Origin of the sequence: Bifidobacterium apis (assembly GCF_036986835.1) — a bacterium.
GTDB lineage: Bacteria > Actinomycetota > Actinomycetes > Actinomycetales > Bifidobacteriaceae > Bombiscardovia > Bombiscardovia apis_A.
Genome location: NZ_BTXD01000002.1, coordinates 57,672 through 115,342, shown reverse-complemented (window position 1 = coordinate 115,342; position 57,671 = coordinate 57,672). Strand labels below are relative to the sequence as shown.

33 protein-coding genes, 1 other RNA gene and 5 pseudogenes (2 of these 39 cut by a window edge) are annotated in these 57,671 nt (G+C 63.6%); 27 read left to right on the top strand and 12 right to left on the bottom strand.

Features of this window, described 5'->3' with window-relative positions:
• Positions 1-479: the final stretch of an aconitate hydratase AcnA gene (gene acnA, locus AACP62_RS04395; RefSeq protein ID WP_339346667.1), read on the top strand. The gene continues 2,254 nt to the left of window position 1, outside the view; 479 of the gene's 2,733 nt are visible here — the last part of the coding sequence; its start codon lies beyond the left edge, outside the window; it ends in the stop codon at positions 477-479.
• Between the two features lie 50 nt (positions 480-529).
• Here the strand turns inward: acnA and AACP62_RS04390 are convergent, their stop codons facing one another.
• The 4 genes and pseudogenes from AACP62_RS04390 to AACP62_RS04370 all read right to left on the bottom strand — a co-directional run bounded on the left by AACP62_RS04390 (position 530) and on the right by AACP62_RS04370 (position 13,501).
• Positions 530-1,333 (bottom strand): Bax inhibitor-1/YccA family protein, encoded by an 804-nt coding sequence (locus tag AACP62_RS04390; RefSeq protein ID WP_339346666.1) that lies wholly within the window; start codon positions 1,331-1,333, stop codon positions 530-532.
• Positions 1,334-1,662: 329 nt separating this feature from the next.
• A pseudogene (locus AACP62_RS04385) lies at positions 1,663-5,272 on the bottom strand (RCC1 domain-containing protein).
• A 502-nt stretch (positions 5,273-5,774) separates the two neighbouring features.
• Positions 5,775-9,378 (bottom strand): annotated as a pseudogene (locus tag AACP62_RS04375) (RCC1 domain-containing protein).
• Between the two features lie 516 nt (positions 9,379-9,894).
• Positions 9,895-13,501, bottom strand: a pseudogene (locus AACP62_RS04370) (RCC1 domain-containing protein).
• 307 nt (positions 13,502-13,808) lie between these two features.
• Here AACP62_RS04370 and AACP62_RS04360 point away from each other — a divergent pair.
• A complete protein-coding gene (locus tag AACP62_RS04360) occupies positions 13,809-14,648 on the top strand; it encodes an aldo/keto reductase (protein WP_339346656.1) in 840 nt (279 codons plus the stop codon).
• Between the two features lie 120 nt (positions 14,649-14,768).
• Here the strand turns inward: AACP62_RS04360 and AACP62_RS04355 are convergent, their stop codons facing one another.
• Complete coding sequence (locus AACP62_RS04355; RefSeq protein WP_045924161.1) at positions 14,769-15,479, bottom strand: GTP pyrophosphokinase; 711 nt, start codon at positions 15,477-15,479, stop codon at positions 14,769-14,771.
• Between the two features lie 133 nt (positions 15,480-15,612).
• Between AACP62_RS04355 and miaB the strand changes: the two genes are divergently transcribed.
• From miaB to AACP62_RS04340, 3 genes are read left to right on the top strand one after another with little or no spacing between them, the layout of a single operon-like run.
• The gene (gene miaB, locus AACP62_RS04350) at positions 15,613-17,031 is read left to right on the top strand and encodes a tRNA (N6-isopentenyl adenosine(37)-C2)-methylthiotransferase MiaB (RefSeq protein ID WP_339346655.1); all 1,419 of its coding nucleotides are present in this window, start codon (positions 15,613-15,615) and stop codon (positions 17,029-17,031) included.
• Complete coding sequence (gene miaA / locus AACP62_RS04345; RefSeq protein ID WP_339346653.1) at positions 17,018-18,022, top strand: tRNA (adenosine(37)-N6)-dimethylallyltransferase MiaA; 1,005 nt, start codon at positions 17,018-17,020, stop codon at positions 18,020-18,022. Before miaB ends, miaA begins: the two co-directional genes overlap by 14 nt.
• A gap of 34 nt (positions 18,023-18,056) precedes the next feature.
• A complete protein-coding gene (locus tag AACP62_RS04340) occupies positions 18,057-18,578 on the top strand; it encodes a MerR family transcriptional regulator (protein ID WP_081709111.1) in 522 nt (173 codons plus the stop codon).
• Between the two features lie 24 nt (positions 18,579-18,602).
• On the opposite strand, the gene AACP62_RS04335 is transcribed toward AACP62_RS04340, so the two are convergent.
• Positions 18,603-19,322, bottom strand: a complete 720-nt coding sequence (locus AACP62_RS04335; protein ID WP_198206422.1) for a Fic family protein — start codon at positions 19,320-19,322, stop codon at positions 18,603-18,605.
• Positions 19,323-19,422: 100 nt separating this feature from the next.
• Here AACP62_RS04335 and AACP62_RS04330 point away from each other — a divergent pair, with 100 nt between their 5' ends.
• From AACP62_RS04330 to AACP62_RS04290, 9 genes are all read left to right on the top strand, one after another.
• Complete coding sequence (locus AACP62_RS04330) at positions 19,423-22,131, top strand: FtsK/SpoIIIE family DNA translocase (protein WP_339346650.1); 2,709 nt, start codon at positions 19,423-19,425, stop codon at positions 22,129-22,131.
• Between the two features lie 107 nt (positions 22,132-22,238).
• Positions 22,239-22,844 carry a CDP-diacylglycerol--glycerol-3-phosphate 3-phosphatidyltransferase gene (pgsA, locus tag AACP62_RS04325; protein WP_029678990.1) on the top strand — a complete coding sequence of 202 codons (606 nt, stop codon included), beginning with the start codon at positions 22,239-22,241 and terminating at the stop codon, positions 22,842-22,844.
• A complete protein-coding gene (locus AACP62_RS04320) occupies positions 22,841-23,410 on the top strand; it encodes a CinA family protein (RefSeq protein ID WP_110412685.1) in 570 nt (189 codons plus the stop codon). Before pgsA ends, AACP62_RS04320 begins: the two co-directional genes overlap by 4 nt.
• A 166-nt stretch (positions 23,411-23,576) precedes the next feature.
• Positions 23,577-24,095 carry a helix-turn-helix domain-containing protein gene (locus tag AACP62_RS04315; protein WP_372338668.1) on the top strand — a complete coding sequence of 173 codons (519 nt, stop codon included), beginning with the start codon at positions 23,577-23,579 and terminating at the stop codon, positions 24,093-24,095.
• Between the two features lie 145 nt (positions 24,096-24,240).
• Complete coding sequence (locus AACP62_RS04310; RefSeq protein ID WP_015021655.1) at positions 24,241-24,474, top strand: DUF3046 domain-containing protein; 234 nt, start codon at positions 24,241-24,243, stop codon at positions 24,472-24,474.
• A gap of 228 nt (positions 24,475-24,702) precedes the next feature.
• On the top strand, positions 24,703-25,866 hold the full coding sequence (gene recA, locus AACP62_RS04305) for a recombinase RecA (protein WP_339346642.1): 1,164 nt from the start codon (positions 24,703-24,705) through the stop codon (positions 25,864-25,866).
• Positions 25,867-26,260: 394 nt separating this feature from the next.
• Positions 26,261-26,881 (top strand): regulatory protein RecX, encoded by a 621-nt coding sequence (locus AACP62_RS04300; RefSeq protein ID WP_339346640.1) that lies wholly within the window; start codon positions 26,261-26,263, stop codon positions 26,879-26,881.
• A 228-nt stretch (positions 26,882-27,109) separates the two neighbouring features.
• On the top strand, positions 27,110-28,162 hold the full coding sequence (locus AACP62_RS04295; RefSeq protein WP_339346638.1) for a DNA-processing protein DprA: 1,053 nt from the start codon (positions 27,110-27,112) through the stop codon (positions 28,160-28,162).
• A 5-nt stretch (positions 28,163-28,167) separates the two neighbouring features.
• Positions 28,168-28,965, top strand: a complete 798-nt coding sequence (locus AACP62_RS04290) for a hypothetical protein (RefSeq protein ID WP_339346636.1) — start codon at positions 28,168-28,170, stop codon at positions 28,963-28,965.
• 93 nt (positions 28,966-29,058) lie between these two features.
• Here AACP62_RS04290 and rnpB read toward each other — a convergent pair.
• An RNA gene (gene rnpB, locus AACP62_RS04285) (RNase P RNA component class A) lies at positions 29,059-29,436 on the bottom strand.
• Between the two features lie 177 nt (positions 29,437-29,613).
• Here rnpB and hpf point away from each other — a divergent pair.
• From hpf to trpD, 4 genes and pseudogenes are all read left to right on the top strand, one after another.
• Positions 29,614-30,288 (top strand): ribosome hibernation-promoting factor, HPF/YfiA family, encoded by a 675-nt coding sequence (gene hpf, locus AACP62_RS04280; RefSeq protein ID WP_154313590.1) that lies wholly within the window; start codon positions 29,614-29,616, stop codon positions 30,286-30,288.
• Between the two features lie 226 nt (positions 30,289-30,514).
• Positions 30,515-33,020, top strand: a pseudogene (gene secA, locus AACP62_RS04275) (preprotein translocase subunit SecA); the annotation flags it as partial.
• A gap of 230 nt (positions 33,021-33,250) precedes the next feature.
• Positions 33,251-33,436, top strand: a pseudogene (locus tag AACP62_RS08355) (SEC-C metal-binding domain-containing protein); the annotation flags it as partial.
• A gap of 248 nt (positions 33,437-33,684) precedes the next feature.
• Complete coding sequence (trpD, locus tag AACP62_RS04270) at positions 33,685-34,785, top strand: anthranilate phosphoribosyltransferase (protein ID WP_339346631.1); 1,101 nt, start codon at positions 33,685-33,687, stop codon at positions 34,783-34,785.
• A gap of 95 nt (positions 34,786-34,880) precedes the next feature.
• On the opposite strand, the gene AACP62_RS04265 is transcribed toward trpD, so the two are convergent.
• Positions 34,881-35,426 carry a hypothetical protein gene (locus AACP62_RS04265; RefSeq protein WP_045935257.1) on the bottom strand — a complete coding sequence of 182 codons (546 nt, stop codon included), beginning with the start codon at positions 35,424-35,426 and terminating at the stop codon, positions 34,881-34,883.
• A gap of 48 nt (positions 35,427-35,474) precedes the next feature.
• On the opposite strand from AACP62_RS04265, the gene AACP62_RS04260 reads away from it, so the two are divergent.
• Positions 35,475-36,170, top strand: coding sequence for a lysophospholipid acyltransferase family protein (locus tag AACP62_RS04260; protein ID WP_198206440.1), 696 nt, complete (start codon positions 35,475-35,477; stop codon positions 36,168-36,170).
• A 17-nt stretch (positions 36,171-36,187) separates the two neighbouring features.
• On the opposite strand, the gene AACP62_RS04255 is transcribed toward AACP62_RS04260, so the two are convergent.
• The gene (locus AACP62_RS04255; RefSeq protein WP_339346629.1) at positions 36,188-38,416 is read right to left on the bottom strand and encodes a protein kinase domain-containing protein; all 2,229 of its coding nucleotides are present in this window, start codon (positions 38,414-38,416) and stop codon (positions 36,188-36,190) included.
• Entirely contained in the window at positions 38,409-39,647 is a 1,239-nt protein-coding gene (locus AACP62_RS04250) for a polyprenyl synthetase family protein (RefSeq protein ID WP_339346628.1), read from the bottom strand. Before AACP62_RS04250 ends, AACP62_RS04255 begins: the two co-directional genes overlap by 8 nt.
• Before the next feature lie 320 nt (positions 39,648-39,967).
• On the opposite strand from AACP62_RS04250, the gene AACP62_RS04245 reads away from it, so the two are divergent.
• The 4 genes from AACP62_RS04245 to AACP62_RS04230 all read left to right on the top strand — a co-directional run bounded on the left by AACP62_RS04245 (position 39,968) and on the right by AACP62_RS04230 (position 49,415).
• Entirely contained in the window at positions 39,968-40,444 is a 477-nt protein-coding gene (locus AACP62_RS04245) for a hypothetical protein (RefSeq protein ID WP_339346627.1), read from the top strand.
• 114 nt (positions 40,445-40,558) lie between these two features.
• Positions 40,559-41,983 carry an RNA polymerase sigma factor gene (locus AACP62_RS04240; protein ID WP_029678979.1) on the top strand — a complete coding sequence of 475 codons (1,425 nt, stop codon included), beginning with the start codon at positions 40,559-40,561 and terminating at the stop codon, positions 41,981-41,983.
• Between the two features lie 130 nt (positions 41,984-42,113).
• The gene (locus AACP62_RS04235; protein ID WP_198206448.1) at positions 42,114-44,462 is read left to right on the top strand and encodes a DNA gyrase/topoisomerase IV subunit B; all 2,349 of its coding nucleotides are present in this window, start codon (positions 42,114-42,116) and stop codon (positions 44,460-44,462) included.
• A gap of 48 nt (positions 44,463-44,510) precedes the next feature.
• Positions 44,511-49,415 (top strand): ATP-dependent helicase, encoded by a 4,905-nt coding sequence (locus tag AACP62_RS04230; protein ID WP_339346623.1) that lies wholly within the window; start codon positions 44,511-44,513, stop codon positions 49,413-49,415.
• Between the two features lie 17 nt (positions 49,416-49,432).
• Here AACP62_RS04230 and AACP62_RS04225 read toward each other — a convergent pair whose 3' ends face one another.
• Positions 49,433-52,066 (bottom strand): DNA gyrase/topoisomerase IV subunit A, encoded by a 2,634-nt coding sequence (locus AACP62_RS04225; protein ID WP_339346622.1) that lies wholly within the window; start codon positions 52,064-52,066, stop codon positions 49,433-49,435.
• A 114-nt stretch (positions 52,067-52,180) separates the two neighbouring features.
• Between AACP62_RS04225 and AACP62_RS04220 the strand changes: the two genes are divergently transcribed.
• Entirely contained in the window at positions 52,181-53,404 is a 1,224-nt protein-coding gene (locus tag AACP62_RS04220; protein ID WP_339346621.1) for an alkaline phosphatase family protein, read from the top strand.
• Between the two features lie 36 nt (positions 53,405-53,440).
• Here AACP62_RS04220 and sepH read toward each other — a convergent pair whose 3' ends face one another.
• Positions 53,441-54,499, bottom strand: coding sequence for a septation protein SepH (gene sepH, locus AACP62_RS04215; RefSeq protein WP_339346620.1), 1,059 nt, complete (start codon positions 54,497-54,499; stop codon positions 53,441-53,443).
• A 167-nt stretch (positions 54,500-54,666) separates the two neighbouring features.
• Here sepH and AACP62_RS04210 point away from each other — a divergent pair, with 167 nt between their 5' ends.
• The 3 genes from AACP62_RS04210 to AACP62_RS04200 all read left to right on the top strand — a co-directional run.
• Complete coding sequence (locus AACP62_RS04210) at positions 54,667-54,960, top strand: DUF4193 domain-containing protein (RefSeq protein ID WP_024627827.1); 294 nt, start codon at positions 54,667-54,669, stop codon at positions 54,958-54,960.
• Positions 54,960-55,424 carry a dUTP diphosphatase gene (dut, locus tag AACP62_RS04205; RefSeq protein WP_045935267.1) on the top strand — a complete coding sequence of 155 codons (465 nt, stop codon included), beginning with the start codon at positions 54,960-54,962 and terminating at the stop codon, positions 55,422-55,424. The genes AACP62_RS04210 and dut overlap by 1 nt, the downstream gene beginning before the upstream one ends.
• An 82-nt stretch (positions 55,425-55,506) precedes the next feature.
• Positions 55,507-57,671, top strand: partial view of a RelA/SpoT family protein gene (locus AACP62_RS04200; protein ID WP_339346617.1) — the 5' portion only. The gene runs 196 nt beyond the window's last position; only the first 2,165 of its 2,361 coding nucleotides appear in the window; it begins with the start codon at positions 55,507-55,509; its stop codon lies beyond the right edge, outside the window.

Sequence of the window (57,671 nt, the reverse complement as noted above, 5' to 3'; positions counted from 1 at the left end):
ACTTCCTGAACGGCCAGGAGACGACCATCTTCGAGGCGGCGCAGGACTATGCCAGGCAGGGCACGCCCCTGGTGGTGCTGGCCGGCAGCGAGTACGGCACGGGCTCCTCCAGGGACTGGGCGGCCAAGGGCACAAGGATGCTGGGTGTGCGGGCCGTCATAGCCAGATCCTTTGAGCGCATCCACCGCAGCAACCTGATCGGCATGGGCGTGCTGCCGCTGGAGTTCCCTGCGGGTCAGTCGGCCCAGAGCCTGGGGCTGGACGGTCAGGAGACCTATGACCTGGTTGGCGTCGACGCCTTGAACAGCTCCCTGCCCGAGCAGGTCCAGGTGCGGGCCCAGCGGCCCGACGGCAGCACGGTTGAGTTTGCGGCCAAGGTGCGCATCGACACCCCTGGCGAGGCTGAGTACTACCGCAACGGCGGCATCCTGCAGTACGTGCTGCGTGGGCTGCTGTCCAGGGCCGATCAGGAGGCCTGAAGATACAAAAAATCCCCGCCCCCAACGTTAGGGGCGGGGATTTTCTTTTATCAGTTGCGGTCGCCGACCAGATTCAGGATGTAGAGGAAGAGGTTGACGAAGTCCAGGTAGAGGTTGAGGGCGCAGAGGATGGAGACCCGCTTGATGGCCTCCGGCCCCTGGCTGCGATAGGTGGCGAAGATGACCCTGGTCTGCTGGGCGTCATACATGGTCAGTCCGGCGAAGAGGATGATGCCGATGGCCGAGACCACGCGCAGGGCCGTGTTGGAGGGGGCCACGAAGAGCATGACCACCTCGACCAGGATCAGCATGAGCAGGCCGGCCATGAAGATGGATCCCATGCCCAGCATGTTGCGCCGTGTGGTCAGCGCCAGCATGCTGAGGACGAAGAAGAAGCCTGCGGTGATCACCAGGGTCAGCATGATGGAGGGCAGTGAGTAGGTCATGAAGATGGTGCTCAGGGTGAAGCCCATCAGGGCCGCATAGAGGTAGAACATGACCCGGGCGGTGGAGGTGCGCATGCGCATAACCCGGAAGCTCAGAATCATGGCGAAGGCCACCTGGACCACGGCCATGCCGATCCACCCCAGGGTGCCCGTGGCCTGCATGAAGGCCAGGAGCAGTCCGGTGCGGGCGGTCAGATAGGCCGTCAGGGCGGTGACCAGCAGGCCGACCGCCATCTCCGCATAGGCGCGGGACATGGAGGCCCGCTCCGCCTTTTCAAAGCTGTATGCTGCGTTGGTGTCGATGGGCGCGCCCATGCCGTAGGGCTCACCGCCCTGCATGGTCGGCATCGGCTGCTGTGTGTACTGACCGTATGGGGCCTGCGGCCGCGGATTCCCGTTGAAAGCCATCTGCTCCTCCTTGTCTTCCCGCCTGTGGCGGGATGGTCGTCTTGTTCAATTCTACATGGCCGGTTTGGCCATATAACAGGTGTTTGCTCTGGTTGGAATCAGGCGGGGGTGGCCGCCATGGTGGGGTGGTTGCATGCCCACATCCCGCCATGGCGGTTGCCCCCTCTCCTGATGTGCCGTCCAGACTTTGCAGGCTGGGCGGAGTGTGGTGGGGGTGCGGGAGGGAAGTGTCGGCTCTCTTGGGGTTTGAGCCTACAGTGACACGTTTCCTCCCTGCTCCCCCTGTGTAGGGCCGGGGGCGGGGGGATTGATACGCCGCCCGGCCGCTCTTACTCGGGTGAAGCGTGTAGCAGTTGGTGTGTTTCTTTCCGGTGGCGGCGTGAGGCCAGGACGCCGCCCATGCCGGTCATGCCTGTGGCCAGGGCGAGCAGGATGCCTTCCCCGCCTGCCTTGGGGAGCACGCCTGCGGGCAGGTACGTGTATTTGAGCGAGGTGTCGGTCAGCGTGCTTCCTGCGCCGCCCAGCGTGTAGTCCACGCTGACCGTGACCATGCCCGGCTGGTGCGCGGGCGTGAACACGCTGACACTGCTGCCGTCGCCGCGCGTCAGGCCTGATACGGCGGTCTGGTCGAACCTGACGCCGATGATCACTAGCTGCAGGTTGAACGACACCGGCACAGGAACAAGACTCCTAGCGCTACTGTTATATATTCCTGTGGGGATGCTGTCGTTGCCGAGCTGGCCGTACCAGTTGAATCCCCAGGCGTAGGCGTTCCCGTCGCTGCCCACGGCCAGCGAATCATGGAGTCCGGCGCTGACCTGTGTGGCTTGCAGTTCTTTGTTTGTGTTAGTGGGGTCGGCGGGGTCGCGCACGCGCGCAGGAACAGACGAATCGTTGGTGGTGTTGTTGCCGAGTTCGCCATAGCTGTTGGATCCCCAGGCGTAGGCGTTGCCGTCGCTGCCCAGGGCTAGGGAATGATCGCATCCGGCGCTGACCTGCAGGTAGGTGAAATCCTCTGGCAGGTCCGGGTACGTGTTGCGGTCGGGCGTCTTCACTCTGACCGGCGTATACCGGCTGGAGTTCGTCCCGTCGCCGAGCTGGCCATAGTAGTTGTTTCCCCAGGCGTAGGCGTTGCCGTCGCTGCCCAGGGCCAGCGAATGCTGCCATCCGGCGTTGACCTGCGCGTAGGTGAAATCCTCTGGCAGGTCCGGGTACGTGTTGCGGTCGGGTGTCTTCACCCTGATCGGCGTATTCCGGTCGGTGTATGTCCCGTCGCCGAACCGGCCATCGTCGTTGCTCCCCCAGGCGTAGGCGTTGCCGTCGCTGCCCAGGGCCAGCGAATAATTGCGTCCGGCGCTGACCTGCACGTAGGTGAAATCCTTGGGCAGGTCCGGGTACGTGCTGCGGTCGGGCGTCTTCACCCTGACCGGCGTAGCCTGGCTGTAGCTGGTCGTCCCGTTGCCCAGCTGGCCATACGTGTTGTACCCCCAGGCGTAGGCGTTGCCGTCGCTGCCCAGGGCCAAAGAATGCCGGTCTCCGGCGCTGACCTGCAGGTAGGTGAAATCCCCTGGCAGGTCCGGGTACGTGCTGCGGTCGGGCGTCTTCACCCTGACCGGCGTAGCCTGGCTGTAGCTGGTCGTCCCGTTGCCGAGCTGGCCATACGTGTTGTATCCCCAGGCGTAGGCGTTGCCGTCGCTGCCCAGGGCCAGCGAATGATATTCTCCGGCGCTGACCTGCGCGTAGGTGAAATCCCCTGGCAGGTCCGGGTACGTGTTGCGGTCGGGTGTCTTCACCCTGACCGGCGCATTCTGGTTGGTTCTCGTCCCGTTGCCGAGCTGGCCATAGCTGTTGTCTCCCCAGGCGTAGGTGTTCCCGTCGCTGCCCACAGTCAAAGAAAAAGCTCCTGCTTGTGATCCGCTGACCTGGCTGAACCTGATGCCCCGGCTGGCGCCGTCAGGCGGGGTGATGGTCGTGGACTCCCTGCCCAGCTGGCTGCCCTTATTAGGGCTGATGCTCCACGAGCTGTTCCGGCTCTCCGGCGACCATTTCGCGGTCAGGGTCAGATCCTTGGTGACGGGCCTGCTGAAATCGTAGGCAGCCTGCCCGATGAACCATCCGTCGAACTGGAAGCCTTCGCGCGCCGGATCGGGAGAGGGCCGTTTCACCCTGCCGTTGGTGGTGGGGAAATGCTGGTCTGCTGGTTGTGGTTTTCCCCCGCCCGTGTCGAAGTGGACCGTAAGCGTGGATCGTGGTTCGGCGCCTCGCATCAACGGCCGGTCGACAGTGTACGTAAGGCTCCTGGTGAAGGACTGGCCGTCCTGCCTGCCGGCGATGAGGATGGCGGCTTGCCCGGGCTTGCGTGCGGGTATGTCCGCCTGCCATGAGCCGTTGTTCTTGCCGAGCGTCAATGTTTGGCTGTCCATACTGGCTGACTCCAGGATGGGCGCGGTGCTGGTGTCGATCCTGTCGGGTTTGCCGGCCTTGCCCTGCTCGTCGAGGTTCCACGTGAATATGTCGCCCTGCCTGCTGATGGCGGTGATCCTGCTGCCTGTGCTCGCGGCTTGCACGTATAATTGGTTCCCGTTGTCTGCGTGCCTGGGCGCTTTTCCGGGCTTCCACGCCCAGAGGCGGCCGTCCTTGCCGGTGATCATGACCTGGTCGTTACTGCTGTTGATTCTGCCGATCTGCGCGCCGTCCGGTAGGCTGACGGGTGCGAGACTGTTGGTGCTGTCGGCCAGGTAATTGGCCTGCCCGTCCGCGTCCAGGAGGAGGATCCCCTGGTTGAGGGCCTGGGCTTGGATGATGCGCATGCCCGGGTCATGCTTGATGCTTGTAGTTTTGGCTTTTCCGGTGTTGTCCACATCCCATCTCCAGGCTTGCCCATCAGAGTCCACGATGAGGATCCGGCTGCTGGAGGCGGCGGCGAGGACGGCTTGCACCTTTCCGGGCAGGCTGATTGTTTCCTGCTCGGTGGGCTTCGGGTTCGGATTTTGACTGGCCTGATAAGTGTGGATCTGTCCCTGCTGGTCCACGGCCAGCAGCCGGTCGTCGCTTATGCTGATGCTGCTGAACTTGGTTTTCTGACTGGAGTGGAGAATCTCGGGTGCCGCTTGCTCGTTGGCCCAAGTGTAGATGTGCTGGTCGGATCCCAGTGCGGCCTGCCGTCGGCTGCCGGCTGTGGCCTGCAGGTAATGGAACCCGTCGGGAGCATGGGCGGGGAAGGGAACCTGTTTGGGTGTGCCGTCTTGCGCCCATGTGTAGATGCGGCCGTCGCCTGTCAGACCGATAAACCGGTCTCCAGTGGCATAGATGTTGACATAACATGGCTCCTGTCGACTGGGCGGACTGATGGTCAGCCGGGCTCCGGAAGCAGGCCCATGATCCGGGCTCAGCGTCCAGTCCGTGACCTTGGTCCATTTGGCTATCAGGGTCATGTCCTGGAGTATGGGGGTCTGGAAGTCGAAGGGCTGGCCGTCAAGCATCCACCCGTCGAACCGGAAGCCATCATGCACAGGGTTCATTCCCAAGGGAGCGGCGAGAGTACCGGTTTGCACGGTTGACTGTGTTGGCTTGCTGCCGTTATTCGGGTCGAAGCGCACTGTATGTGAAGCCTGAGCATCTGTCTTTTCGGCTGATTTAGCCGGAGTGGGTTCTGCGCTGTCAGGTGTTCCCGTCGTCGATGACGTGGTTTCTGGACTTGCTGTTGGGCTTAACGGTGTGGTGGTCTGTATTGGTGATGGTGAGGGCAGTGGGGTGCTGGTTGCGTTGCTGGGGAGGGTGCCGGGGGTTTGCTTAGCTACGCGAGGGGTCTGACGACCCCCCCCCCCCGGTGAATATGGGAGCGTCCGCTTGGGCGGATGCGACGCCCAGGCCTGCGAGCAGGCTGATCAGGACGGTCATCATCGCCATGATGCGGCGCAGACGGGAAACCAGATGCATGAAACCAAAACCCCTTCACCAACACCAAGCGGAATCAACACCGCCTGCCTAATAAAGTTCTGTCTGTCGGAAAGCCGTGCTGTCTGTCAATGCCAGCCCTGCATCGGATTGCAGGAGCCATGGCGCAAGCCAGCCGTCTTCTCGACGTCCCCCGCTTTTCACCCTACCACGCGGTCGGCAGACAACACACATAAGCCAGAGCCAGCCGTCCGAGGACAACGAGTTCGGCAGCTGACGTTACGGAATTATGCCAGGACGGGGAGAACAGGCAGAGGCCAGGCTTGTCCGGGTGGTAAGCCTTGTTGCCTGCCCTGCTGTGTTCATCTCCCTTCCTGGGCGGAAACAAGAGAGGTCTGCCTGTATCCCCACAGGCGGAAGTGTGGTGGGGGCGCGGGAGGGAAGTGTCGGCTCTCTTGGGGTTTGAGCCGTAAGTGGCACTTGTCCTCCCTGCTCCCCCTTGATGGGCCGGGGGCGGGGGGATTGATACGCCGCCCGGCCGCTCTTACTCGTGCGAAGCGTGAACCAGTTGGCGTGTTTCCTGCCGGTGGCGGCGGGATGCCAGGACCCCGCCCATGCCGGTCATGCCGGTGGCCAGGGCCAGCAGGATGCCTTCCCCGCCTGCCTTGGGGAGCACGCCTGCGGGCAGGTACGTGTATCGGAGAGAAGTGTCGGGCGTTTGGGGTGCGCCGCCCAGCGTGTAGTCCACGCTGACGGTGACCGTGCCCGGCTGGTGTGCGGGCGTGGTCACGCTGACGCTGCCGCCATCGCCGCGCGTCAGCCCTGACACGGGGGTCTGGTCGAACCTGACGCCGGTGATCACCAGAGCCAGGTTGAACGACACCGGCACAGGAACAGTCGAGTCTCTGGTGGTGCCGTTGCCGAGCTGGCCATTGTCGTTGTTTCCCCATGCGTAGGCGTTCCCGTCGCTGCCCAGGGCCAGCGAATGAGAGTCTCCGGCGCTGACCTGTGTGGCTTTCAGTCCTTTGCTCTTGTCAGTGGGGTTGGCGGGGTCGCGCACATGCGTAGGAACAGTCGAAGAGCCGCTGTTGTTGCCGAGCTGGCCGTAGCCGTTGGATCCCCATGCGTAGGTGTTGCCGTCGCTGCCCACGGCGAGGGAATGCTGCCATCCGGCGCTGACCTGCAGGTAGGTGAAATCCTTGGGCAGGTCCGGGTACGTGTTGCGGTTGGGTGTCTTCACCCTGACCGGCGTATACCGGTTGGTGGTTGTCCCGTCGCCGAGCTGGCCATAATCGTTGTTTCCCCAGGCGTAAACGTTGCCGTCGCTGCCTAGGGCCAGGGAATGCCGGTATCCGGCGCTGACCTGCAGGTAGGTGAAGTCCTCTGGCAGGTCCGGGTACGTGTTGCGGTCGGGCATCTTCACCCTGACCGGCGTATACCGTGTGGTGCTTGTCCCGTCGCCGAGCTGGCCATAGTAGTTGTATCCCCAGGCGTAAACGTTGCCGTCGCTGCCCACGGCGAGGGAATGCAGGTACCCGGCGCTGACCTGCAGGTAGGTGAAGTCCGCTGGCAGGTCCGGGTACGTCTTCCGGTCGGGCATCTTCACCCTGACCGGCGTAGTCTGGCTGTAGCTGGTTGTCCCGTTGCCGAGCTGGCCATTGTTGTTGTATCCCCAGGCGTAAACGTTGCCGTCGCTGCCCACGGCGAGGGAATGCTGCCATCCGGCGCTGACCTGCACGTAGGTGAAATCCTTGGGCAGGTCCGGGTACGTGTTGCGGTCAGGCGTTTTCACCCTGACCGGCGAATGCTGCTCGGTGGTCGTCCCGTCGCCGAGCCGGCCATAGTCGTTGCGTCCCCAGGCATAGGCGTTCCCGTCGCTGCCCAGGGCCAAGGAATGGAAGGCTCCGGCACTGACCTGCAGGTAGGTGAAATCCTTGGGCAGGTCCGGGTACGTGTTGCGGTCGGGCATCTTCACCCTGACCGGCGAATGCTGCTCGGTGGTCGTCCCGTTGCCTAGCTGGCCATAGTAGTTGTCTCCCCAGGCGTAGGCGTTGCCGTCGCTGCCCACAGCCAAGGAAAAACCATAGGGAGTAGTACTGTCGAATGTTGACGCGCTGACCTGGTTGAATCGTATGCCTCGGCTGGCGCTGTCTGGCGGGGTGATGGTGGTGGATTCCCTGCCCAGCTGGCTGCCCTTGTCGGGGCTGATGCTCCACTTGGTGTTCCGGCTTTCAGTCCATTTGGCGGTCAGGGTCAGATCCTTGCTGACGGGCCTGCTGAAATCGTAGGCGATGTTGCCGATGAACCATCCGTCGAACAGACAGCCTTCACGAGACGGGTCGGGGGAGGGCCGCTTCACCCTGCCGTTCGCGGCTGGGAAACTCTGGTCTGCTGGTTCGGGGTTTCCGCCTCCCGTGTCGAAGTGGACCGTGAGCGTGGATCGTGGTTCGGCGCTTCTAGTCAGTGTCTGGTCGACCGTGTAGTTCAGGCTTCTGGTGAAGGGCTGGCCGTCCTGCCTGCCGGTGATGGTGATGACGGCTGGACCCGGCTTGCGTGCAGGGATTTCCGCCTGCCAGATGCTGCTGGTCTTGCTGAGTTTGAGCGGTTGGCTGTCCAGGCTGGCTGATTCCAGGGTGGGGTCGGTGCTGGTGTCGAGTCTGGCTGGCTTGCCGGGCTGACCCTGCTCGTCCAGGCTCCATTTGTATATGTCGCCCTGCCTGCTGATAGCAATGATCCTGTTGCCTGCAGCTGTTGCCTGCACAAACTGCCGGTTCCCGTTGTCCGTGCGCATGGGCGCCTTGCCGGGCTTCCAGGCCCAGACCTGGCCGTTCGTGCCGACGATCATGGCCTGGTCATTGTTGGTGGCGGCCGAGCTGGCTTTCATACCTTCTGGCAGGTTGACGGCTGTGGAATCGGCTGCGGTGTTGGCCAGGTACCGGGCTTGCCCGTCCGCGTTCAGAAGGAGAAACCCCTGGTTGAGGGCTTGGGCTTGGACGGTGCGCATGCCGGGCTGCTGTTTGATGCGTGCGGGTTCGGCTTTTCCGGTGTTGTTCTTCTCCCAGGTCCAGGCTTGCCCGTCGGCGTCCAGGGCGAGGATCCGTCTGGCTGAGGCTGCGGCGAGGACGGCCTGCGCCTGCCCCGGCAGCCTGGTTGTGGTTTGCTCGGCGGGCTTCTGGTGCGGATTCTGGCTGCCGGTCTGGCTGTCTTGGAAGGCGTGGACCCGGCCCTGCCAGTCCACGGCCAGGAGCCGGTCATCGTACATGCTGATGCTGGTGAACCTGCTGCTCTGGCTGGTGTCGAGGATCACGGGTGTCGCTTGTTGGCTGTTCCAGGTGTAGATGTGCTGGTCTGATCCTAATGCGGCCTGCGATCGGCTGCCGACCGTGGCCTGCAGGTAGTGGAACCCGGCAGGAGCCTGGGCGGGGGAGGGAACCTGTTTGGGTGTGCCACCTTGCGTCCATGCGTAGATGCGGCCGTCGCCGGTCAGGCCGACAGTCTGGTCTCCTGCGGTTTGGACGCTGACATAGCAGGGTTCCTGCGGGCTGGGCGGGCTGATGGTCAGCCGGGCGCCGGTGGCGGGCCCGTGGTCCGGGCTCAGCGTCCAGTCCGTGGTCTTCGACCATTGGGCTTTCAGTGTCGTGTCCTGGATGATGGGGGTCTGCAAGTCGAAAGGCTGGCCGTCAAGCGTCCATCCGTCGAACAGGAAGCCCTCGCGCACTGGGTTCTGTTGCGGGGGAGCGGCGAGAGTGCCGGTTTTCACGGTTGATTGAGTAGGCGCGTTCCCGTCAGCTGGGTCGAAGCGCACTATGTGTGAAGTGTGATCATCGGTATCGGATGGCTTGGTTGAAGCGTATCCTATGTTGTCCGGACTGCTTGTTGACAATTGCGGGGTATTTGGGCTTGGTGTCGTGGAGCTCAGTGGCGAGGAAGGTGTCAGCGGTGATGGCGAGGGCAGTGGAGTGTTTTTTGCGTTGCTGGGGAGAATGCCGGGGGTTTGCTTAGCTACGCGAGGGGTCTGACGACCCCCCCCCCCCGGTGAGTACAGGAGCGTCCGCCGCGTTTGCGGACGCGACGCCCAGGCCTGCCAGCAGGCCCAGCAGGACGGTCATCATCGCCAACGCGCGACGCAGACGGGAAACCACATGCATGACTCGTAAACCCCTTCACCAACACCAAGCGGAGCCAGCGGCTCGCTTAAAAGCGTCTTGTTTGCCGGAAAGCCGTCCTGTCTTTCAACGCCAACCCTGCACCGGATTGCAGGAACTGTGGCGGAAACCAGCCGTCTTCCCGTTACCCCTGTTTTTCACCATACCACCGGTCTGACAAGCAACACACAAGCCGGATCCAAACGCCCGACGGCTGTGATTGCAGTAATTGGGCATAGTCGGCTGCTTAGGGCAATTATGAAATTGCATGAAAGGGGCTGGCTAGGATCAGGCGGGGATGGCCGCCATGGCGGGGTGGTTGCATGCCCACATCCCGCCATGACGGTTGCCCCCTCTCCTGATGTGCCGTCCAGACTTTGCAGGCTGGACGGAGTGTGGTGGGGGCGCGGGAGGAAAGTGTCGGGCTCTCTTGGGGTTGAGCCTTAGGTGATACGTTTCCTCCCTGCTCCCCCTATGTAGGGCCGGGGGCGGGGGGATTGATACGCCGCCCGGCCTGTCTTACTCGTGCGAAGCATGTAGCAGCTGGCGTTGTTCTTTCCGGTGGCGGCGTGAGGCCAGGACCCCGCCCATGCCGGTCATGCCTGTGGCCAGGGCGAGCAGGATGCCTTCCCCTCCGGCCTTGGGGAGCACGCCTGCGGGCAGGTACGTGTATCTGAGGGTAGTGTCGGGCGTTTGGGGTGCGCCGCCGAGCGTGTAGTCGACGCTGACGGTGACCGTGCCCGGCTGGTGTGCGGGCGTGGTCACGGTGACGCTGCCGCCGTCGCCGCGCGTCAGCCCTGATGCGGGGGCCTGGTCGAATCTGACGCCGGTGATCACCAGAGCCAGGTTGAACGACACCGGCACAGGAGCCGACTTGCTGTTTCTGCTGCCGTCGCCGAGCTGGCCATAGGTGTTGTATCCCCATGCCCAGGCGTTCCCGTCGCTGCCCACGGCCAGCGAAAGATGGGATCCGGCGCTGACCTGTGCGGCTTGCAGTCCTTGGCTCTTGTCGGTGGGGCTGGCGGGGTCGCGCACGCGCTTAGGAACAGGATTCTTGTCACTGTATCCGCTGGCGGTGTTGTTGCCGAGGTTGCCATACCAGTTGCATCCCCAGGCGTAGGCGTACCCGTCGCTGCCCACGGCCAGGGAATGATCGCCTCCGGCGCTGACCTGCAGGTAGGTGAAGTCCGCTGGCAGGTCCGGGTAGGTCTTGCGGTCGGGCGTCTTGACCCTGACCGGCGCATACCGTGTGGTGCTTGTCCCGTCGCCGAGCTGGCCGTTGCCGTTGTATCCCCAGGCGTAAACGTTGCCGTCGCTGCCCAGGGCCAGCGAATAATAGATTCCGGCGCTGACCTGCAGGTAGGTGAAGTCCGCTGGCAGGTCCGAGTAGGTCTTCCGGTCGGGCGTCTTCACCCTGACCGGCGCATGCCGCTCGATGGTTGTCCCGTCGCCGAGCTGGCCATAGTAGTTGTATCCCCAGGCGTAGGCGTTGCCGTCGCTGCCTATGGCCAGGGAATGATCGTATCCGGCGCTGACCTGCAGGTAGGTGAAGTCCGCTGGCAGGTCCGGGTAGGTCTTGCGGTCGGGCGTCTTCACCCTGACCGGCGTGTACCGGCTGCTGCCTGTCCCGTCGCCGAGCCGGCCATAGTAGTTGTATCCCCAGGCGTAAACGTTGCCGTCGCTGCCCAGGGCCAGGGAATGACCCCATCCGGCGCTGACCTGCAGGTAGGTGAAATCCGCTGGCAGATCCGGATACGCCTTCCGGTCAGGCTTCCTCACCCTGACCGGCGCATGCTTGTCGTCTCTCGTCCCGTCGCCGAGCTGGCCATAGTAGTTGTATCCCCAGGCGTAAACGTTGCCGTCGCTGCCCACGGCCAGGGAATGATAGGTTCCGGCGCTGACCTGCAGGTAGGTGAAGTCCGCTGGCAGGTCCGGATACGTGCTGCGGTCGGGCGTCTTCACCCTGACCGGCGCATGCTTGTCGTCTCTCGTCCCGTCGCCGAGCTGGCCATTGCCGTTGTATCCCCAGGCGTAGGCGTTGCCGTCGCTGCCCACCGCCAGGGAAAAATTATAGGTGGAGTATGTTGATCCGCTGACTTGGTTGAATCTGATGCCCCGGCTGGCGTTGTCTGGCGGGGTGATGGTCGTGGGTTCCCTGCCCAGCTGGCTGCCCTTATCAGGGCTGATGCTCCACTTGGTGTTCCGGCCTGCGGGCGTCCAGTGGGCGGTCAGGGTCAGGTCCTTGTCGACGGGCCTGCTGAAATCATAGGCGACCTGACCGGTGAACCATCCGTCGAACAGGAAGCCCTCACGCACAGGGTCGGGTGAGGGCCGCTTCACCCTCCCGTACGGGGCGGGGACATGCTGGTCTGCTGGTATGGGGCTTCCGCCTCCCGTGTCGAATCGGACCGTGAACGCGGATCCTGGCTCCGCAGCTCGTGCCAGCGGCTGGTCGACCGTGTACGCAAGGCTCCTGGCGAAAGGCTGCCCGTCCTGCCTGCCAGTGATAAGGATGGCGGTTGATCCTGGCTTGCGGGCGGGCATATCTGTTTGCCATGAGCCGTTGCTCCTGCTGAGCGTCAATGCGTGGCCGTCCAGGCTGGCTGATTCCAGGATGGACGCTGTGGCGGTGCTGACTCTTGCTGGCTTGTCTGGGTTGTTTTGAGGGTTCATGCTCCATGTGAGCATGCCGCCCTGCCTGCTGATGGCGGCGATCCCGCCGCCGGCAGCGGCGGCCCGCACGTACTGCTGGCTCCCGTCATCCGCCCGGGCGGGCCTGCTGCCGGGCTTCCAGGCCCAGACGTGGCCGTGTTTGTCGATGATCGTGGCCTGATCGTCGCTGCTGTTGATTGTGCCGGTTTGCTCGCCGTCGGGCAGGCTGACGATTGTCGGGCTGCTCTTGCCGTCTGGCAGGTACCGGGCCTGCCCGTCCGAGTCCAGGAGGAGGAACCCCTGGTTGAGGGCCTGGGCCTGGACGATACGGGTTTCCGGCTGCTGCTTGACGCGTTCGGGCTTGGCTTTCCCGAGATTGCTCATCTCCCAGGTCCAGGCTTGCCCGTCCTCGTCCACGATGAGCGCCTGGCTGGCGGAGGCCGCAGCGGTGACGGCTTGCGCTTTCTCGGGCAGGCTGATGGCGGCCTGCTCCAAGAATTTCGGGTTCTGATTCTGGCTGTCGGCCTGGCTGGTCTGATAGGTGTGGACCTGTCCCTGCCGGTCCACCGCCAGGAGCCGATCGTCGTTCATGCTGATGCTGGTGAACCCGACATCCTTGCCGGTGTCGAGGAGCGTAGGTGCTGTTTGTCCGCTGTCCCAGGTGTAGATCCGCTGGTCGGATCCTAACGCGGCCTGCCGGCGGCTGCCGGCTGCAACCTGCAGGAAGCGAAACCCGTCGGGGGCCTGGGCGGGGGAGGGCACCTGTTTGGGCGTGCTGTCCTGCGTCCAGGTGTAGATCCGGCCGTCGCCGGCCAGGCCGAGGAACTGGTCTCCGGCGGCATGAACGCTGGAAAATCCAGGCTCCTTGCTGTCGGGCGGACTGATGGTCAGCCGGGCGCCGGAGGCGGGCCCGTGGTCCGGGCTCAGCGTCCAGTCCGCGGCTTTCGACCACTGGGCTTTCAGGGCCGTGTCCTGGAGGATGGGGGTCTGCAAGTCGAAGGGCTGGCCGTCACGCGTCCACCCGTCGAACCGGAAGCCGGGTCGCTGCGGATTCTCCTGCGGGGCAGCGGCGAGGGTGCCAGTTTTCACGGTTGACTGGGTGGGCTTGTTTCCATCAACTGTGTCGAAGCGTACTACGTGCGTGGTTTGATTATCCGTCTTGCCAGATGGCTTGGTCGAAGCTGAGTCTGTGTTGTCCGGCGTTCCCGTCACCGATGATGGGGTTCCTGGGCTTGTTGTTGGGCTTAACGGTGTGGTGGCTTGTATCGGCGATGGGGAGGGCAGCGGGGTGCTGGTCGCGCTGCTGGGGGGAATGCCGGGGGTTTGCTCAGCTACGCGAGGGGTCTGACGACCCCCCCCCCCCGGTGAGGACAGGAGCGTCCGCTTGGGCGGATGCGACGCCCAGGCCTGCCAGCATTCCCAGCAGGACGGTCATCATCGCCAGGATGCGGCGCAGACGGGAAACCAGATGCATGAAACCAAAACCCCTTCACCAAACACCAAACGGAATCAACACCGCCTGTTATCAAAGTTCTTCTTGTCGGAAAGCCGTGCTGCCTTTCAACGCCAGCCCTGCATCACATCGCAGGAGCCAATGGCGAAGCCAGCCGTCTTCTCGACATCCCCCGCTTTTCACCCTACCACCCAGCCAGCAAACAACACACGAGATGCAAATGCACGGCGGTAGGCCTTAAGCAACAACTCCTCCCATCTTGCCTGGCAGATAGAATGAACAGACAATACGTCACGGCCGCTGATCGGCCGATAAGGAGCATGACTATATGACCGGAAACGTTACCGACACCGTCATCACCCTCAACAATGGGGTCAGCATCCCCCAGCTGGGTCTTGGGGTCTTCCAAACACCCGATGGAGAGGCCACCAGCCAGGCCGTCGCCTGGGCCCTGAAGGCGGGCTATCGCCACATCGACACCGCCATGATCTACGGCAACGAGCAGTCCGTGGGGGAGGGTCTGCGCCGCTCCGGGGTTGACCGGCGGGATGTCTTCCTGACCACCAAGCTCTGGAATGACGACATCCGCGCGGGGCGGGCCAAGGAGGCCTTCAAGGAGAGCCTGGACAGGCTGGGCGTGGACTACCTGGACCTCTACCTGATCCACTGGCCCGCCAAGGGCTGGCAGCAGGCCTGGGAGGACATGGAGGAGCTCTACACCCAGCGGCGGGTGCGGGCCATCGGGGTCTGCAACTTCCAGAAGCACCACCTGGACGAGCTGCATACCATCAGCGGCACCAAGCCGGCGGTCGACCAGATCGAGTCCTCGCCCCAGTTCGTCAACGACGACCTGATCGACTACTGCCACGGCACCCTGCGCCTGGACGTGGAGGCCTACAGCCCCCTGGGCGGCACCGGCGGCAGCCTGCTGGCCGACCCCAGGCTCAAGGCCATGGCCGAGCGTTACGACCGCTCACCGGCGCAGATCGTGCTGCGCTGGCACCTGCAGCGCGGGGTCATCGTCATCCCCAAGTCCACCCACAAGGAGCGGATCGAGCAGAACGCGCAGGTCTTCGACTTCGAGCTGAGCGACGAGGATATGAAGGCCATCACCGCCATGAACAGGGACGAGCGCACCGGTGCGGATCCCGACAACTTCGACTTCTGAGGGATGGTGGTACAGGAGGAGACCCGACCTTGCAGGCGGGGCCTCCTCCTGGGACCCGGCGGAAGCCCCAACCCTTCCACCTGGCCTGGTCTCTATGGTAAAGGATTTGTGACGATTCAGCTAATCGGCATTGCCGCTGATGGCTTCGTCGTCGGCCTCCTGCTCCTGGGGCGAACCTGAGATGTCGCGGTGGATGGACTGCATCTGCACCTCGATGTTCTGCAGGGAGCGGGCGCAGTCCAGCAGGGTCTGCGAATGCTCGGCCAGGCGGGCGTCGGGCAGGTCGGACTTGTAGCGCAGCTGGTGCTCCAGGGAGGCCCAGTAGTCCATGGCGATGGTGCGGAACTGCACCTCGACCGGCGTGTAGTGGGGGCCCGAGGTCAGGAAGACCGGCACGGCGTAGATGACGTGCAGGCTGCGGTAGCCGTTCATCTTGGGGTTGCGGATGTAGTCCTTGACCCTCAGCACCTGGATGTCCGACTGGTCGGAGAGGTAGCGGGAGACCGAGTAGACGTCGTCCCGGTAGTTGCAGATGACGCGCACGCCGGCCACGTCGAAGATGTGATCGCGCACCGAGGGAATGGTGACGGGCAGGTTCTTGCGGTGCAGCTTGCCGATCAGGGAGTCCACGCTCTTGAGCCGACGCTCCATGTGGTGGATGGGGTTGTGGCTGAACCGGACCTGGAATTCCGTGTCCAGCACGTCCAGCTTGGTCGAAATCTCGTACATGGCCCCCTCGTAGGTCTGCATGAGATTGACGAACTCCGTTATCTCGTCGATGTCCAGCTTGGGACGGTCCTTTTCGTCCAAGTCCGACAGTCGCTGCTTCATTTCGGATGCGCTCATGGCACTGTTACGCTCGAGTATCACATGAACCTCCCATGCCGCCGTTCGTAACCATGACTTATGGTACGCACAGGCCCCGATGGCCGCGGGACCCGACCTGCGCATACAATCATGGCTTATGGAAGCAGGCGAGGGCATGAGCGCGACCGCTCAGCGTAAGGACAGCAGGGGCGTCTACTATGTGCGGACCCTGGGCTGCCAGATGAACGAGCACGATTCCGAGCGGATCGCCGGGGTGCTCCGGGCCCAGGGCTACCGGCAGGCCACGCCCGAGCAGGTCCGCGCGCGCGAGGTGGACGTGATGGTGCTCAACACCTGCGCCGTGCGCGACAACGCCACCCAGCGCATGTACGGGACCATTGGGCGCTGGCACAGGTTCAAGCAGCACAAGCCCGACACGCGCATCGCCGTGGGCGGCTGCATGGCCCAGAAGGACCGGGAGCGGATCGTGAAGGCGGCGCCCTGGGTGGATGCGGTCTTCGGCACCAGGGACATCGGTTCGCTGCCCGGCCTGCTGGACAAGGCCCGCAAGGACGGGCGGCCCCAGGTGGGGGTTTCGCAGGAGCTGCGGGATCTGCCCGGGCGGCTGCCGGCGGTCAGGGCCTCGCGCTCGCAGGCCTGGGTGTCCATATCGGTCGGCTGCAACAACACCTGCACCTTCTGCATCGTGCCCTCGGTGCGCGGGCGGGAGCGGGACCGGTCCATGGACGACATCCTGCAGGAGGTTGAGGACTGCGTGCGCTCCGGGGCCCGCCAGGTGACCCTGCTGGGGCAGAACGTCAACTCCTACGGCTGGTCCACGGGGGACCGCTACGCCTTCGCCCGGCTCCTGCGGGCCTGCGGCCGGGTGCATGGGCTGGAACGGATCCGCTTCACCTCGCCCCACCCGGCGGCCTTCACCGACGATGTGATCGCCGCCATGGCCGAGACGCCCACGGTCATGCACCAGCTGCACATGCCCCTGCAGTCGGGCTCCGACCGGATTCTGCGGGCCATGCGGCGCTCCTACCGGTCCCAGCGCTTTTTGCAGATACTGGACAAGGTGCGGGCCGCCATGCCCGATGCCCTGATCACCACCGACATCATCGTGGGCTTCCCGGGGGAGACCGAGGAGGACTTCCAAGCCACCATGGACGTGGTGCGCCGGGCGCGCTTCTCGTCCGCCTTTATCTTCGAGTATTCGCCGCGTCCGGGCACGCCTGCCGCGCGCATGCCACAGCTGCCCAAGGCCGTGGTCCAGGACCGGTTCGAGCGGCTGCAGGCCCTGCAGGAGTCCATCACCCTGGAGCACATGCAGGCCTTCCTGGGCAAAGAGGTGGAGGTGCTGATCGGCGACGGGCACGGCCGACACGACGGCAGCACCCATCGCGTGACCGGGCACGAGCGCACCGGGGTGCTGGTCCACGTCGGCGTGCCCCAGGGGATGCCTGCGCCAAAGCCCGGGGATCTGGTCACCTGCACCGTCACCCAGGCCGGGCCCCACTATCTGATCGCTGACCCGGATCCCCGGGCGGGGCAGGTCTATGACATCCGCTGAACCCCGCATCATCTCCATCGTGGGTCCCACAGCCTCGGGCAAGACAGCTCTGGGCGTGGCCCTGGCACAGGCTCTCCAGGCCCGCGGGCAGACGGCTCATATCGTCAATGCCGACGCCTACCAGATGTACCGGGGGATGGATGTGGGCACGGCCAAGCCTTCGGTAGGGGAGCGGCAGGCGGTGGTCCACCACCTGATCGACATCATCGAGCCGGAGGAGGCCATGAGCGTGGCCCGCTTCCAGGCCATGGCCCGGTCCCTGATAGCCGACCTGCGGGCGCAGGGAATCCGGCCGATCTTGGTCGGTGGCTCAGGGCTCTATACCCGGGCTGTCATCGACGATCTGTCCTTCCCCGGCACCGACCCGGCGGTCAGGGCCAGGCTGGAGGAGCGGGCCCAGGAGGAGGGACCCGGGCTGCTCTTCCGCGAGTTGCAGGAGCGGGATCCGGAGGCTGCGGCGCGGATGGACCCTCGGAATGTGCGGCGGACCGTGCGGGCTCTGGAGGTCATGGAGATCACCGGACGGCCTTATTCGGCCAGCCTGCCCCGGTACCGCTACCTGTTGCCCGCCCTGCAGCTGGGTCTGGACCTGCCCCGGGAGGAGCTGGACCGCAGGATTGACCAGCGCACCCAGGCCATGCGGGACCAGGGGCTGGTTGACGAGGTGAGCCGACTGCGCAACCGTCTGGGGACCACGGCTTCACGCGCCCTGGGCTATCAGCAGATTCTGGACTACCTGGATGGCCGCACCGACCTTGATTCCGCCTTCGAGTTGATAGCGCAGAAGACCAAGCGCCTGGCCCGCAAGCAGATGGGCTGGTTCGGCCGGGATCCGCGCATCCACTGGCTGAACGCCCTGGCCCCGGACCTGGCACAGCAGGCCCTGAATCTGGTGGACCAGGCCGACCAAGGCTGCTTCGACCAGGCGGACGCCCAGGCCGACCAGTCGGACCAGGGGAGGGTGACCAGACACCATCTGGGCGCGCTTTGACTTCAAGTACTTGAAGTTCCTAGGCTGAACGGGTATGACCACCATCATGCAGCCCCAGGCTGAAACCCAGACCGCCCAAACCCAAGCCGACCAGGAATCCGGGCCCTGGTACACCATCCGCCAGGCCTCGCTCATGTCGGGGATGCCGGAGACCACCCTGCGCTACTACGAGACCATCGGCATCATTCCGCCCATCGCCAGGGACCCCTCGAGCGGCCACCGTTGCTACAGCCAGGAGGATCTGGACCTGCTGGAGACCATCTCCTGCCTGAGCGCCACCGGTATGTCCCTGGAGCACATGCGGGAGTATCTGGGCAACCGTGCCGGGGGAGCCGAGGCCGCCGGACGGCAGATCGAGCTCCTGGCCGAGCAGGGACGACGGCTGGACCAGCGGATGGCCGACCTGCGGGCGCGGAAGCGGTATGTGGAGCTCAAAATACAATACTGGGGGCACGTGCGCGACCACGACCAGGCCGGGGCGACAGAACTGATCAGTCAGAGTGCCCAGATCATCCAGGATGCTAAGCGCAGCGGCAACGAGCGGCTGGCCAGCTGAGACTGTCGGGCTGAGGCTGTCGGCTCAGTGGGCTGGACCTTGGTCCCATCCGGCTATCAGAAATATTCTGGTTGGGTTGACCGGGCGGACCATGCCTGCAATCAGGGCCTGCAGGTCGTCGGTCTTGCCCCGGAGCGCTTGCTGAATGGCCCGGCGGTGGGCGGTCGGATCGGCGCGTCCCCAGTCCAGGTCCCAGCCCGCATCGTGGGACAGGCGTGAGAGGAAGATGCGCAGGGTCATGCCGTCGCAGTCGGCAAAGGGATGCAGGTAGGAGAGCTCGTCGTAGTAGTGGGCCAGACGGTCAACGAAGACCGGACGGTCCAGGCTGGCCAGGTTGCGTTCGGCAGCCAGCTCCTGGCCGATGGCCGCGGCTCCCTGCTCCAGCATGGCCGCCGGATACAGGCTGGCCTCGTCCCCCGGTTGAGGTCGCCGCAGCACCCGCTCTTCCGGCAGGCTGGGCAGCAGCCGGCGGTGGATGGCTTGCAGCTCTTCAAGATCGCCCTCGGTCGCCCAAGGCCGCTGACAGATCAGGATGGTCCGCAGAAAGAGGGCATCCACATTGGCGTTCGTACTATTGCTCTGGGCTTCCAAATGCCGGGCCTGGTCGGACAGTGCTTCGGCCTGCCTTCTGCCCGCCATAAAGTCGCTTGCCGCCTGCAGGGCCGGAGGGCCGGGCTGACGGTCATCAAGAAGCAGGTTGCGCAGGGCGAAGGCTACGGCGCTCTGACGTTCGGCTGGTGTCATGCCAACGATGCTAGCCCTGGCGGCCCCCGTCTGAAAGAGTTGTGCACACTGACCCGGCAGGCCCGATGCGGACCGGGGTTTTGGGTAGGCTGAAAGGGTTATGACACGTAAGCAGCAAGCAGACGCACGCGGTCGCGGCCGGACCGCATCCAAGGACAGTCAAGACCCGGAACCCTTCTGGCACAAGGCCCTGCTGGCCCTGCCCCGGGGCCTGGGATCCCTGGTACGTGCCGTGGCCGGCAAGAACGGCGACGACTCCGCCTACCGTAAGGACGGGCTCTGCTTCGTGCTGGTCATCCTGGCCGTGCTCTTTTGTGCCAGCGAATGGTTCCGTGTGAACGGCTTCCTGGGGCGGGGACTGCACGCCATGGCTGCGGGCGTTCTGGGGCTCTGCAGCATCATCCTGCCGGTGGTTCTGCTCTTTGCGGCCTTTCGGCTGGTCTGCTACACAGGGCGCGAGGCGGGCAACCTGCCTGTGGTGGGCGGCCTCATGGTGGTGCTCTGGTCGGTCTGCTCCATTCTGGATGTGCTCATGGCCTCGGATTATCGCGGCTTCGACATGAAGGCCATCAGCGACTCAGGTGGCCTTTTGGGGTTCTTTCTGGGTTCGCCCCTGGCCTGGGGGCTGTCCAAGGTCTTCGCCGTCATCATCTTCGTCCTCGTGGCCATTTTCGGCCTCTTCATAACCTTCAGATTCCATATGAGCGACCTCATGGCCTGGTTGCGCGGGAAGAGGACCCATGCCGCCAGCTCGGCTTCGGCGCAGACCGCCCCCAACGAGGTCCGGCTGGGGGACGACACCCTGCCCTTGGCGCCCGGCGTGCCAACACACGAGGAGCAGGACCAGGAGGATGCCCAGAACCCCGGCAAGGGCGGGGTGGCCGGCTGGTTCAGTCGGCTGCTGCATGGCCGCATCGGCAAGGATACGGACACCCATCTGGAACGTTACGAGGCTGACGAGCCATTCTCCCAGGCGGCTTCTCTTGAAGGGGCTGACCAGGGTGATCGGTCGGCGCAGGATGCCGAATCTGACCAGGTGTCCACGCAGAACATGCCTGCGGTGGAGGCCCCGGCCACGGCCGCTCTCCTGGATGCCAGGGAGCAAGGACACCCCAAGGTGGATCCAGCTGCCCTGTCCGGCGTGGGGGCTTCGGACCCCTGGGCCGCTGCCGCAGCTGCGGCGGACACTGTGCAGATGGATGCCCAACCCGCTCCGGGAGCAGGTAATCACACGGCCGGAGCCCAGGGTACCGACGCCTCAAGCTCCTCAGATGATCGCGAGGTGGACGAGAGCCGACCCTATGTGCTGCCCAGCACGGATCTGCTGGTCAAGGGCAAGCCCCACGCGGTCAGGACCTCGGCCAACGACGCGGTCATCAAGGCCCTGCAATCGACCTTTCAGCAGTTTGACGTGGACGCCAAGGTGGTGGGCTTCCTGCGCGGCCCCTCGGTCACCCAGTACGAGGTGGAGCTGGGCCCGGGTGTCAAGGTGGAGAAGGTAACCAACCTTCAGCGCAACATCGCCTACGCGGTGGCCAGCTCGGATGTGCGCATCCTGTCTCCCATCCCCGGCAAGTCGGCCATCGGCATCGAAATTCCCAATGTGGACCGCGAGATCGTCCACCTGGGCGACGTGCTGCGCTCCGACAAGGCCCAGCAGGACGACAACCCCATGATGACCGCCGTGGGCAAGGACGTGGAAGGCCACTATGTGACCGCCGACCTGACCAAGATGCCCCACCTGCTGGTGGCCGGCGCTACGGGTTCGGGCAAGTCCAGCTTCATCAACTCCATGCTGGTTTCGCTGATTATGAGGGCCACGCCGGAGCAGGTCCGCCTGATCATGGTGGACCCCAAGCGCGTGGAGCTGAGCGCCTACGCCGGCATTCCCCACCTGCTCACGCCCATCATCACCGAGCCCAAGAAGGCCGCCCAGGCTCTGGAGTGGGTGGTCAAGGAGATGGATGCCCGCTACGACGACCTGCAGTTCTTCGGATTCCGGCACATCAAGGACTTCAACAAGGCCGTGCGCGAGGGCAAGGTCCACGCTCCGGCCGGCTCCAACCGCAAGGTGGCCCCATATCCCTACCTGGTCGTGGTGGTCGACGAGATGGCCGATCTGATGATGGTGGCCAAGAACGACGTGGAGAGCTCCATCCAGCGGATCACCCAGCTGGCGCGTGCCGCCGGCGTCCACCTGGTCCTGGCCACCCAGCGGCCCTCGGTGGACGTGGTCACCGGTCTGATCAAGGCCAATATCCCCTCCAGGCTGGCCTTCGCCACATCCTCATCAACGGATTCCAGGGTCATTCTGGATGCCACCGGCGCCGAGACCCTGATCGGCCAGGGCGACGCCCTCTTCCTCCCCATGGGCCAGGCCAAGCCCACCCGAGTTCAGGGAGCCTGGGTTTCCGAGTCCGAGATCCGCAAGGCGGTGGATTATGTGCGCACCCAGCGCAAGCCCCACTACCGTGAGGACATCGAGCAGATGGCAGACAAGGCCGACCACAAGAACGAGATCCAGGAGGAGATCGGCGACGATATGGACGAGCTGCTCCAGGCGGCCGAGCTGGTGGTGACCACCCAGTTCGGATCCACCTCCATGCTCCAGCGCAAGCTGCGTGTGGGCTTCGCCAGGGCGGGAAGGCTGATGGACCTGTTGGAGTCGAGGGGAATCGTAGGACCATCGGAGGGTTCCAAAGCCCGCGAGGTGCTCATCCAACCGCCGCAGCTGCAGCAGGCCCTGGCCTTCATCCGAGGCGACGCCACCTCCATGGATCCCGCCCCGGATGAGCAAGCGCAGGGCTGAACATCGGCCCAAAAAGCCAGGCCTGGTCTACCGTTATGATGAAACTGCCGCCCGGCATGTAGTGTTGGACGGCCCAAGCGCACGAGTATCGCGTATAAGGAGTGGCAATGCAGGAGCATGCCGAGTCAGAGACCCGTCGTGAGAGGCACACGCTTCTCGAAGGATGGAATTCACCCCCAAACCTGGTCACCTACACTCGTATCCTCCTGGTCCTGGTCTTCATCGTCTTGGATTTGATGGCCGGTCCCTGGGGCGAGCGCAGGCCTGGTATGCGGTGGACCGCCGCCGTGCTCTTCATCCTCGCCGCCTCGACCGACAAGCTGGACGGGTGGCTGGCCCGCCGGTACAACCAGGTGACCGAGCTGGGCAAGCTTATGGACCCCATTGCCGACAAGCTGTTGATCTGTTCGGCGCTGATTGTGGCTTCCGTCTTCGGTGAGCTCTGGTGGTGGGTCACCGTGCTCTTCCTGGTGCGGGAACTGGGCATCACCCTGCTGCGGGTCCTGGTCATCAACAAGCAGGGACGGGTCATCGCAGCCTCCCGGGCTGGCAAGTATAAGACCCTGTTTGAATGCATCGGCCTGGGCATGCTGATGGTGCCCCTGTCGCCGGTCTGGCCCTGGTACCTGGTGGTCACCCGTGTGGTCATTCTGGTGGCCCTGGCCCTCTGCCTTTACTCGGGTGCGGAATACGTGATAGGGATGCGGCGATGATCGGCAAGAGCGTGCAGGGCCGTTGCGACGACCTGGCTGGACGGATTATCGACACCTGCCGTGATTCGGGCCTGTTGCTGGCCGCTGCCGAATCGCTGACCGGGGGACTGCTGGCCGATGCCTTCGTCAGGATTCCCGGGGCGTCAGACGTCTTCCTCGGGTCGGCCGTCACCTACGACATCGCTGCCAAGGCTGCCATTCTCAAGGTTGATCAGGACCTGCTGGCCACCCAGGGTGCAGTCCATCCACGGGTCGCCCAGGAGATGGCCGAGGGCACGGCCAGGCTCTACACCAGGCCGGGGCACGAGGATACGGTCATCGGCATGGCCACTACAGGTGTGGCCGGCCCGGGTCCTGACGGGGATGATCCTGCCGGGCTGGTCTACATCGGTCTGGCCCTGCCTGTTCGTGTGTTGGGTCGACGTATAGAGACCGGCCTTCAGTCCCATGCCTACCGCACCTATGCCTATGAGCTGCATTTGGACGGCGATCGCGAGCAGGTGCGCCGGGGCACGGTCATGCGGATTCTGGACCAGTTGGATCGGGCCCTGCACTCGCGCGGCTGACTGCCTGGTGCGTTAGGTCGCTTCTCCTAACAGATACCGGACCTTCTGCATACGTGACCTTGGTCACAAAGCGGGCTTTTCGGGTTCCTCCCCTGGAATAATCCAGCGGCTCGTCTGTTGGTCACTGTGTAAGAAGTTGAACACGATAATGGCGAAAGGGGCTGCTATGGCCAGCACCGAGACCGTGATGACTCGAACCAACGATACCTATGATGTCAAGCCGGCCGCACCCGGAGTGGAGCGCAATGCGCGGGTTCGTGATCTGACACCCGCCCAGCGTCGTGCCGTCGTCTTCGCCCAGCAGCAGGTGATCCGTGCCAAGGCCGCCAAGAAGGCCAAGGAGGAGCGCCAGGCCAACCTGAACAAGATGTGGATGGAGGAGGACGGCATGGAAGCCAGCCGTCAGCGGGCAGCCTCCAACAACGACGGCCGGGCCGTCACCCATACCGTCTCCCTGCGCGAGGCCCTGGGCCACGTGCTGCGCGAGCTGAGGACCAACGATCACAAGACCCTGCGTGAGGTCAGCGAGAAGGCCGGCGTGTCCTTGGGCTACCTGTCCGAGGTGGAGCGCGGCCAGAAGGAGGCCAGCTCCGAACTGCTGAGCTCCATCGCCGATGCGCTGGGCCTGGGTGTGCCGCAGACGCTGCGGATGGTGGCGGACTACCTGGAGTCCACTCAGGAGTAAGCATGTCAGGTCCTGTCGGTCGACCCGGCGGACCGTTCATGAGGGCGTCCGGTTCTGAGGAACCAGGCGCCCTCTTCTGCTGACTGTCGGTTGCTACCGTAGAAGGGGTGTGACAGGGTGGGTCTTGGACGAAAGGTGATGTCGGGTGCGTGAACGGGAATTCTGGCAGCTGCTGGAGGAGGTCTTCGGCCGGGTCTACGGACGCAGTCTGGCCCGTGACCAAAGGCTGACCGCCCTGGATGCCATGACCGTAATAGAAGCCCTGGATGCGGGCGTGGAGCCGCGCGTGGTCTGGAACGTGCTCTGCGATCAAATGGAGATCCCCGACTCCCGCCGCTGGGGGAAGGACCACAATGCGCCGCCCATGCCGGCAGCCTGATCGGCGGGTTTTATCCTCCGCGAATTTATTTCCCATTCCAGGCGATTTTCGAACATTTGTTCGTATGGTCGGGTATACTGATACCCATGGTCCGGTGACCACCGGCACGTTCGACCACATCGGGCGCCGGGACCGCAGACGGGTTCCGACGGCGGATAGGCTGTCAATCGTGAGGTCGTCAATCAGGATGTCGTCATCGTGAGGTCGGTTACTAAGAAGGAGAGCCATATGGCACGTCAGAGCAACAGTGGCAAGGCGAAGAAAGAAGAGGAGGGCGGGATCGACCCCCGTCGCCAGGCAGCCTTGAACACGGCCCTCGCGCAGGTGGAGAAGAGCTTCGGCAAGGGTTCGGCCATGCGTTTGGGCGACAAGCCTGCCCAGGATGTAGAGGTCATTCCCACCGGTTCCCTGGCCTTGGACATGGCCCTGGGCATCGGCGGCCTGCCCCGCGGTCGCATCGTCGAGATCTATGGTCCGGAATCCTCGGGCAAGACCACCCTGGCCCTGCATGCGGTGGCCAATGCACAGGCCGGCGGTGGAGTGGCTGCATTCATCGATGCCGAGCACGCTCTGGATCCCGAGTATGCCAAGAAGCTGGGTGTGGATACGGACTCCCTGATCGTCTCCCAGCCGGACAACGGCGAGCAGGCGCTGGAAATTGCCGACATGCTGATCCGGTCCGGTGCCCTGGATGTCATTGTCATTGACTCGGTGGCTGCCCTGGTGCCCAAGGCCGAGATCGAGGGCGACATGGGCGACAGCCACGTGGGCCTGCAGGCCAGGTTGATGAGCCAGGCCCTGCGCAAGATGACCGGTGCCCTGTCACAGGCCAACACCACGGCCATCTTCATCAACCAGCTCAGGGAGAAGATCGGCGTCTTCTTCGGCAGCCCGGAGACCACCACCGGTGGCAAGGCCCTGAAGTTCTATGCCTCGGTTCGCCTGGACATCCGCCGTATCCAGACCCTGAAGAATGGCGACGAGGCGGTGGGCAACCGTACCAAGGTCAAGGTGGTCAAGAACAAGATGGCCCCGCCCTTCAAGGTGGCCGAATTCGACATCCTCTACGGAGAGGGCATCTCCAAGGAGGGTTCGGTTCTGGACATGGCTCTGCAGACCAACATCGTCAAGAAGTCGGGCTCCTGGTTCACCTACGAGGGCGATCAGCTGGGTCAGGGCAGGGAGAACGTCCGTCAGTTCCTCAAGGACAACCCCGGCCTGACCAAGGAGATCGAAGATAAGGTCAAGGTTGCCTTCGGCCTTATTCCGGCTCCCTCCGAGGACGACAAGGCCGATCAGGCCGATCAGGCCGATGCTGACCAGGGCAGCAAGGAAGGCGACTCGGCTCCTGTCGACGTCAACAGCACTGTGCCCACGGCCCAGGCTGCATGATCCGATGATTTCGGCCGAGGACTTCCTCAAGGAAAATCCTGTCCGACTGGCTCAGACCGAGGATTCTGCCGACTCCAGTGCAGAGTCGGTGGATTCTCGGTCGGACCAGTTGCAGCCAGACTCTGCGGGCGCGCCTGCTCCAGCAGGTCCGGCAGGGTCAGCAGGTATTGGGACAGTCCTTGATTCCACTACCGATTCGCGGTCTGACTCGGGCCCTCTGCATACCTTAAAGTCCCTGCTCACTGCGGATGTTCGCCCCGTTGCTATCCGGCAGAATGACAGTGACAAGGACAAGGAAGACAGCCGCCCAGTGCAGCCCCCTGTCCTCGGTCTGGGGCGTGGCGCCCAGTTCGGAGGCAGTCTTGAAGATATTGACAGTGCTGCCAATGTTGATATGGGTGATGAATCCCTGGCAGGTCACCATTCCCCTGGGGGCCGTTCTGCCCGGGGTTCCGACAGAAGGACTCGCCGCCGTGGCCGTCGCCCACGTGCCGGCGGCTTTGGCGGAGGCTCAGCACCTGCAGCTCCGCGAGCAGATGCTGATGATGCGGATGCTTGCCGGGAGGCTGCTCTGACCCTTTTGGATGCGGCGGCCCGTTCAAGCGGGGCTCTGGCCCGTCGTCTGGTCGACAAGGGTTTTGACACGAACGTGGCCGATCAGGTGATCGACCGATTGACCAAGTTGGGTCTGGTGGATGACCAGGCCTATGCCCAGGATCTTCTGCGTTCCTGTTTGCATCGCACCATGGGGGAGCGCGGTGTTCTCTCGGAGATGACCCGCAAGGGTTTGGATCGAGGGCTGGCTACGCAGATAGTTGCCCAAGCCTCACGCGAAGGTCTCTTCGTCGACTCCGCCTACGAGCTCGGTCGCAAGGTGGCCCGTAAGACAGCCGGACTTGATCTCAAGGTGCGCAAACGGCGATTCTGGAGTGCCGGATCCCGCAAAGGCCACTCTCCCGGCCTCCTCAACCAAGTGGCAGCAGACCTTTTCGCCTCTGACGACCCTCTTGATTGAGGTGTCTCGTGGACGTATCGGTGTTCACAATGAGAGATTGCAAGGCAATATGCGACTATGGCCGTATTCCTGAGCTCCTTTAACTGGACGCTTGCGTCATTCGGAGCACTCCAGTGGCATAGCGAATCATGAATTAAAACCGTTGGTCTTGCTTTTACATAGAGCGGCTAGTCTGGATGTAACGAGTTGCTGCGGTTGTTCGAGTCTGTTAGAAGGTGGAGGTGTCAGATGCTCAATACGAGTGAACTTCTACAGGAAAATGCAGCACTGGTAGCCCTGCTCAGAAGCATTGATAAATCTCATGACACCTGGAGCTCCATCGCTGAAAAGGTTGTACGCCAGGGTAGTGCTATCCAAGTCTTTGAACATGAGATTGATCCGCAGCATCATCGGCTGGATGACCCCGACGAGGATGACGAATATGACGACCGTACTCAGACGACCCTGTTGGGCGAGGATGACATACCCATTACCACGCAACGTCGTGTACAGCTCTTGCAGGCTCACAAAGAGGCTGAAACTCTGGTTCACGACTGGGGCAAGCAGGGTTTGGATATGGTGTCGGTCCTCGACGAACGGTATCCGTTGAGCCTGCGTGAAGTCGTCGATATGCCTCCGTTCCTGTTTTCCAAGGGGCGTTTCCTCAGCCCCAATCAGCAGGATATGGGCGTCAGTGTGGTGGGTTCGCGCAGTGCAGGACCAGAGGCTTTGCATTTCGCATCTGATGTGGCGACGATGCTGGTGAGCAAAGGCCTGACCGTCATCGCCGGCTTGGCCCTGGGCGTAGATGCTGAAGCCCATCATCGTGCTCTGCAGGAGCATGGCCGTACGGTGGCTTTCATCGGTACGGGCATAGGGAAGTATTACCCAGCAAAAAATCGTCATCTTCAGGAGCTTATCGAACGCAAAGGGCAGGTGTTTTCGCAGTTCTGGCCCTGGCAGGGGCCCACGAAGTGGACCTTTCCTGCGCGTAATGCCACCATGAGCGGTTACGGGATCGCTACGGTTATCGTTGAAGCTCATGAATATTCCGGCACCCGTGTTCAGGCTCGTCAGGCTCAGCATCATGGCCGCCCCATCATAATGCGCGACGCCGTGGTTGACCATACTGAATGGGGCAAGCGCTTGGTTGACAAGCCCAATGTCTACGTCGTATCTAATGTGGATGAGGTAGCCAACGCCATCAACTCTATACAAGAGGTCAACAGTGACCTGCAAGACGCAATAAACGGCATAGTTGCCCAAGCCAGCGCTTATGCCAATAGTGTCGGCATGGGGTAATCAACGTGGATAACCAGAAAATCAGACTTGATCAGTTGCTGCGAGGGAAAGCTGGCAGCTATTTAAAGCCTGTCATTTATCATTCAAAGCATGACAACATATGTGCAACCTGTGGGGGTTTCAAGCAAAATCAATATGATAGGTGCTGGTCCTGTAACCAGACCTTGCGTGAAGCACAAAGGCGGCAATGCCAGAATCAGTTAGCTGACCAAATTGCTTGTGGTTTTTATGCAGTTGAAGATTGGGAACAGACATACAAAGTCATCCGTGACTACAAAGAGCAATTGCCTTCTGCCAAGGAGCACCGAACAATCGTCGCTTCTATACTTGCTCTGCATATTCTTGGGCACCTGTTTTGCATAGGTGTTCAGGCGAACACACCGGTAACGGCATGGGCTGTGATTCCTTCGACGAAGAATTCAAAACGATATGGTCAGGATCATCCCCTCCATCAGTTAGTGGCGAAGCTAATTCCTTTCTTACCTGAGGTGAGGCTGCGGGCCAACAAGACCAAGACCCGTAGTCTAGATGGTGAAGCCTTCTCAATTGCAAGTCCTGTTCGAGCAAGCTGCTTACATCACGTGCTTCTGATCGATGACTCCTGGGTGACGGGAAGTACGGCACAATCAGCTAGCATCTGTCTCAAAGAGGCAAGTGCCTCCCGCGTATCCATCTACTGCGTAACTCGCATAGCAGACGAATCCTTCATCAAATCGCTTGGTGCTAGTTTGCTTAAAGACTTCATTAATGGCGATCACTATACAAAGGGATGGTGTCCGTGGAGGAGATGCGTTGAACGGTGATTTCCCAAGGATCCGTCATTAGCGACGTCGCCTGCATTTTGGTTTCAGAACGGAAGACTCGATAGCTGCCTTTTAAAGCAGCTGAGGGGAAGAAGATGAGACCTCTCATATACCCCGGGTTCTGTCATCGGCCGGATCACAATCCGGACGACGGATGGCCATCCATCTCGACCTGACGTTGCCGCCAGGCTCTAGCGGCCTACCCGAAGGCGGGACGAGCAGCCCCTGAATGCCTTCTGCTTGGCCTTGCTCCCGATGAGGCTTGCCATGCGGTCGGCGTTACCGTCGACCCGGTGGTCCCTTACACCGCCGTTTCACCCTTGCTCGCCTTAACAAGGCGAGCGGTCTGTTCTCTGTTGCGCTATCTCTCAGGTCGCCCTGGGCGGACGTTATCCGCCATCGTGCTCTGTGGAGCCCGGAAGTTCCTCAGCCCTTCCCAGGAGGAGGGGCCGCGGCCATCCGAGAGGTCTCGGGGATACAGCATAGCGGAACTGAACGACCGGACCAGCGGTCAGGATTCCGCTCAGGCCTCAAGCTCAATCAGTGAGTCAGCCCTGCTCTTCGGATACAATCGGAAGCACAGTCGATGGTGACTAAGTCCGCCATCGCACCAGCGGTTCGTCCGCTCACAAGTGCAAGGAGATTCCCATGGAGATCGTCATTACCGGTCGACATACCCAAATCAAGCAGCGGTTCCGCGATGTTGTGGATAGCAAGATGAACAGGGTGACGGCCATCGCCCCCGATGCACAGCGCATCCAGGTCGTTCTGACACATGAAGGCAATCCCCGCCAGGCTGACAGCGCCAAGAGGGTGGAGCTTACGGTCCAGGCCGGCAAGACCGTGATTCGCGCCGAGGCTTCCAGCGCCGACGAGTTCAGCGCACTGGACATGGCCTTGGACAAGCTGACCCAGCGTCTGCGCCGGGTTCGCGACCGCCGCAAGGACCACCGCCGCGGACTTGAGCATCCGCCCCTGCCCGCCGATCTGCCCGTGGACGACCAGGCAGGCGATGAGGGCGACCAGGGCCAGGAGTCCAACCCGGACAACAGCGCCCAAAGTGCCGTGGCTTCGGATCTGGCGCCGGGCCAGTCGGTCGAAGTACAGGTGGGCGACACCCCCATCGTCATCCGCCGCAAGCTGCACATCGCCGAGCCCATGAGCATCGACGAGGCCCTCTACGAGATGGAGCTGATCGGCCACGACTTCTTCCTCTTCGTCAACAAGGAGACCCAGCGGCCGTCGGTGGTCTACCGTCGGCACGGTTGGAGCTATGGCGTCTTCGAGATCGATACGCCCGAGCATGTAGGCCAGAAGAAGTAAGCGCAAAACGGATATTGAACTGTGGGGCGATTCCCCGGCGGCAGGTTGGCCCGGCCTCCGGAGGATTGCCCTTCTTCAATGACCGACCCGGCTGCCAAGGCCGCAGCTGGGTTTGCGGAACCATCGGTTTCGAGAAAATCGGTGCATTCGCGTAAGATAATCAAGGTCTGGGCCTACGTCAGCTGAGGGCGTGTGAAGGCCATAAAAGAACGGTAGGGAGCGCAACGTGGTAGCAGTCTTGGACAAGGTCCTCCGTATGGGCGAGGGTCGTCAGATTCGCAAGCTTCAGGGGGTGGCCAAGGCGACCAACGCCTTCGAGGATCAGATCTCGGCCATGAGCGACGAGGAGCTCAAGGCGCAGACGCCTAAGTTCAAGCAGCGACTGGAGAACGGCGAATCCCTTGATTCCCTGATGCCCGAAGCCTTCGCCACGGTTCGCGAGGTTTCCAAGCGCACCCTGGGACAGCGGCATTTCGACGTCCAGCTGATGGGTGGAGCGGCACTGCACTGGGGCAATATCGCCGAGATGAAGACCGGCGAGGGCAAGACCCTGGTGGCCACCCTGCCCAGCTATCTGAATGCCCTGGAGGGCAAGGGCGTGCATGTGGTCACCGTCAACGACTACCTGGCCTCATACCAGAGCGAGCTCATGGGGCGCATCTTCCGCTTCCTGGGTATGAGTGTGGGCTGCATCATCACCGACCAGCGTCCCGCCGAGCGCCGCAAGCAGTACCAGGCGGACATCACCTACGGCACCAACAACGAATTCGGCTTCGATTACCTGCGCGATAACATGGCCTGGGACAAGGACGAGCTGGTTCAGCGAGGCCACCATTTCGCCATCGTGGACGAGGTGGACTCCATTCTGATCGACGAGGCCCGAACTCCTCTGATTATCTCCGGACCGGCCGAGGGCGACGTGACCCGATGGTACCGGCAGTTCGCCAAGTTGGTCCCCAAGCTCAACAGGGATGAGGACTACGAGGTCGACGAGAAGAAGAAGGTTGTCGGCATCCTGGACCCCGGCATCACCAAGGTGGAGGACTACCTGGGCATCGACAACCTCTACGAGCCCGCCAACACCGCCCTGATCGGATACCTGAACAACGCCATCAAGGCCAAGGAGCTCTTCCTGCGCGACCGCGACTACGTGGTCCAGAACGGCGAGGTCCTGATCGTGGACGAGCACACGGGCCGTCTGCTCAAGGGCCGCCGCTACAACGAAGGCCTCCACCAGGCCATCGAGGCCAAGGAGGGCGTGGAGGTCAAGGCCGAAAACCAGACCTTCGCCACCATCACCCTGCAGAACTACTTCCGCATGTACGACAAGCTGGCGGGCATGACCGGAACGGCCGAGACCGAGGCCGCCGAGTTCATGAACACCTACAAGCTGGGCGTGCTGCCCATTCCCACCAACAAGCCCATGATCCGCAAGGATCAGCCGGACCTGATCTACCGAACCAAGAAGGAGAAGCTGACCGCCATCGTCCGCGATGTGGCCAAGCGTCATGCCAAGGGTCAGCCCATCCTGCTGGGCACCGCATCGGTGGAGTCCTCCGAAGTGGTCTCCTCCCTGCTGGATGTGGCCGGCATCGACCATCAGGTCCTCAATGCCAAGCAGCATGCGCGCGAGGCTGCGGTCGTGGCCGTGGCAGGGCGCAAGGGGGCTGTGACCGTGGCCACCAACATGGCCGGACGTGGCACCGACATCATGCTGGGCGGGAACGTGGAGTTCCTTGCCGATCAGAAACTCAAGGAGCAGGGCTACTCCTCCGACGACACTCCAGAGGAGTATGAGAAGCGCTGGCCGAAGATGCTGGACTCCGTCAAGGAGCAGGTCAAGGACGAGCATGAGGAGGTCGTCAAGCTGGGTGGCCTCTATGTGCTGGGCACAGAGCGGCACGAGTCCCGCCGCATCGACAACCAGCTGCGCGGCCGTTCGGGCCGTCAGGGCGATCCTGGCGAGTCCAGGTTCTACCTGAGCTTGGAAGACGACCTGATGCGCCTCTTCAATACCGGGATGGTGGCTCAGCTCATGTCCAAGAGCATGCCCGAGGGTCAGCCCATCGACAAAAAGAGCGTCTCCAAGGGCGTGCGCAACGCACAGAAGTCCGTCGAATCCCGCAACTATGAGATTCGCAAGAACGTGCTCAAGTACGACGACGTGATGAACAAGCAGCGTCAGGTCATCTACGGCGAGCGTCAGGCGGTGCTCAAGGGCGAGGACATTCACAAGGACATCCTCCGCTTCATCAGCGAGACCATCACCTCATACATCCGGGGCGCGCAGAAGGGCTCGGACAAGCCCGAGGACTGGGATGCCGACGGGCTCTGGAAGGCGTTGGCCTCCGTTTACCCTGTCAGCCTTGACCAGGATGAGACCATGGACTCCCTGGAGGGGCTGAAGGGTGACAAGGCCGTCAAGGCTCTGGCGGACAAGTTGGTGGAGGATGCCGATTCCATCTATCAGCAGCGTGAGGACGAGCTGGGCGAGAAGGGCTCCAGGCAGCTGGAACGCCAGGTGGTCCTCTCCGTCTTGGACAGCAAGTGGCGTGAGCACCTCTACGAGATGGATTATCTGAAGGACGGCATCGGCCTGCGCGGCATGGGCCAGCGTGACCCCCTGGTCGAGTACCAGCGCGAGGGCTACCAGATGTACAACTCCATGATCGACGCCATCAAGGAGCAGACCGTGCAGCTGCTCTTCAACGTGGATCTCAAGCAGATCGCGGCCAGCCAGGAGAACGAGCGGCGCGCCCGCGAGGAGCGTAAGGAGAACGAGGAGAGCCAGTCCGAGCCGGTCAACTACCAGGCGCCTGAAGAGCCTGATGCCGAGGACGAGACCACCGACATCGACGAGACTGCCGAGGAGCATGACGAGGGTGCTCCGGCTGGCAGCATCCAGGAGGATTCAGAGGAGGATGCCTCTGAGGATGCCGCTGACGAGGGTGCTCCGGCCCCGGTCGGGCCTGCCCCTATCAGCCATGCCGAGGGCAAGGTCCCTGCCAACAAGAGGCCCAAGGCCGTAGAGGATCACTCGCCTTGGTCTGATGGCCGCACCTTCCCGGGCACGCCCCGCAACGCCCCCTGCCCCTGTGGTTCCGGACGCAAGTACAAGATGTGCCACGGCCAGAACGAGAAGAAATGACAGGTTCGTATAATCACTAGCGGCTTCTGCAGATAAGGTTGCCGATACATTTAGGGTTGCCGATCTGACTGACGGCCATCGCTCACAAGGGCGGTGGCCGTTTCCATATATTGGATTGCCTACTTTCATATATTGGTAGCAAAGTGACCAGAATATGGGATTGTCTTGTGCAGGGGAGGGGCAGGGCAGTAAACCTAGAGCAAACAGCGGGGCATCCAGCCCCGCTTCTTCAAAGGAAAAGAGTCATCATGCGGCCACTTAGCTGGAAATCCGTCCTGAACTCCTTGGTGTCCGGTCGGCACCTGAGCGCGGATGAGGCCGAGTGGTGCATGAATGATTTGATGGACGGGCATGCCGACCCTGTCCAGGTGGGAGCCGCCCTGTCCATGCAGTCCGCTCTGGGACTGACCAGCCCGGAGGTCGAGGGGGCTGCCAAGGCCATGGTGGGCCATGCGGTGCCGCTGAAGGTCAGCGGCGACGTGACCGACATCGTCGGTACCGGCGGCGATGGGGCAGCGACGGTCAACCTGTCTACCATGGGTGCCATCGTGGCTGCGGCTGCGGGGGTCAGGATCGTCAAGCACGGCAACCGGGCCGCATCCAGCAAGAGCGGCACTGCCGACTGTCTGGAACAGCTGGGTCTTCCCCTGGATCTGCCGCCCAAGGAGGTGGCTGCCATGGAGGATCGCTACGGCATCACCTTCGTCTTCGCCAAGACCTTCCACCCCGCCATGCGGTTTGCTGGGCCTGTCCGCTCGTCGCTGGGCATTCCGACCGTCTTCAACCTGCTGGGACCTCTGACCAACCCGGTCAACCCGCGCTATGTGGCCATAGGATGCGCCCAGCGCCAACTGAGCCCCATGATGGCCCAGGTCTATGCCTCTCGCGGTCAGGAGGGCATGGTCTACACCTCGGTCGAAGGCCTTGACGAGATGGCCCCCACCGGCCCGGTCTCCATCTGGGAGATCCACCAGGGCAAGGTGGAGGAGCGAACCTTCGACCCGACTCGCGAACTGGGTCTCGACCCGGTCAATCCGGAAGACCTACGCGGTGGCGATCCCGCCTTCAACGCCAGCGTCGTCAGGGACTTCCTGGCCGGCAAGTCGGTTCCTTCGCGTTCCACGGCCCTGCTCAATGCGGCCTCGGCCATCGTGGCCGACGGCACACAGATCGATGCCGGTCCCGAGGCCGACCTGAGCGTGCGGTTTGCCCAGGCCTACCAACTGGCTACCCAGGTTGTGGACCAGGGGAGGGCGGCCGACCTGCTGGCAGCCTGGATCCACGGAGCCCAGGAAGCGCAGTCCCGCTGCCGGCAAGAGGAACGGACACGCCGTCCTGTCCTGGTCTAGGTTCGCGGCTGCAAAACCTGTTCGGACCCCGCTGGCTGATGTTTCTGCCAGCGGGGTCCGAACGTATTGGCGGCCTGGATATGGCGGACTCGGCATTATCGCCGGTAGTGCCGTTCGTCGTCATCGAAGAGCCCGCTTGAATCGTCGCGGAAGTTCTTCCGGTCGATGATCAGTCCTGCGATGCCTATCAGCAGGAGCAGTCCCGCCAGCAGGCCGGTCAAGCCGGACCAGCGGGGGATCAATATGGTCAGGAAGAAGCAGATCAGGCCCAGCACCGTCATGATCATGAAGGCCGCATGCCTTCTGCCCAGGTCGCTCAGATCGGGGTTGGGCGGCACAAAGTTCGACGACTGGTCCATGACCTCGTCGGTGTCCAGCCAGCTGCTGCCTTGGAAATCGCGCGGCCCGGAGCCGCCGACGAAGGAGTCGCGCTTCAGGTCCTCGGCCCTCAGCGCCGCCTTCTTCTCGGACTTTCGGGCCTTCTTTTCGAACTCCTTGGCCGTCCTGGACGATTCCAGGGAACCCAGCTCGTCAGCGTGAGAATTCAGGAAGTCCGCCCACTCTTCGTCCCCCTGTGAGGGCCCGGTTCCCGCCTCGCTGTTATACTGATTCCCGGCGTCGTTATGCTTGTGCTCGGTCATAGAACCATCGTAACCTCGGCCGCACGCATTCGCTACCAAGGAGTCTCTGTGCTGTACTGGTTCTTCGTCAAACTGCTCGGTCCGTTGGCGCGTACCTGGTTCAAACCGACCGTTGAAGGCACGGGGAACATTCCCAAGCAGGGGGCTGCCATCATCGCCTCCAACCATCTGGCCGTCATCGACGACGCCCTTCTGCCCATCACCTGCCCCAGGATGATCCACTTCATGGGCAAGGCCGAATACTTCAACGGCAAGGGGATAAAGGGCAAGTTCAAGAAGTGGTGGTTCAGCTCGGTCGGAGTCTTCCCCGTCGATAGGTCGGGCGGCTCCAAGTCGCTGGGAGCCATGGAAACGGCACGCTCCATCCTTGAACACGGGCATATCTTCGGCATCCATCCGGAGGGCACACGCAGCCCGGACGGCAGACTTTACCGTGGACACACCGGGGCGGCGCGGCTGGCCTTCGAGACCGGAACGACAGTGGTGCCCACCGCCATCATCGGCACCCGGCAGCTTCAGGAGCCCGGTCATGTGCTTCCGCATAAGGGCAGAACCAAGGTCATCTTCGGCAAGCCCATCACCGTGCCCTACGTGCCGGTCAACAGCCTCACCCACGAGGAGATCCGCAACCTGACCGACCGCATCATGCAGGAGATTCAGGAGATGAGCGGGCAGCGCTACGTGGATGTGTATGCCCAGGTCATCAAGGCGCATGAAAACAAGGAAGAGCTGCCTGACGACTGACCGCAGAGACAGGGTGGTCAGACCACAGTCAGGGTCACGACGGCCGGCGAACCGTCATCATTGACCACCTTGACCTGGGTGCCGGGGTTGGGGTCCTGGATTCGCACCGTGTGGGTCAGATTGCCCAGCGGCGCGGAGATGTTGACCTTGAGCCCGTATTCCTGCAGGATCTGTGTGGCCTCATCCTGGCTCTTGCCCTTCACGTCGGGCATGCTGATGAATTGCGGCCCCTTGGAGACCACCACGTTGACCGCATCGCCCCAGTGCAGCTGTTCCTGGGCCTGGTGGGAGGCGGAGATCACCTGGTTGCGGGGCACCGTGTCTGACCAGTCCTCGCTGTAGTTGACCTTGAGTCGGAGGGCTTCCAAGGCCGCCTTGGCATCATCCCTGGCCTTGCCGATGATGTCGGGCATGGCCACCGGCATCCGCCCCTTGGACAGGACCAGGCTGACCTTGGTATCATGCCGGGTCCTGGTTCCTGGGGCCGGTTCCACCGAAATCGCCGCTCCCTCGGGAATATCCATGGAGTACTGGTCCTTGGAAGAGTCATGGTCGATCTTGTCGAACCCAGCCGCCTTCAGGGCTTGCACGGGGTCCTTGCCGTTGGAGGTGTCCGGCATGAGGATGTCCTTGGGCACCGTGGCCTGGCGAATCCCCTTGGAGACGGTCAGGTTGAGACTGCCGCCCCGCTTGCTGATATGGGCTCCGACGGTATCGGGATCCGCGGCCATGATGGCCCCTTTGGGCACCTGGTCGCTGAAGTCGTAGTCGGTGTGGACATCGATGCCTGCGACCTTGAGTGTGCTGGCGTACCTGGCGTAGTCGGCGCCGATGACCCTGCACTCCTGATTCTCGGGGCAGGAGATATCGTCCGGCTTGGGAAGAGCGACATAGCTGCCCGGACCCAGGTAGTACCACCAGGCGCCACCGCCGCCTCCGGCCAGGGCCAGCACCAGCAGAACCACCAGCGCGATGATCAGGCCCCGATGCCGGTGCTTGGGTCTGGCCGTCTCGGCGCCTTGCTGCATGGTCTGGGCGGAAGTCAGAACGAGGCCTGTATCAGCGGGGGATGCTGTCGGGTCCTGAGGCTGCAGGACGGTTGTGGTTTCTGCCTGTGAGGGGGTGTCCACGTCGTTGAGCCGATAGCGCCTGGTCGCTGCGTCCGCATCGGTTTCGGGCGGGGCGGGCACATTCAGGACCGTGTCCGAATCCTCCGGGTCGCTTGCTGCAGCAATGGTCTGTGTGGCTGCGTCTTCGGAATCGTCGCTGGGTGCCGTGGCTGCCTGCCTTGGCGGTTCGGTCATCTCAGGGTCGGCGGACCCGGGCTGTCCGCTGGCTGCGGCTGCCGCGGTCGCTGTGGCTGTCGCAGGCAGCACGTAGTCCATGGCCTGCCGGTCCAGTCCCCTGACCACCTTCCTCAGGCTCTCCAGGGCCTTGCCTGCGTCGTCCGGGCGGTTTTCCGGTGAGCGGTCGGTAAGTCCGGAGACCAATGCGGCCACGGATGGGTCGATTCCCGGGCAGGCCTGGGCCAGGGAGGGGACGTCCTCGTGGACGTGCTTGAAGACGATGGTCACCGGGTTGTCGCTGGCGAAAGGGACCGTGCCGGTCAGCATCTCGTAGGCGATGATGCCCACGGCGTAGAGGTCGCTCTGGGGGGAGGCCTCATTGTTTTCGATGGTTTCGGGGGCCAAGTAGGCGGCCGTACCCATAAGCATGCCCGTCGAGGACAGGGTGGCCTGGGCTGCGGCGCGGGCCAGGCCGAAGTCGGTGATCTCCACGTGGCCGCGGTCGTTGATGAGGATGTTTTCCGGTTTGATGTCGCGGTGGATGACACCGGCTCGGTGGGCGGAGGCCAGACCGTCCAGGATTTCACCCACGATGCGCAGGGTCTCCTTCAGGGGATAGACGCCTTGCCGGGCCATGTCCCGTCGCAGGCTGATTCCGTGGACATACTCCATGACCAGGTAGTCCAGCCCCTGATCGACGCCGGTGTCGTAGACCTGGACGATGTGGGGGTTGGCGATGGCGGCCGCCGACCTGGCCTCCCGGCGGAAACGCTCCTCGAATTGGGCCCTGTGCGGTCCCTGGGCCAGCATGGTGTGCATGATCTTGACCGCCACATGCCTGGACAGCCGCAGATCCAGGGCCTCGTAGACCGTGGCCATGCCACCTTGCGCAATCTCGCGCAGAATGCGGTAGCGCCCGTCTATGATCCGGTCGCTGGTCCTCTCGTCCGCTTCACTCATGCTCGTCTTGTCCGGCCCTCTGCACCTCGGAGGCCTGACCGGCCTCGGCATCAATGGAAGATACACGTTCATGATACCCGGCGGTGGTGGCAAGCGGCAGGAAGCGTCGGCAGGCCTTCAGGAAGATGGTTCGGCCCTCTGCCGACAGATGCAGATCATCAGCCAGGGCCTGGGCTTCGGCCTGGGCTCGGGCGGACAGGTCGGCAATGCGTCGACGACTGGCATCTACTGCCCCACAGGACTGCATCAGGTCGCGGACCATATTCACCTGGGCATCCTTGCGGCGTTCGGCCGGGGAATTGTAGAGTCGGCGGACCTTCTTGGCCTGATCAGGGTCGGCCATGGCCAGGGTGTCGGCCAGGAGGACGGTCCGCTTGCCCTCGCGAATATCGCCGCCCACGGGTTTGCCGGTACGGCGGTCGTCGCCTGCCACATCCAGCAGATCGTCCGTCAGTTGGAAGGCCAACCCCAGATCCAGACCCAGGACGCGCACTGACTTTTTGTGCCCTTCCAGGTCTGCTCCAGCGGCCAGCAGACCCAGAGCCAGGGGGGCCATGGTGGTGTAGGAGGCGGTCTTCCAAGCCATGGTGTGCAGGGCCTGACTGCGTAGGCGTTCCGGATCGTCCAGGGAAGCCTCTTCCATTCCCATGTCCAGGACCTGGCCGGTGACCACAGCCGTCTGCATGGCTTGAAAGACCCTGCCGATGGCCGCCGGTCCCTGAGGCAGGTCGGCAGCCGCTTGGAAGGCTATTTCTGTGCTCAGCGAGGCCAGCAGGTCGCCAAGGAGGATGCCCAGGCCGGTGCCGCGGGCATCGGGGCCGGCGGGGGCCCGGTCGCTCGAATCGTTTCCGGCAGCCGATCGGCTCAGGGCCAGATGGGCGGCCGGACGGCCCCGACGACGAGGTGAGCCGTCGATGATGTCGTCGTGGACCAGGGCGCTGGTCTGATAGACCTCCAAGGCGCAGGCCAGGTCCACTGCCGCCTGTTCACGCTCTGGATTCCGCTCGGAGTCCAGAGCCTCCCAGACATCGCAGAGCAGCAGGGCGCGCAGTCGCTTGCCTCCCCGGCCAGCCTCGATTGCCTGGAGGATGACCTCCTGCAAGGCCCCCTGGGAGGGGTCCTGATCCAGGGGATGGTCCGATCCAGGCTCTGGAGCAGTCAGGTGGTGGCAGTGGTCCTGGAGCAGTTCCTCCATGCGTCGTTCGACCCGTGCTGCAGTCACGCTCTTCATGCCTTAGAGCCTATCCGCATATCTGCCCAGCGGGCAGGCTGCACGGCCCGTGGCTGCAGGGAGCATGGTGGATGGATGACCCCACTTGACCACATGCTCGGCTGTGGCCTTCCCGACGGTTCCTACTGGTTCAGGATGGTGCCAAGGCTCCCCGGACCGCAGACCGGGAGCGGATGGGAGGCAATGACGGCATGAACGATGCACACGAAGACGACATGACAAAACTTGTGGAGAACTACCGAGAGGGACGACGACGATGGGGTGTGGAAGATGCTGACAGGCGATGGCTCCAGCAACCCTTGACAGACTGGACAGCCGGTTTGAAAGAGCAGCAGCCGCACCCGCCTTTGGACTCCGATACGGCTGACCGTCTGGCTGTGGCCATCAAGGAGACCCTGGCCATACGTGACGGGCTCATTCTGTCCATCCTGTCGCCTGAGCCTGGTCTGGACAGGGATCGGTTGCTGGACCTGTGCGTTCGTCCCAACGATCCATCCAACGTGACGGCGCTCTGCAGCATTCTGGATGCGGTCTTCAAGGATCCTGCGACACGGCCGGACCAACCCCGTTGCCAGGCTGGACTGGCCATGCTTGTGTCCATGGCGGATAAGGTTCCACCTGGGTTCCGGTCCCAGCCCCTGGCGGTCGCGGCCTACGTCGACTGGTGGAGTGGGGGATCCCGGGCATCCGGGTTTGCCGAAGAAGCTCTGTGTGACGACCGCTCATGCAGTCTGGCCGCCATCGTCCTGGCACTGATCGGTCGCGGCATCGACCCGGCTTGGAGGCAATCGGGCTGAATCGGGAATAATCGTCCCCCTGGGGTGGTTCACTTTAATGAGTCTACGATTTGACCTTGCCATAGCTGCGCCTTAAGAGCAGTGTCGGCGGGTGGGATGATCCAGGAGGAGAATTTGGCCACGAAGGACACCAAGTCAGCCAAGACAGCCGCAGTGGATACCGGAAAGGGCCGGACCAGTTCAACCGCCGGCAAGACCAAGACCGCCACCAGGTCCAAGACCAGCAGCAGCAAGGCGTCCCGCAAGACTTCGTCCCGCAAGACCGCCACTGCCAGCACTTCGACGGCCAAGACGAACCGCCGTCCGGCTTCCAAGACCACGAAGAAGGTCGAAGAGGAGCCCATCCTGCAGCAGGAGGAGCAGGAACCCGACGAGGACCTGCTCGAGGACCAGGAGGATGACGACCAGCTGGACAAGAGCGAGGATCAGCTGGAGGATGAGCCCGACGAGGACGATCAGGAGGAGGACGAGGCCTCCCAGGTCGAGGATGAGGCCGAGGAGGACCGTAAGGCCGCCCATGCCCTCGCCGCCAAGGTCAAGGGCGCCTTTGTCGTCGACGATTCCGATGACGATGAGAATGTCACCCCCTCAGGCAATCCCAAGCGTCGTGTGGTCACCGCTGGTGCTACTGCCGATCCCGTCAAGGACTACCTCAAGCAGATCGGCCGCGTCAGCCTGCTGAACGCCGAGCAGGAGGTGGACCTCTCCGAGCGTATCGAGGCCGGCCTCTATGCCCAGCATCTGTTGGACACCGAGGGCGAAGGCATGGACTTCAAGCGCCGCCGTGAACTCAAGTGGGCCGCCAACGACGGGAAGAAGGCCAAGGACCATCTGCTGGAGGCCAACCTGCGACTGGTGGTCTCCCTGGCCAAGCGCTACACCGGCAGGGGCATGCTCTTCCTGGACCTGATCCAGGAAGGCAACCTGGGCCTGATCCGCGCGGTGGAGAAGTTCGACTACACCAAGGGCTACAAGTTCTCCACCTACGCCACCTGGTGGATTCGTCAAGCCATCACCCGCGCCATGGCCGACCAGGCCCGCACCATCCGTGTGCCTGTCCACATGGTCGAGGTCATCAACAAACTTTCCCGCGTCCAGCGTCAAATGCTGCAGGACCTGGGCCGCGAGCCCACCCCAGACGAGCTGGCCCGGGAGCTGGATATGCCCGTCGAGAAGGTCCAGGAGGTCCAGAAGTACGGGCGCGAGCCCATCTCACTGCACACCCCTCTGGGCGAGGACGGCGACTCGGAGTTCGGTGATCTGATTGAGGACACCGACGCCATAGCCCCCTCGGATGCTGTGGCCTTCTCCCTGCTGCAGGAGCAGTTCCAGCAGGTGCTTGAGACCCTGAGTCCCCGCGAGGCCGGCGTCATCAAGATGCGTTATGGTCTGGAGGATGGGCAACCCAAGACCCTGGACGACATCGGCCGCGTATACGGGGTCACCCGTGAGCGCATCCGCCAGATCGAGTCCAAGACCATGTCCAAGCTGCGGCATCCTTCGCGCTCGCAGACCCTGCGGGACTTCCTGGATCAGTGACCTCTGCGCCCGGCGGGGAGGTACTGATGCTGTCGAGGCCTCCTTGCTAAAAATGGTCATCGGTGCGTAAGCGACCGCCCATGTGAGGACCCCGGTCCTCCTGGGCGCCAAGAGGTGAACGGCGAGGTAAATGGTGACGAAAAAGCCTGATAAGGGGAAGTCCTATGGTGCCGGCAGTCTGACGGTCCTGGATGGCTTGGACGCAGTGCGCAAGCGTCCAGGCATGTACATCGGGACCACGGACAGCCAGGGTCTCATGCATTGCCTTTGGGAGATCATCGACAACGCCGTGGACGAGGCCCTGGCCGGCCAGTGCGACCACATCAAGGTCATCCTGCACAAGGATGGCTCCATCGAGGTGGACGACAACGGCCGAGGCATCCCCGTCGATATTGAGCCTCGAACAGGGCTGACCGGCGTGGAGGTGGTCCTGACCAAGCTTCACGCCGGCGCTAAGTTTGGCAACTCTTCATACACGGCTGTTGGCGGCCTGCACGGCGTTGGCTCTTCTGTGGTCAACGCCCTGAGCTCCCGGCTGGACGTGGAGGTGGACAGGGACGGTAAGACCCACCGGATGCGCTTCCACCAGGGCCATCCTGGTACCTACCAGGATCCTGACCCGGAACACCCCTCGCCTGACTCGCCCTTCAAACGCACCAGGAAGAACAGGCCTACACCCCTGGAGATAGTGGGCAGCGTGCCCAAGTCCCGGACCGGCACCAGGGTGCGCTACTGGGCCGACCCGGAAATCTTCAACCCCACGGCCCGGTTCAGCTACGCTCAGCTGATCGACCGGGTGCGTCAGACCAGTTTCCTGGTGCCCGGCCTCAAGATCACCGTGATCGACGACCGCATCCCCGCAACAGGAAGCGCCGAACAGGACCTGCGTCTGGAGGTCGATGGCGAATCCGCTGCGGAGCCGGACGATCAGGACGTTCAAGAGAACCTTCTTGAATCGTCTGTCAGCGGCGACCTCACTGGAGAAGGTGCTGAAGACGAAGGTTCCGAGGACACGCAGACGGATGATGCCGACCTTTCGGCCACCGAGCAGGCTGACCGGGCCATGCTGCAGCCGGAGGACGAGTCCGGCCATCAGCGTGTGGAGGAGTTCCTGCACACTGGCGGAGTGACGGACTTTGTTGACTTCCTGTCCAAGGGCGAGCCGGTCAGCGACATCTGGCGGATCAGCGGCCAGGACACCTATCAGGAGGAGACCCAGCGGGTGGGCTCGGACGGGGAGCTGCATGCCGAGCAGGTGGAGCGTGTCTGCGGGGTGAATATAGCCCTGCGCTGGGTCAATGACTACGATTCAATCGTCCGCAGCTTCGTCAATGTGGTGGAGACGCCCGGCGGAGGCATGCACGTGGACGGATTCATGAACGCCATGACCCGGCAGGTGCGCAAGGCCGTGGAGGCCAACGCCCGTCGCCTCAAGGTCAACCTCAAGGATTCCCACACCAAGGTGGAGCGCGACGATGTCCTGGCCGGGCTGGTGGCCGTGGTCACCGTGCGCATCGCCGAGCCGCAGTTCCAGGGCCAGACCAAGGACGTGCTGGGCACGGCCCAGGTCAAGCCCATCGTCACCCGGATGACCGACGACCAGTTCGGCCAGATGATCAGCGGCTCCAAGCGCGGCTTCAAGGAGCAGTCCGGCCAGGTCCTGGAGAAGATCGTGGGTGAGATGCACGCCCGCGTCCAGGCACGCAAGACCAAGGAGGTCACCAGACGCAAGAACGCTCTGGAATCGGCCTCCATGCCCTCCAAGCTCTCGGACTCCATGCCCGGCAACGACGACATCGCCGAGCTGTTCATCGTCGAGGGCGATTCCGCCCTGGGTACGGCCAAGGCCGCCAGAAACTCCATGTTCCAGGCCCTGCTGCCCATCCGCGGCAAGATACTCAACGTGCAGAAGGCCTCCCTGTCCCAGATGCTGACCAATAAGGAGTGCGCCTCCATCATCCAGGTGGTCGGCGCCGGTTCGGGAGCCAGCTTCGACATTGACCAGGCCCGCTACAACAAGGTCATCATGATGACCGATGCCGACGTGGACGGCGCCCACATCCGCATCCTGCTGCTGACCCTCTTCTACCGCTACATGCGTCCCCTGATTGAGAACGGGCGGGTCTACGCCGCCGTGCCCCCTCTGCATCGAATCGCCCTGGCAGGCAAGAACAAGGGGAAGTTCATCTACACCTATTCGGATGATGAGCTGGAGGGCAAGCTGGCCGACCTGCAGGCCAAGCACATCGACTACAATCCCGATGTGCAGCGCTACAAGGGTCTGGGCGAGATGGACGCCGACCAGCTGGCCGACACCACCATGGATCCCAGGACCCGCATGCTGCGCCGCATCCGCATGGAGGATGCCGCTCAGGCGGCCGGCATCTTCCCCCTGCTCATGGGTGACGACGTGCCGCCCCGCAAGCAGTTCATCGTGGACAATGCCGACGATTTCGACCGGAGCAAGATCGACACCTGATCGACCTTCAGCAGGGCCCAAAGGGGCGGGGAGAGGAGTGTGACGCATATGGGCGATCCCTTGGATAATTTCTCCCCGCAGACGGCTGGCTGGTTCCGCCAGGCCTTTCCTCAGGGGCCCACGCCGACCCAGGTACAAGCTTGGCCGGCCATCCGCACAGGCGGCGATGCACTGATCATCTCGCCCACCGGGTCGGGCAAGACCCTGGCCGCTTTTCTTTGGGCCATCGATGAGCTCATGACCAAGCCTCGGCACTTCCGGAAGCCTGGGGTCGCTGTGCTCTACATCTCGCCCATGAAGGCCTTGGGGACGGATGTGGCCCGCAACCTGCAGGCTCCCTTGGAGGGCATTGCCGAGCAATTTGCACAGCAAGGACGCGAAGCGCCCAAGGTCCGGACGGGCATCCGTACCGGAGACACCGACGCCCGTGGCCGCAGGGCCCTGGCCGCCCATCCGCCGGATATTCTGGTCACCACCCCAGAATCGCTCTATCTGATGCTGACCTCCAAAACGGCCAGCACACTGAAGAATGTGCAGACCGTTATTGTGGACGAAATCCACGTTTTGGCAGGCAACAAACGAGGGGCTCATCTGGCCCTGAGCCTGGAGCGGCTGGACGACCTGGTCGGAGGGCCCGTGCAGCGAATCGGCCTGTCGGCTACGGTCCGGCCGCCAGAACAGGTGGCACGTTTTCTGGGTGGCGGCCGTCCGGTCAGCCTGATCCAGCCCAAGTCTGCCACAGCCATGGACCTGCGACTGATCGAGCCCTTGGAAGACATGGGGGATTTGGCTGCGCCTCCCGGCGAATCCGACCAGGAGGGTCAGGATGGTGACCAAAGAAGCGGATCCATCTGGCCGGCAGTCGAGAGGGCCATTCTGGACCAGGTCCTGTCCCACCGCACCACCCTGGTCTTCGTCAACTCCCGCGGCCTTGCCGAGCGCCTGACCGCCCGGCTGAACGACCTCCACCAGTCCGATCTGCAAGCTTCCGGTCACGACCGGCCAGGTTTATCCGATGAAACAGATGAGCCCAGGGAGCCTGCCCACTACGATTCGGCCACCGGGTCCACCTCCGAGAGAACCTCCGGCCAGAGCTTCGACCAGCCCATCGCCATGGCCCATCATGGTTCGGTATCCAAGGAACGCCGCCGCCAGGTGGAGGACGACCTCAAGGCCGGCAGACTGCGGTGCGTGGTCGCCACCTCCAGCCTGGAGCTGGGCATCGATATGGGCTCGGTCGATCTGGTCATCCAGGTCAACGCCCCGCTGTCGACCGCCTCGGGACTGCAACGGGTGGGCCGGGCCGACCACCAAGTGGGACGGGTATCGCAGGCCAGGCTTTTTCCCCTGACCCGTGAGCAAATCCTGGAGTGCACGGCCAGCATGGAAAGCATGGTCCAGGGTGACATCGAACCCACCATCATGCCCAGTAGTCCCTTGGACGTTCTGGCCCAGCAGACGGTGGCCGCAGCTGCCATGGGACCACTCAAGGAGGAGGATTGGCTGGCCACGGTCAGACGGGCCGCGCCCTTTGCCCACCTGGACCAGCAGGTCTATCGGGCGGTGCTGGGCATGCTCAGCGGCGCCTATACATCCCAGGACTTCACTGCCTTCCGCCCCATCCTGGTCTGGGACCACCAGACAGGCACGCTGACGGCCCGTCCTGGCGCACAGCGACTGGCGGTTACCTCCGGAGGCACCATTCCCGACCGTGGCTCCTACAGCGTGGTCATGCCCTCCGAGGCCGCCGGTGGCAAGCCCCGCCGAGTGGGGGAGCTGGACGAGGAGATGGTCTACGAGTCCCGGAAGGGGGACGTGATCACCCTGGGTACCACCTCCTGGAGGATCCAGCAGATCACACGCGACCGTGTGGTGGTGGTACCCGCCCCGGGACGCTCCGCCAGGCTGCCCTTCTGGCACGGGGAGGGCACCGGCCGCGACCCTGCCTTCGGCCTTCGCCTGGGCAGGCTCGCCAGAGAACTGTCCCAGGGCCTGATACCGGCAGTCCAGACTGCCTCCGGCCGGCCAGGATTCACTCAAACCGTCAGTTCTCGTCTGTTGGAGGACGGCCTGGACCGTCCTGCTATCAACAATCTGGCCGCCTTTCTGGCAGAGCAGCAGGCCTCCACCGGCCGGGTGCCCGACGACCGGCACCTGGTGGTCGAGCGTTGTTCCAACGAGGAGGGCGATCTGAGGCTGATCCTCCATTCGCCATACGGCCGCAGGGTCAATGAGCCCTGGGCCCTGGCCATCGCCGCCCGGCTCTCCCGCGAGCGCGGCTACGACGGATCAGTCTGGGCTGGGGAAGACGGCATTGTCGTGCAGATTCCGGGCACTGATGCCTTCCTGGAAGATCGGCGAATATTCGGATTCACCCCCGACCAGGTGGAGCGCGAGGTCCGACGGCACCTGGTCGGCTCGGCGCTCTTCCAGGCCCGCTTCCGCCAGTGCGCAGCCCGTTCGCTCTATATGCCCAGGATGGAGCCCGGTCACAGGGTTCCGCTTTGGCAGCAGCGTCTGAGGGCCTCTCGTCTGCTGGACGCGGCCCTGAAGGAGGATGATTTTCCCCTGGTTCTGGAGACCATGCGCGAGTGCCTCCAGGACGTCTACGACATGCCTGCCCTGCGCGAACTGATGGCCGACCTGGAGCAGGGGAGCGTCCGTCTGGTCCCGGCTTCCACCAAGACTCCATCGCCCATGGCCTCAGGGCTGCTCTTCGGTTACCTGGGTACCTTCATGTACCAGTACGACGTGCCTAAGGCCGAGCGCGACGCCGCCATGCTGGCCATCGACTCCGACCTGCTGGAGCAGATGGTCGGGCAGGTGGACATGGCTGACCTTCTGGACCAGGAGACCGTCGACCAGGTGACCGCTGACCTGCAGCGTCTTTCGCCTAGGACACGGGCCAGGGGGGCCGAAGGGCTGGCCGACCTCTTGCGGACCCTGGGCCCCATGGATCAGGCCGGGATTCGTCGGCGCATGCGCGGTCAGGAGGACCAGCCGTTGACGGAGGCACAGGTTCGGGCCATGCTGGATGAGCTGCAGGCCCAGTCCAGGGTGGTCAAGGTCAGACTAGGCACTCGCGACTGTTGGGTATGGGCCGGTCAGGCAGAGCGGCTGACGGCGGTCCTGGGCCCAGGTATCATCCATCCATCCGTCCAGTCAACACAGGAATCGGAATCAGACAGCGAAGCCTTCGATCAGTTGATCAGGCAATACGCCGAAGTCCATGGGCCGTTCACCACCGAGGACCTGGCCGGCCACCTGGGCCTGGGCAGTGCACTCTTGGAGGACAGACTGCGTTCACTGGTCGCACGCGAGCTCCTCATGACCGGGGTCTTTCCCCGTCCTGACCTGCGCGCCTATGGTGAGCCTGGATTTGAGGGAGGTGAACCCCGCCGAGGATGGCTGGATCCCGAGGTCTTCCGTCGGCTGCGCTCGCGGTCCCTGGCCAAGGCCAGCAGGGCCGCCAGTCCCGTTGCCGGTCATGTCTACAGCGACTTTCTTCTTCATCGACAGGGTCTGGCGCCTCTGGGTCAGGAACCCTTGATGGGCACTGAAGGATTGCTGGAGGTGGTAGGGCAGCTGGAAGGGCTGGCTCTGCCGCCCGAACTCTGGGAGTCGGCCATCTTTCCGGCCAGGGTGCGTGATTACGGTCCCGCATTGATGGACGATCTGCTGGCTTCGGGCCAGGTGGTCTGGGTGGGGTCCGACCAGGGGGAGGGCCCGTTGGGCGCCATGACCTTTTATCTGGCCGAGGACCTGGATGAGGAGCTTTCAGTACAATCCGTCGGTTCTCCGTCGCTCACGGATGGGAGCGGCAAGTCGAGCATCCCAGGTAACGCGGGCGGTCTGGAAGAGACCCTGTTGGATGTTCTGGCCGACGGGGGAGCCTACCGCTTCGATCGCCTCCTGCGTGCCTGTGGCGACCGTGGCGGGGATGGCATCGAACCCTCCGATTCCGAAGCCCCTGACCAGGAGGCCATGGCCCGGTCGCTCTGGGACCTGGTCAGGCGTGAGCTGGTTACCAACGCTTCCTTGGCTCCGGTTCGGCGCCTGGTTCGAGGATCGGAATCTCAACGCTCGGGTAGGACCCGTCGTTTGCCCCATGTTCTGCGTGGACGTGGTAGGCCCTTGGGTCGCGCAGCCTTGACGCGTGTGGCCGGCTCATCAGCGCTGTCAGCGGCGATGGAGGGGTTCTGGACTCTGGTCGCGGATGAGCGCGGAGCGGCAAAAGTTGCAGCGGGAACTGGCATGACCGATTCGAGCGACAGATCCAGAGGCGGCCAGGACGATGACCGGCAGCGGACCGTCCGCCTGGTCCACGAGGAGCGAGCCGCCCTGGACCGCTATGGGCTTCTGGCCCCGGTCCTGCCCGAAGTGCGGACCCTGCCCGGCGGATTCTCGGCCCTCTATCAGGTCTGCAGACACATGGAGGAGGCCGGCCAGCTGACGCGTGGGGTCATCGTCGACGGTTTCGGCGGCGCCCAGTTCGCCCCCCGGGAGGTGATCGACCAGCTCAGGGGCTTCCAAGAGGATGATCGCAATGATGACGGTGAAGGTGGATCGGGGCAGCGAACTGCCGAACCCGTGGTCATGGACGTGACCGATCCAGCCAACCTCTATGGCACGGCCCTTGCCTGGCCGACCACATCAGGGGATGCCGGCGGCCGGCCCGTTCGGCGGATGGGGAACCTCCTGGTGCAGAATCGAGGCCGCGCCCTGGTCTATGCGGCACCCAAGGGTCATCATCTCCTGGTCTTCGGTCAGCCCGAGCGTGGATTGCTGGAGGCCGCCTTCGCCCAGCTGGCCTCATGGCTGAGGCGGGGCGGGCAGGGACGCATCCTCTTCAGTGATGCCAATGGCCGTCCCCTGACCATGCGCGAACCGGTGGGCATGGCCCTGGCCGCCGCCGGATTCACGGCCGGGCCGGGCGGCATGGCCCTCTACTGAGTCTGTGCTGAGCGCCCTCAGGCCACGAAGGCGATGGGCGCTGCCAGCTCCTGGCCGGAGGCATCCCGGCGCATGTCCACGTCGGGCAGTTCGACCGGAGAACCGGCGGCGGTGCTGGCGTGCAGGGGCCAAGCACCTACCCGTGCCAGCAGGAGGGTGTCCTGACCCTTGAGGAAGCGTTGGGAGCGCACGCCACCCGTGCCACGGCCCTTGACCGGATACATCTCCAACGGGGTCAGCTTGCCCGACCCGTTCTCGGTGCCTGGAAGGGCCTCGGAGTCGCCGGCCACGGTCAGAACCACGGCCCCGGCCTGGGTGCTCATGCCATCCTCGCCGGTCTCCTGGTAGGTCCAGCCGATCTCCCCGGCCGGCACGACCGCGAAGGTGGCGACCTGGCAGCCCTGGGCCAGACGGATGCCAGCCATGCCTGCCGCATTGCGGCCCTGGGGTCGGACCTTGTCCCCGGTGAAGGTCAACAGGCTGGCATCCGAGGAGATGAATACCATGCGGTCCCCGTCCTGGCAGGGGGCTGCGAAGACCACTTGGTCGCTATCCTTCAGATCGATGACCGACCAGGAGTCCATGGTGGTAGGGGATTCGCGGTTCCAGCGCTTGACCGTGCCCAGCCGGGTGCCCAGGGCCAGGGGCCGGGAGTCGGCCATGTCGATGACGGTGACGGCGTGCTCGTCGGCCTGTGGCTCGGTGCTGGTGGTCCCGCCCAGGAGTTCGTCGGCCACGACGCCGCCGCTCAGGCTGGGGTTGGCGGTGGCCGGGATCAGCGGCAGGTCGGCAACAGGGGCCGTGATCAGCCGTCCAGCCGTGGTGACCAGGCCATAGGTGGCCAGGGTGGTGGTGGCGAATATGGCGAGGATCTGGTCGTCATGCCCCCGGTCCTGGTTGCGCGGCCGGGACCGCCAGGCATCCAAGGCGCCTGGGGTGCTTCGTGCCAAGAGCCCGGTGGCGCTCATCATGACCGTACAGGGTTTGTCCTCCATGTGCAGGTCGCCCCCGTCACCGCCACGGCTGGTTCCTCCGCTGGCCAGCAGTGCAGCCTGGGAGCCAGCACCGATCTTTCCGGAGGTCTGCCGAGCGGTCTGCAGATCGCCGGCTGCCGACTGCACGGGGGCAAGGTCGCCGGAAGGCTCCTGGTCCAGGATGACCGTGCGCCTGGGCGTGCCCCACTGGGCCACTGCCTGATCCATCTCCTGGATGACCACCCGGTCCAGCTCGGCCGAAGAGCCCAGAATCCGCTCCAGCTCCTCCAGCTGCTTGTTGAGGTCGTCTCGTTCGCCCTCCAGCTCGATCCGGCTCATCTTGGTCAGCCGCCGCAGACGCAGGTCAAGAATGTACTGGGCCTGGGTCTGATCCAGGTCGAAGACCGCCATCAGCCTGGTCTTGGCCGCATCCGCATCGTCCGAGCTGCGGATGACCTGGATGACCTCGTCGATGTCGACCAGGGCCAGCAGGAGCCCTTCGACCAGGTGCAGACGTTCCAGGGCCTTCTTGCGGCGGAATTCGCTGCGTCGATGGATGACCGTGCGCCGGTGCTCCACCCAGACCTCCAGCAGCTCCTTGAGCCCCATGGTTCTGGGCCGTCCGTGGACCAGGGCCACGTTGTTGATGGTGAAGGAGTCCTCCAGAGGCGTGTACTTGAAGAGCTTGCCCAGAACCTTTGCCGGGTCGAATCCCGTCTTGATCTCGATGACCAGGCGGGTCCCGTTGTGCCGGTCGGTCAGGTCGATGGCGCTGGAAATGCCCTCCAGCTTGTGGTTGCGCACCCCCTCGGAAATGCGCTCCAGAACCCGCTCGGGGCCCACCATGAAGGGCAGCTCGGTGACCACGATGGCCTTCTTGCGGGCGGTCACGTTCTCCAGGTGGGTGACGGACCTGGTCACGAAGGCCCCGCGGCCGTGCTCGTAGGCCTTGCGGATGCCGTCCCGACCCACGATGATTCCGCCGCCGGGCAGATCAGGACCGGGCACGTAGCGCATGAGTTCGTCCAGGCTTGCGTCCGGGTGGGCCATCAGATACTTGGCGGCAGCCACCACCTCGCCCAGATTGTGGGTGATCATGTTGGTGGCCATGCCCACGGCGATGCCCGAGGCCCCGTTGACCAGCAAGTTGGGGATGGCCGAGGGCAGGACCTGGGGCTCCTTGAGCTTGTTGTCGTAGTTGGGGGAGAAGTCCACCGTGTCCTGGTCGATGTCGGCGTTCATGCCCAGCGCCGCCGGGGCCAGCCTGGCCTCGGTGTAGCGGGAGGCCGCCGGTCCGTCGTCCAGGGACCCGAAGTTGCCGTGGCCGTCGACCAGGGGAAGGCGCATGGCGAAGGGCTGGGCCAGGCGGACCATGGCCTCGTAGATGGATGAGTCGCCATGGGGGTGCAGCTTGCCCATGACCTCGCCCACGGCCCTGGCCGACTTCATGTAGGGGCGGTCGGGATTGAGGTTCATCTGGCCCATCTGGTAGATGATCCGCCGCTGGACCGGTTTGAGTCCGTCGCGGGCGTCGGGCAGGGCCCTGGCGTAGATGACCGAGTAGGCGTATTCCAGGAAGGACTTGCTCATCTCCTCGTTCAGGGGGGTTTCGACGATGTGCTCCTTGACCTGCCGGGGGTCGTACCCCGCCGCCTTGCTCCTGCGATGAGTTGCCATGCTCCAGCTCCTGCTCCTTCACGTTCCGCCTTATGATAACCGGACGGCTTGCCAAAGCATTCGCGGCGGGGATGCAGTGTCGGCCTGGGGTCTGACCGTGCTTGAATGGAAGGCATGGGTCTGGATACACCTGACATGAAGGAACTGCTGGAGCCGAGTCCGCCTATCCGATACGGGGACCGGGCGGGGGGCAATTACGTTGGCGGACCCCGGCATCTGTCTGCCGTCCTGCCCGCCCTGAGCGCCTGCCTGGGAGCGCCCGTGGCCACTGATGTCCACCCGTCCGCCAAAGCCCTCCAGGAGGCCCTGGGACTGCCTGAGGCCCGGTCGGTGGTCGTCGTCCTGGTGGACGGTCTGGGATTCTGGAACCTGGTCAGCCGCCAGGGTCATGTGCCCTACCTGCGCTCGCTGCTGTCCGAACCCATCAACCAGCGTCCCCTCTACACCAGCCTGCCTTCGACGACCGTGGCTGCCATGGGGGTCTTCGGCACCGGAACCAGCCCTGGACTGACCGGCATGACCGGTTACACCCAGCTGAATCCGGACACCGGCCAGCTGGGCCAGATGATCCAGTTCAGGGGGGCCCAGGACCCGGAGCGCCTGCAGCGCCGCCCCACGGTCTTCGAGACCCTCCAGGCGCAGGGGGTCCGGGTGACCTCGTCAGGTCTGCCTCGTTTCCGCAACTCCGCCCTGACCCGTGCAGCCCTGCGCGGCGGGGACTACCTGGCCCACAACCACTCCCGTCAGCGTCTCCTGGCCGCCTGCCAGGCTGCCCGCCAGCCGGGGCTGACCTACCTCTATATCCGCGATGTGGACAAGGTGGGCCACCACAGCGGTTGGGAGGGCGAGGAGTGGGTGGCCGCCCTCGAAGCGACCGATGCCCAGCTGGCCGAGCTTCATCGCCGCCTGCCCGCCGGGACGCTGACGGTGATCGTAGCCGATCACGGCATGGTGGAGGCTGATCCGGACCAGCGCATTGACATAGCCCAGGACCCGGAGCTGAGTCAGGATGTGCGACTGGTGGGCGGCGAGCCCAGGGCGGTCATGCTCTACCTGGACCAGGGGGCGGATCCACAGGTCGTTTCTGCACGCTGGCATGATCGTCTGGGGGAGCGGGCCTGGGTGCTGACCCGGGACCAGGCCATCCAACAGGGCGTCTTCGGCCCTGTGGACCCCCGGATTCGACCCATGATCGGCGACCTTCTGATTCTGGCCGGTGACCGGGTCACCCTGGTGAATTCTGCAGGTCAGACGGATGCCGCGACCAGACTGCCTGGCGTGCATGGTTCATGGACCCGTCTGGAGACGCAGATTCCCTGCCTGATCGATCTGGTCTGACTGCCTGGGATCGACTGTCTGGGATGACGAACTCAGCTACTTGCCGAAGAGGATCTCATCCCAGCTGGGCACGGCCGACCGCCCGGAGTGTTTTTTGGCCCGCTTGCTGCGGCGACCCTCCTTTGGCTCGTCCTCCTGCTCATCCTGACTGGCATCGTCGCCTTGTCCCGGCTGTTGGCTCTGCCCATGGTTCTGTACGGGCAGGACCATGGTGGATTCATTGTCCCGGATGGGAGGATGCTCGGCCGTGTCGGGGTCCTCGTTCAGTTCTGCGCTGGGGTGGCCGGGCTCTCGCTCGGCTGTCCGCTCCTGGCCTTCCTTGGGCTTGCCATAGAGCCAGGCCGTGAGTGCCGCCTGACGCTCGCCGTCCTCCTGGCCGTCCGAATCACGGTCCTCTTCCTCGATCTGGGCAAGGGCATCTTCCTGGTTTGGAGGCCGTCTGTCGGTCTGGTCGTCGATCTCTTCGGCGGGGCCCTGGTCCCAGGCAGGCCGCTCCTGTCCATGGTCGTCTGTGGAATCGTCCAGCAGCATCCTTGCCGCCCCGTTCAGGCAGGTCACGGTGTTGTCATGCATGTTCCAGGCCCAGCGGGCGTTGAATATCCGCTTATCCAGCGTAAACACGCCGTTGATGTTCCAGGGTTCGTACCCTCGTCTGGTGGCCTGCCAGGAAACCTGTGACAGGCTGACCCCCGCACGGGCCAGCACCTTGCCGATCAGCTCCTGGTAGTTTCGCCCGCCCGACCCCTTGGGCGCCGGCATGGTCAGGAACTGCTCGATGGCGTACTTCTTCTCGGTCTCCACCGGGGCCGCGAAACGCCGTACCAGCGCTTCGTTGACAGCGTATTGCTGAGCCACCTGCTCGGGGCGGGCGCCGGCGCGCACAGCCGCCTGGATGGCAGAGACGGGCAGTGGCTTGGACTTGCCGGTCTGGGGGTCCACATCCTCTTCCTCCTTGACCTGCTTGGCCTCAAGAATGGCGCGATCAAGCGCATCGTCGACCCTTACGGCGAAGTGCCGGTGGTCACAGACGAAGACCAGATCGCCCCTGTCGTCGACATGGTCAAAGCTGGCCACCCTGGTCCCATTCTCAGACATGCACGCCCCTATCCTCTTACGGTTCCTTTACACGGCCTTAGGTATTTCCATTGTGCCCTACGGTTGGTATTTTACGTGCTTTTGAAATCGTGTATCCTATGCGCAGTACATATCGTGTGAAATGACCGGCATACGAGGTGGCTGGTCGAACAAGGAAAGGGTACACGATGGCACAGGATTACGATACCCCGCGCGACAAGGACGAGGACGAGGAATCCCTGCAGGAGCTTGGCAAAAGCGGTCAGGATGCCGGGGCTGACCTTGACGACGACGAGAACGCCATCGCCGAAGATTACGAGCTGCCTGGCGCCGACCTGAGCAATGAGGACTCTTCAGTGACTGTCATCCCCATGCAGGGCGATGAATTCATCTGCTCCAACTGCTTCCTGGTCAAGCACCGGAGCCAGCTGGCCTACACCACACCCGACGGCAAACCCGTCTGCAAGGAGTGCGCCGCCTGATGGCCTATGACGAGTCCTACAACGAGCCTGAAACGGTCGAGGTCCTGTTCAAGTCCTTGGATGGGGCCGAGGTGCCGGAATACGCCATGCCCGGCGATGCAGGGGCCGATCTGCGGGCCAGGGTGGCTGTGGATCTGGCCCCCTTCCAGCGGGCGTTGGTGCCCACGGGAGTGGCCCTGGCCCTGCCCAATGGCTACGTCGGCCTGGTTCATCCGCGCTCGGGACTGGCGGTCAAAATGGGGGTGACCGTGCTCAACGCGCCCGGGACCATTGATGCCGGGTACCGGGGTGAAATCAAGGTGCCGCTGATCAACCTGGATCCGCATGAGTCGGTCCATTTCGAGCCGGGGGAGCGCATCGCCCAGCTGGTCATCCAGCGCTACGTGCAGGCCCGCTTCGTGCCCGCCGAACGCCTGCCTGGCTCAGTGCGTTCGGATGGCGGATTCGGCTCGACCGGCCGCTGAGGCACCCTTGGACACGGGCGGCCTGAATGGGCCAGGCGCAAGTGTAGGATTGGTGCATTATATCTGGACATTGGAGGCTTGAATGGTCACTCAGGAGGGCAGCGTCTGCAGCAATGATGTCGGCGATCAGGTCCCTTCCGGCCTGTCCTCCAGAGCCTTGGGCTGCGAGGTCAGCGACGATCCGCTCAACCCCCTGATGCCTATCTGGGAGATTTGCTCCGCCCATCATCCCGGTGAGGATCTGTCCATGCTTAAGCGCGCCTATGACCGGGCCGTGGTTCAGCATGCCGACCAGAGGCGCAAGTCCGGCGAGCCCTACATCATCCATCCACTGGCTGTGGCCCAGATTCTGGCAGACCTGGGCATGGGGCCCACGGTGGTCTCGGCCGGTCTGCTGCATGACACGGTGGAGGACACCGATTACACCCTGGAGCAGTGCAGGGACGAGTTCGGCGACACGGTGGCCGGCCTGGTGGACGGGGTCACCAAAATATCCAAGATGGACTACGGCGATTCGGCCCAGGCCGAGACCATCCGCAAGATGATCGTGGCCATGAGCCGGGATGTGCGCGTCCTGGTGGTCAAGCTTGCCGACCGGGTCCACAACGCCCGCACCTGGCGCTACGTCAAGGCTTCATCGGCCCAGCGCAAGGCCCGCGAGACCCTGGACGTCTATGCGCCCCTTGCCAACCGTCTGGGCATGAACGCCATCAAGACCGAGCTGGAGGAGCTCAGCTTCAAGACCCTCTATCCCAAGATCTACAACGAGATCGTGGTCCTGGTCTCCCGCAGGGCCGGCCAGCGGGAGGTCTACCTGAAGCAGATCCTGGACGAGATCCACGAGGATCTGGACGCCCAGGGCATCAAGGCCCAGGTGACCGGGCGGCCCAAGGACTACTTCAGCATCTACCAGAAGATGATTGTGCGTGGGCACGATTTCGCCAACATCTACGACCTGGTCGGGGTGCGCATCATCGTGGACACCATCCGTGACTGCTATGCGGCCCTGGGCGCCGTCCATGCCCGCTGGAGCCCGGTGCCCGGGCGGTTCAAGGACTACATCGCCATGCCCAAGACCAACCGCTACCAGTCCCTGCACACCACGGTGGTGGGCCCGGGCGGCAAGCCGGTCGAGATTCAGATCCGCACCTGGCAGATGCACCGTCGTGCCGAATTCGGGATCGCCGCCCACTGGAAGTACAAGGAGAACGGTTCCGCCGGCCGCGAGCTCTCCCAGCCCGACAAGTCCGATGTCAAGCGTGAGCGCCAGGAGGGGGAGCTGAGCCAGGAGGACAACCTGACCTGGATCCAGCAGCTGGCCGACTGGACCAGCGAGACCCCGGACTCCAATGAGTTCCTGGGCTCCCTGAAGGACGATCTGGGTTCGGCCGAGGTCTACGTATTCACGCCCAAGGGAAAGATCATCTCCCTGCCGGCCGATTCCACGCCGGTGGACTTCGCCTATGCCGTCCACACCGAGGTGGGCCACAGAACCATGGGCGCGCGTGTCAACGGCCGCCTGGTCCCCCTGGACACCAAGCTGCGCAACGGGGACACGGTGGAGATCCTGACCAGCAAGTCGGACACCGATGGACCCTCGCGCGACTGGCTGAGCTTCGCCAAGAGCCCCCGTGCCCGCAGCAAGATCCGCCAGTGGTTCAGCAAGGAACGCCGTTCGGAGACCATCGAGGAGGGCAAGGACGAGCTGATCCGCGCCATGCGCAAACGGAACCTGCCCGTGGCCACCCTGCTGACCCCCGAAGCCATGGTGGGAGCCGCCGACGAACTCAACTATCCCAACGAGAAGGCGGTCTACGCCGCCATCGGCGACGGACAGGTCTCCACCCAGAACGTGATCTCGCGCCTGGTCCATGACGCCGGCCGGTCAGCCCTTGAGGACGAGGTTGAGCAGGAGGCCATTCCCCTGCAGCGGGTGGCCAAGTCCCGTCGGCCGGAGACCTCCCAGGGGATCTCGGTCAAGGGCGTGGACGATGTCTGGGTCAAGCTGGCCCGTTGCTGCACCCCAGTGCCGGGAGACCCCATCACCGGGTTCATCACCCGCAACCAGGGCGTTTCGGTCCACCGGTCCGACTGCCAGAATCTTCTGGAGCTGCGCAAGAAGCAGCCTGAACGGATCATCGAGGTCTCCTGGACGGGCAAACAGGGCACCTTCATGGTCCAGATCCAGGTGGAGGCCCTGGACCGGCCCCATCTGCTCTCGGACATCACCCAGGTGCTGTCCGACCA

Excerpts from the sequence above, each read along its gene's own strand:
- AACP62_RS04390 (WP_339346666.1), bottom strand. The coding sequence starts at position 1,333 with ATGGCTTTCAACGGGAATCCGCGGCCGCAGGCCCCATACGGTCAGTAC.
- AACP62_RS04360 (WP_339346656.1), top strand. The coding sequence starts at position 13,809 with ATGACCGGAAACGTTACCGACACCGTCATCACCCTCAACAATGGGGTC.
- AACP62_RS04355 (WP_045924161.1), bottom strand. The coding sequence starts at position 15,479 with ATGAAGCAGCGACTGTCGGACTTGGACGAAAAGGACCGTCCCAAGCTG.
- miaB (WP_339346655.1), top strand. The coding sequence starts at position 15,613 with ATGGAAGCAGGCGAGGGCATGAGCGCGACCGCTCAGCGTAAGGACAGC.
- miaA (WP_339346653.1), top strand. The coding sequence starts at position 17,018 with ATGACATCCGCTGAACCCCGCATCATCTCCATCGTGGGTCCCACAGCC.
- AACP62_RS04340 (WP_081709111.1), top strand. The coding sequence starts at position 18,057 with ATGACCACCATCATGCAGCCCCAGGCTGAAACCCAGACCGCCCAAACC.
- AACP62_RS04335 (WP_198206422.1), bottom strand. The coding sequence starts at position 19,322 with ATGACACCAGCCGAACGTCAGAGCGCCGTAGCCTTCGCCCTGCGCAAC.
- AACP62_RS04330 (WP_339346650.1), top strand. The coding sequence starts at position 19,423 with ATGACACGTAAGCAGCAAGCAGACGCACGCGGTCGCGGCCGGACCGCA.
- pgsA (WP_029678990.1), top strand. The coding sequence starts at position 22,239 with ATGCAGGAGCATGCCGAGTCAGAGACCCGTCGTGAGAGGCACACGCTT.
- AACP62_RS04320 (WP_110412685.1), top strand. The coding sequence starts at position 22,841 with ATGATCGGCAAGAGCGTGCAGGGCCGTTGCGACGACCTGGCTGGACGG.
- AACP62_RS04315 (WP_372338668.1), top strand. The coding sequence starts at position 23,577 with ATGGCCAGCACCGAGACCGTGATGACTCGAACCAACGATACCTATGAT.
- recA (WP_339346642.1), top strand. The coding sequence starts at position 24,703 with ATGGCACGTCAGAGCAACAGTGGCAAGGCGAAGAAAGAAGAGGAGGGC.
- AACP62_RS04300 (WP_339346640.1), top strand. The coding sequence starts at position 26,261 with ATGGGTGATGAATCCCTGGCAGGTCACCATTCCCCTGGGGGCCGTTCT.
- AACP62_RS04295 (WP_339346638.1), top strand. The coding sequence starts at position 27,110 with ATGCTCAATACGAGTGAACTTCTACAGGAAAATGCAGCACTGGTAGCC.
- hpf (WP_154313590.1), top strand. The coding sequence starts at position 29,614 with ATGGAGATCGTCATTACCGGTCGACATACCCAAATCAAGCAGCGGTTC.
- trpD (WP_339346631.1), top strand. The coding sequence starts at position 33,685 with ATGCGGCCACTTAGCTGGAAATCCGTCCTGAACTCCTTGGTGTCCGGT.
- AACP62_RS04265 (WP_045935257.1), bottom strand. The coding sequence starts at position 35,426 with ATGACCGAGCACAAGCATAACGACGCCGGGAATCAGTATAACAGCGAG.
- AACP62_RS04255 (WP_339346629.1), bottom strand. The coding sequence starts at position 38,416 with ATGAGTGAAGCGGACGAGAGGACCAGCGACCGGATCATAGACGGGCGC.
- AACP62_RS04250 (WP_339346628.1), bottom strand. The coding sequence starts at position 39,647 with ATGAAGAGCGTGACTGCAGCACGGGTCGAACGACGCATGGAGGAACTG.
- AACP62_RS04235 (WP_198206448.1), top strand. The coding sequence starts at position 42,114 with ATGGTGACGAAAAAGCCTGATAAGGGGAAGTCCTATGGTGCCGGCAGT.
- AACP62_RS04230 (WP_339346623.1), top strand. The coding sequence starts at position 44,511 with ATGGGCGATCCCTTGGATAATTTCTCCCCGCAGACGGCTGGCTGGTTC.
- AACP62_RS04225 (WP_339346622.1), bottom strand. The coding sequence starts at position 52,066 with ATGGCAACTCATCGCAGGAGCAAGGCGGCGGGGTACGACCCCCGGCAG.
- AACP62_RS04220 (WP_339346621.1), top strand. The coding sequence starts at position 52,181 with ATGGGTCTGGATACACCTGACATGAAGGAACTGCTGGAGCCGAGTCCG.
- sepH (WP_339346620.1), bottom strand. The coding sequence starts at position 54,499 with ATGTCTGAGAATGGGACCAGGGTGGCCAGCTTTGACCATGTCGACGAC.
- AACP62_RS04210 (WP_024627827.1), top strand. The coding sequence starts at position 54,667 with ATGGCACAGGATTACGATACCCCGCGCGACAAGGACGAGGACGAGGAA.
- dut (WP_045935267.1), top strand. The coding sequence starts at position 54,960 with ATGGCCTATGACGAGTCCTACAACGAGCCTGAAACGGTCGAGGTCCTG.